This window comes from Streptomyces sp. NPDC018031 (genome assembly GCF_044327625.1).
GTDB lineage: Bacteria > Actinomycetota > Actinomycetes > Streptomycetales > Streptomycetaceae > Streptomyces.
Genome location: NZ_JBIRFT010000026.1, coordinates 1 through 57,671, shown reverse-complemented (window position 1 = coordinate 57,671; position 57,671 = coordinate 1). Strand labels below are relative to the sequence as shown.

Annotated in this window: 35 protein-coding genes and 1 pseudogene (1 of these 36 running past the window's edge); 23 read left to right on the top strand and 13 right to left on the bottom strand. The window is 75.4% G+C overall.

Annotated features, from left to right (window positions below; all coding sequences use genetic code 11):
* From ACH4B3_RS32320 to ACH4B3_RS32310, 3 genes are all read left to right on the top strand, one after another.
* Positions 1-61, top strand: the 3' portion of a protein-coding gene (locus tag ACH4B3_RS32320) for a 30S ribosomal protein bS22 (RefSeq protein WP_003948845.1). 38 nt of this gene lie to the left of the window's left edge; the window shows 61 of its 99 coding nt (coding positions 39-99); its start codon lies off the left edge, out of view; the stop codon is at positions 59-61.
* Between the two features lie 152 nt (positions 62-213).
* Complete coding sequence (locus tag ACH4B3_RS32315; RefSeq protein ID WP_398469003.1) at positions 214-1,260, top strand: NAD-dependent epimerase/dehydratase family protein; 1,047 nt, start codon at positions 214-216, stop codon at positions 1,258-1,260.
* A 14-nt stretch (positions 1,261-1,274) separates the two neighbouring features.
* Positions 1,275-2,303 (top strand): lysophospholipid acyltransferase family protein, encoded by a 1,029-nt coding sequence (locus tag ACH4B3_RS32310; protein ID WP_398469001.1) that lies wholly within the window; start codon positions 1,275-1,277, stop codon positions 2,301-2,303.
* A gap of 108 nt (positions 2,304-2,411) precedes the next feature.
* On the opposite strand, the gene ACH4B3_RS32305 is transcribed toward ACH4B3_RS32310, so the two are convergent.
* From ACH4B3_RS32305 to ACH4B3_RS32290, 4 genes are all read right to left on the bottom strand, one after another.
* The gene (locus tag ACH4B3_RS32305; protein ID WP_398468999.1) at positions 2,412-3,650 is read right to left on the bottom strand and encodes a DUF5667 domain-containing protein; all 1,239 of its coding nucleotides are present in this window, start codon (positions 3,648-3,650) and stop codon (positions 2,412-2,414) included.
* 198 nt (positions 3,651-3,848) lie between these two features.
* The gene (locus ACH4B3_RS32300; protein ID WP_398468997.1) at positions 3,849-4,628 is read right to left on the bottom strand and encodes an ECF subfamily RNA polymerase sigma factor, BldN family; all 780 of its coding nucleotides are present in this window, start codon (positions 4,626-4,628) and stop codon (positions 3,849-3,851) included.
* Positions 4,629-5,420: 792 nt separating this feature from the next.
* Entirely contained in the window at positions 5,421-6,359 is a 939-nt protein-coding gene (locus ACH4B3_RS32295; RefSeq protein ID WP_398468996.1) for an HAD family hydrolase, read from the bottom strand.
* Positions 6,360-6,804: 445 nt separating this feature from the next.
* The gene (locus tag ACH4B3_RS32290) at positions 6,805-7,083 is read right to left on the bottom strand and encodes a glutaredoxin family protein (RefSeq protein ID WP_398468994.1); all 279 of its coding nucleotides are present in this window, start codon (positions 7,081-7,083) and stop codon (positions 6,805-6,807) included.
* A gap of 368 nt (positions 7,084-7,451) precedes the next feature.
* Here ACH4B3_RS32290 and ACH4B3_RS32285 point away from each other — a divergent pair, with 368 nt between their 5' ends.
* From ACH4B3_RS32285 to hemB, 5 genes are all read left to right on the top strand, one after another.
* Positions 7,452-8,291, top strand: coding sequence for a redox-sensing transcriptional repressor Rex (locus ACH4B3_RS32285; protein WP_398468992.1), 840 nt, complete (start codon positions 7,452-7,454; stop codon positions 8,289-8,291).
* Positions 8,292-8,364: 73 nt separating this feature from the next.
* Complete coding sequence (locus ACH4B3_RS32280; protein WP_398468990.1) at positions 8,365-9,762, top strand: glutamyl-tRNA reductase; 1,398 nt, start codon at positions 8,365-8,367, stop codon at positions 9,760-9,762.
* Positions 9,759-10,796, top strand: a complete 1,038-nt coding sequence (hemC, locus tag ACH4B3_RS32275) for a hydroxymethylbilane synthase (protein ID WP_398468988.1) — start codon at positions 9,759-9,761, stop codon at positions 10,794-10,796. The genes ACH4B3_RS32280 and hemC overlap by 4 nt, the downstream gene beginning before the upstream one ends.
* Positions 10,793-12,457: a uroporphyrinogen-III synthase gene (locus ACH4B3_RS32270; protein ID WP_398468986.1), complete on the top strand. Its 1,665-nt coding sequence runs from the start codon at positions 10,793-10,795 to the stop codon at positions 12,455-12,457. Before hemC ends, ACH4B3_RS32270 begins: the two co-directional genes overlap by 4 nt.
* A complete protein-coding gene (gene hemB, locus ACH4B3_RS32265; protein WP_398468984.1) occupies positions 12,454-13,482 on the top strand; it encodes a porphobilinogen synthase in 1,029 nt (342 codons plus the stop codon). The genes ACH4B3_RS32270 and hemB overlap by 4 nt, the downstream gene beginning before the upstream one ends.
* 104 nt (positions 13,483-13,586) lie before the next feature.
* Here the strand turns inward: hemB and ACH4B3_RS32260 are convergent, their stop codons facing one another.
* On the bottom strand, positions 13,587-14,162 hold the full coding sequence (locus ACH4B3_RS32260) for a hypothetical protein (RefSeq protein ID WP_398468982.1): 576 nt from the start codon (positions 14,160-14,162) through the stop codon (positions 13,587-13,589).
* Between the two features lie 338 nt (positions 14,163-14,500).
* On the opposite strand from ACH4B3_RS32260, the gene ACH4B3_RS32255 reads away from it, so the two are divergent.
* The 3 genes from ACH4B3_RS32255 (at position 14,501) to ACH4B3_RS32245 (ending at position 17,238) form a co-directional block, all read left to right on the top strand.
* A complete protein-coding gene (locus ACH4B3_RS32255; protein WP_398468980.1) occupies positions 14,501-15,133 on the top strand; it encodes a class I SAM-dependent methyltransferase in 633 nt (210 codons plus the stop codon).
* A gap of 357 nt (positions 15,134-15,490) precedes the next feature.
* The gene (locus ACH4B3_RS32250; RefSeq protein ID WP_398468978.1) at positions 15,491-16,093 is read left to right on the top strand and encodes a DUF6875 domain-containing protein; all 603 of its coding nucleotides are present in this window, start codon (positions 15,491-15,493) and stop codon (positions 16,091-16,093) included.
* Positions 16,090-17,238 (top strand): methyltransferase, encoded by a 1,149-nt coding sequence (locus tag ACH4B3_RS32245; protein WP_398468976.1) that lies wholly within the window; start codon positions 16,090-16,092, stop codon positions 17,236-17,238. Before ACH4B3_RS32250 ends, ACH4B3_RS32245 begins: the two co-directional genes overlap by 4 nt.
* A 65-nt stretch (positions 17,239-17,303) precedes the next feature.
* Here the strand turns inward: ACH4B3_RS32245 and ACH4B3_RS32240 are convergent, their stop codons facing one another.
* From ACH4B3_RS32240 to ACH4B3_RS32230, 3 genes are all read right to left on the bottom strand, one after another.
* The gene (locus tag ACH4B3_RS32240; RefSeq protein ID WP_398468974.1) at positions 17,304-22,772 is read right to left on the bottom strand and encodes a beta-ketoacyl synthase N-terminal-like domain-containing protein; all 5,469 of its coding nucleotides are present in this window, start codon (positions 22,770-22,772) and stop codon (positions 17,304-17,306) included.
* A complete protein-coding gene (locus ACH4B3_RS32235) occupies positions 22,765-36,321 on the bottom strand; it encodes an amino acid adenylation domain-containing protein (RefSeq protein ID WP_398468972.1) in 13,557 nt (4,518 codons plus the stop codon). The genes ACH4B3_RS32240 and ACH4B3_RS32235 overlap by 8 nt, the downstream gene beginning before the upstream one ends.
* A gap of 604 nt (positions 36,322-36,925) precedes the next feature.
* Positions 36,926-38,758 (bottom strand): acyl-CoA dehydrogenase family protein, encoded by a 1,833-nt coding sequence (locus ACH4B3_RS32230; protein ID WP_398468970.1) that lies wholly within the window; start codon positions 38,756-38,758, stop codon positions 36,926-36,928.
* A 205-nt stretch (positions 38,759-38,963) separates the two neighbouring features.
* Between ACH4B3_RS32230 and prcB the strand changes: the two genes are divergently transcribed.
* From prcB to ACH4B3_RS32210, 4 genes are all read left to right on the top strand, one after another.
* On the top strand, positions 38,964-39,809 hold the full coding sequence (gene prcB, locus ACH4B3_RS32225; RefSeq protein WP_398468968.1) for a proteasome subunit beta: 846 nt from the start codon (positions 38,964-38,966) through the stop codon (positions 39,807-39,809).
* Between the two features lie 163 nt (positions 39,810-39,972).
* Entirely contained in the window at positions 39,973-40,992 is a 1,020-nt protein-coding gene (locus tag ACH4B3_RS32220) for a hypothetical protein (RefSeq protein WP_398468966.1), read from the top strand.
* Positions 40,993-41,104: 112 nt separating this feature from the next.
* Positions 41,105-42,052 carry an ornithine cyclodeaminase family protein gene (locus ACH4B3_RS32215; protein WP_398468964.1) on the top strand — a complete coding sequence of 316 codons (948 nt, stop codon included), beginning with the start codon at positions 41,105-41,107 and terminating at the stop codon, positions 42,050-42,052.
* A gap of 260 nt (positions 42,053-42,312) precedes the next feature.
* Positions 42,313-43,815 (top strand): serine/threonine-protein kinase, encoded by a 1,503-nt coding sequence (locus tag ACH4B3_RS32210; protein ID WP_398468962.1) that lies wholly within the window; start codon positions 42,313-42,315, stop codon positions 43,813-43,815.
* 36 nt (positions 43,816-43,851) lie between these two features.
* Here the strand turns inward: ACH4B3_RS32210 and ACH4B3_RS32205 are convergent, their stop codons facing one another.
* Together ACH4B3_RS32205 and ACH4B3_RS32200 are read right to left on the bottom strand one after the other, a co-directional pair.
* A complete protein-coding gene (locus ACH4B3_RS32205) occupies positions 43,852-44,064 on the bottom strand; it encodes a DUF397 domain-containing protein (RefSeq protein ID WP_398468960.1) in 213 nt (70 codons plus the stop codon).
* An 11-nt stretch (positions 44,065-44,075) separates the two neighbouring features.
* On the bottom strand, positions 44,076-44,924 hold the full coding sequence (locus tag ACH4B3_RS32200; RefSeq protein ID WP_398468958.1) for a helix-turn-helix transcriptional regulator: 849 nt from the start codon (positions 44,922-44,924) through the stop codon (positions 44,076-44,078).
* A gap of 233 nt (positions 44,925-45,157) precedes the next feature.
* Here ACH4B3_RS32200 and ACH4B3_RS32195 point away from each other — a divergent pair, with 233 nt between their 5' ends.
* A complete protein-coding gene (locus ACH4B3_RS32195; RefSeq protein WP_398468956.1) occupies positions 45,158-45,592 on the top strand; it encodes an ATP-binding protein in 435 nt (144 codons plus the stop codon).
* Positions 45,593-45,679: 87 nt separating this feature from the next.
* Entirely contained in the window at positions 45,680-46,246 is a 567-nt protein-coding gene (locus tag ACH4B3_RS32190; protein ID WP_398468954.1) for a Uma2 family endonuclease, read from the top strand.
* A gap of 13 nt (positions 46,247-46,259) precedes the next feature.
* Here ACH4B3_RS32190 and ACH4B3_RS32185 read toward each other — a convergent pair whose 3' ends face one another.
* Positions 46,260-47,411, bottom strand: coding sequence for an aminotransferase class V-fold PLP-dependent enzyme (locus ACH4B3_RS32185; protein WP_398468952.1), 1,152 nt, complete (start codon positions 47,409-47,411; stop codon positions 46,260-46,262).
* Positions 47,412-47,580: 169 nt separating this feature from the next.
* Here ACH4B3_RS32185 and ACH4B3_RS32180 point away from each other — a divergent pair, with 169 nt between their 5' ends.
* The 4 genes from ACH4B3_RS32180 to ACH4B3_RS32165 all read left to right on the top strand — a co-directional run bounded on the left by ACH4B3_RS32180 (position 47,581) and on the right by ACH4B3_RS32165 (position 51,784).
* The gene (locus ACH4B3_RS32180; protein WP_398468950.1) at positions 47,581-48,357 is read left to right on the top strand and encodes an ArsR/SmtB family transcription factor; all 777 of its coding nucleotides are present in this window, start codon (positions 47,581-47,583) and stop codon (positions 48,355-48,357) included.
* The gene (locus tag ACH4B3_RS32175; RefSeq protein ID WP_398468948.1) at positions 48,354-49,772 is read left to right on the top strand and encodes an MFS transporter; all 1,419 of its coding nucleotides are present in this window, start codon (positions 48,354-48,356) and stop codon (positions 49,770-49,772) included. The genes ACH4B3_RS32180 and ACH4B3_RS32175 overlap by 4 nt, the downstream gene beginning before the upstream one ends.
* A gap of 288 nt (positions 49,773-50,060) precedes the next feature.
* The gene (locus ACH4B3_RS32170) at positions 50,061-51,656 is read left to right on the top strand and encodes an alpha/beta hydrolase (protein WP_398468946.1); all 1,596 of its coding nucleotides are present in this window, start codon (positions 50,061-50,063) and stop codon (positions 51,654-51,656) included.
* Positions 51,653-51,784 carry a hypothetical protein gene (locus ACH4B3_RS32165; protein ID WP_398468944.1) on the top strand — a complete coding sequence of 44 codons (132 nt, stop codon included), beginning with the start codon at positions 51,653-51,655 and terminating at the stop codon, positions 51,782-51,784. The genes ACH4B3_RS32170 and ACH4B3_RS32165 overlap by 4 nt, the downstream gene beginning before the upstream one ends.
* Positions 51,785-51,887: 103 nt before the next feature.
* Here ACH4B3_RS32165 and argS read toward each other — a convergent pair whose 3' ends face one another.
* On the bottom strand, positions 51,888-53,642 hold the full coding sequence (argS, locus tag ACH4B3_RS32160; protein ID WP_398468942.1) for an arginine--tRNA ligase: 1,755 nt from the start codon (positions 53,640-53,642) through the stop codon (positions 51,888-51,890).
* 126 nt (positions 53,643-53,768) lie between these two features.
* Here argS and lysS point away from each other — a divergent pair, with 126 nt between their 5' ends.
* Both lysS and ACH4B3_RS32150 read left to right on the top strand, forming a co-directional pair.
* Positions 53,769-55,547, top strand: coding sequence for a lysine--tRNA ligase (gene lysS / locus ACH4B3_RS32155; protein WP_398468940.1), 1,779 nt, complete (start codon positions 53,769-53,771; stop codon positions 55,545-55,547).
* 251 nt (positions 55,548-55,798) lie between these two features.
* Positions 55,799-56,002, top strand: a complete 204-nt coding sequence (locus ACH4B3_RS32150; RefSeq protein WP_398468938.1) for a hypothetical protein — start codon at positions 55,799-55,801, stop codon at positions 56,000-56,002.
* Between the two features lie 460 nt (positions 56,003-56,462).
* Here ACH4B3_RS32150 and ACH4B3_RS32145 read toward each other — a convergent pair.
* Positions 56,463-57,671 (bottom strand): annotated as a pseudogene (locus tag ACH4B3_RS32145) (hypothetical protein); the annotation flags it as partial.

Genomic DNA, 57,671 nt, shown 5'->3' with positions numbered 1-57,671 from the left:
TAAGAAGAAGCACCGCAAGCTGCTCAAGCGCACGCGCGTCCAGCGTCGCAACAAGAAGTAAGCGGCACTGCGTACGCTTCGCAGCCCTTCCACCGTTCGGTGGAGGGGCTGCGGTGCGTTGTGGCCCCGGACGGTACCCGGACGGCGTGCGGATGGATAGCGTGGGCCCAGCGCGGGCCGGGGCCCGGCCAGGACGGAAGAGAGGCGCTGATCTTGGGGAAGATCGTGCTGGTCACCGGAGTCGCACGGCGACTGGCCGGCCGCTTCGTGCGGCGCGTCCAGCGGGAGCCCGGCGTGGTCCGGGTGATCGGGGTGGACGCCGTCGAGCCCGGGCATCCCCTGGGTGACGCCGAGTTCGTGCGGGCCGACATCCGGCAGCCCGCGATCGGGAAGCTGCTCGCCGAGACCGGCGCCGACACCGTCGTCCACATGGACGTCAACGGTGCGCCGCTCGGTGCCCGGGGCGGCCGTACCGCGGTCAAGGAGACCAACGTCATCGGCACCATGCAGCTGCTGGGCGCCTGCCAGAAGGCCCCCTCGGTGCGGCGGCTGGTGGTGAAGTCCAGCACCAGCGTGTACGGGTCCGCGCCCCGCGACCCGGCGGTGTTCGCCGAGAACACCCCGCCCAAGTCGCTGCCCGACGGGGGCTTCGCCAAGGACGCCGTGGAGGTCGAGGGGTACGTCCGCGGGTTCGCCCGCCGCCGCCCCGACGTCGCGGTCTGCGTGCTGCGCTTCGCCCACGTCCTGGGCCCCAGCATGGACTCGCCGCTGGCCGAGTACTTCGCGCTGCCGGTGCTGCCGACCGTCATCGGCTACGACCCCCGGCTGCAGTTCGTGCACGAGGAGGACGCCATCGAGGCGTTGCGGATCGGCGCGGCCGAGCCGCGCCGCGCCACCCTCAACAGCGGGACCTTCAACATCGCGGGGGACGGGGTGCTGCTGCTCTCGCAGGCCGCGCGGCGCCTCGGGCGCCCCACCGTCCCGCTGCCGCTGCCCGCGCTCACCTGGGGCCGCGCCGCGCTGCGGTTCACCGGCATCACGGACTTCTCGCCCGAACAGGTCCGGCTGCTGACGCACGGCCGTGTGGTCGCGACCCGCCAGATGCGCGAGACACTAGGTTTCGAACCGAGATTCAGCACCGCCGACGCCTTCGCGGACTATGCGCGCAGCCGCGGCCCCGGGCTGCTGCCGCCCGAGGTCGTCGCCCGCACCGTGGACCGGCTCGCCTCGGTGCTGCCCGCCGACCGCGGCCAGAGTTGAGGAGCGCACCCAGCATGGCGGACGCCAAGGTCATCCCATTCGGTGAAGAACCGCGGTCCCGGCGGAACACCGGGCCCCGCCGCGGCCGGCCCGACCGGGGGCGGTCGCCGCTGAAGCCGGTGCCCGCCCCACGGGACGAGGAGGCCCGGGCCGGCGGGCCGGCGGAGGACGGGCCGGGCCGGCCAGGGCGGGACGGCGCGGCCGGCGGCTGGGAACGGAAGGTGGCACACGGCCTGAACTTCCTGCGCCGCCGCCTCACCGGCGAGTACGAGGTGGACGATTTCGGACACGACCCGGAGCTGACCGAGCAGGTCCTGATGGCGCTGCTCCGCCCGGTGTACGAGAAGTACTTCCGGGTCGAGGTGAAGGGCATCGAGAACATCCCGGCCACCGGCGGCGCGCTGGTGGTGGCGAACCACTCCGGGGTGCTGCCGCTGGACGGGCTGATGCTCCAGGTGGCGGTGCACGACGAGCACCCCGCCCAGCGTCACCTGCGGCTGCTCGCGGCCGATCTGGTCTTCATGCTGCCGGTGGTCAACGAACTGGCCCGCAAGGCCGGGCACACCCTGGCCTGCGCCGAGGACGCCCAGCTGCTGCTGGAGCGCGGCGAGGTCGTCGGGGTCATGCCGGAGGGCTTCAAGGGGCTGGGGAAGCCGTTCGGCCAGCGGTACAAGCTGCAGCGCTTCGGGCGCGGCGGTTTCGTCTCGACCGCGCTGCGCGCCGGGGTGCCGATCGTGCCGTGCTCCATCGTGGGCGCGGAGGAGATCTACCCGATGATCGGCAACGCGCGGACCGTCGCCCGGCTCCTGGGCTTCCCCTACTTCCCGGTGACCCCGACGTTCCCGCTGCTGGGGCCGCTGGGCGCGGTGCCGCTGCCGACGAAGTGGACGATCCAGTTCGGGGAGCCCATCGCGACGGACGGGTACCCGGCGGAGGCCGCGGACGACCCGATGCTGATGTTCAACCTGACCGACCAGGTCCGGGAGACCATCCAGCACACGCTCTACAAGCTGCTGGTGCAGCGCCGCTCGGTGTTCTTCTGACCCGGGCGGGCACGGACGGAAGCGGGTGGGCGGGCTCTCGGTGGAGAGCCCGCCCACCCGCTTCCCGGGAACGCGAGGTGGTGCGTCCCTGCCTGCGGGACCGGACCGTCAGGGGGCTTCCTCGCCGCTGATGCCGAGTCCGGGCAGCAGCCCGGGCAGCAGCGGCGGGAGGGTGACGTCCGTGGTGGGGAGGGCGTCCGGCCGGGCGGGCTCGCTCGGCTTGGCGGTCCCGGCGGAGCCGCCGGACGTCGGAAGCTGCAGCCCCGTCCCGTCGGGCGGGGTGAGCAGCCGGTCCGCGCCGTCGAGCAGCCCCTGGCGCTCCGGCTGCTCGGAGGCCGACGGCCGGGGGCTGTCCCCGTCCGCGGTGGCGGTCCGCCCGGTGCCGGCGTCGCCGGAGCCCGGCGAGGCGGCCTCCGTGTGCTTCGACGCGGGCGGCCGCGCCCCGTCCCGGGCCGGTGTCCGGCCGGCGCTGCCCCGGCCCGTCTCGACGGGCAGCAGCGACCGCAGCGGCTGCACCTCGTCCTCTATGGCGTCGAAGACCGAACTCACCTCGTCCCGGACGTCGGTGAGCTGCACCGGCAGCGCCTCGCTCAGCTTCGTCCAGCCCGCGCGGTGGGAGGCGGAGAAGGACGACAGGCTCTCCATCGGACTCAGGGAACCGTCCTGCTGGTACGCCTTGGTGAGCAGCCGGTGGCCCTCCGCCGCGTCGTGCCGCATCCCGGACAGCGCCCGGCGGACCTCGCCCACCGACTCCTGGTCCAGCTCGCCGGCCCGGGCCCGCTCCATCAGCCGGCGTGCCTCGCTCATGCGGGTCGACGCCTGGTCGAGGTAGAGCCGCCCGCGCTCCACGTCGCCGTCGGCCATGCCCAGCTTGAGGTCCTCCATGCCGCGCTTGAGGCCGTAGAGCGTGTCACCGGGCAGGGCGTCCGAACTGGCCGCTGCCACGCCGCCGAGCGCGCCGGCGGCGACGCCTACCGTGAGGCCCCCCGCGGCGAGCCCTTTGGACAGCCTGCTCTTCGGCCGGAACCGGCCCAGTGGCTTCGCCCGGTGTGCCCCGCGGCCCGACCGCTGTCCGGGAACGCGCGGGGACCCCTCGGCGAACGCTGCTTCCATGGCGGCGACCAGCTGCGCCCGCTGCTCCGTCCTGACCTCGGCCCTCAGTTCCGGCACCGGCAGCCTGCCGAGTCCGCTCGCCAAGGCCAGCATCCGGGCCCGCTCGGCGTCGTCCGCCGATGGTCCCGACTGCTCGGCCGTCGCGTCCTGGAGATCCCGGAGCTGCTGCTCCTGGGCCTCCAGAGCCTGGGCGAAGGCGTTCGCCCGCCGGTGCGCCGATACGTTCGCGATCACAGGCGGCACCTCCTCTCGTGTCATGGCGCTCGACTCCCTCGGACACCTGGGCGGTTGCGAACCTTGAGCACAACCACTCGATCGAGTGAGTGGGAGTGGACACGGTAAGCATTCGAGGAGTCTGCATTCCGCACAACGAGCGGTACGGCAGGAGGGTTACGCACCTCCGAACGCGCGGGCGCCGCCGTGCTGTTGGCCTCAGCGGGCGTCGTCCGGGAGGAGCCGGGCCAGCGTGCGTACCGCCCGGTACTGGAGGGTCTTGATCGCCCCCTCGTTCTTGCCCATGACCCGTGCGGTCTCGGCCACCGACAGGCCCTGGAGGAAGCGGAGGGTGACGCACTCCTGCTGCTGCGGGTTGAGCTTGCGGACCGCCTGGAGCAGGGCGGCGTTGGAGAGGGATTCGAGGACCGAGTCCTCGGGGCTGCGCTCGACCTCGTTGGCGTCGAGCATCTCGCCGGTGGTGACCTCCAGCCGGAACCGGCTGGACTTGAAGTGGTCGGCGACGAGGTTGCGGGCGATGGTCACCAGCCAGGCCCCGAAGTCGCGGCCCTGCCAGGTGAAGGTGCCGATGCGGCGCAGGGCGCGCAGAAAGGTCTCGCTGGTGAGGTCCTCGGCCGTGGCCCGGCCTCCGACGCGGTAGTAGATGTAGCGGTAGACGGTGTCGGCGTACTGGTCGTAGAGCCGGCCGAACGCCTCGGCCTCGCCCGCCTGGGCGCGCTCGACGAGGTCCATCATCCGGCGGCTGTCGCTGTCCGCGGCGGGACGGCGGGCGGTGGGGGCGGCGCCGCGGGCGCGTCTGCCGACCGTCGCGCTCCCGTCGGCCAGGGCGTAGCAGGGGCCGGTGGGGACGGCCGGCGCGGGCGTGGCGAGTGCGGGGACGGCGTACGCGGTGGTGGGGACGATGCCGCGCAGGCAGTCCAGGACTGTTGCGCGAAGTGTGGCCAGGCCCGAGGTGTCAACCCCGACGTGTGGGTACACGGGACTCCCAGAGGCAGAGCTTCCATCACGTGCAGTGCGGAACCGTTCACCCGTCGTAGGGACGCGGGGGTACCGGTTTGCGTCTGAGGAGAATAACGCTTCGTACAGGCGACGCTACACCCAGTTGCTCAAATCATCGTTTGCGTCTGGTCCGTTATGGATTGACGTTCGATCAAGTCGCGATCGATGAGCGAGATTTGATCGAATCAGTTCACCTTCTGTGCGAGTGCGGGATGGGTTCTGGCAAACCGCCGGTGGGAAGTGTGGTGGGGGCGCCGCGAGGTATACGGCGCAGATTGACCGATTCCGTTCGCCCGTGGCCGGTACGTCCGCCGGAACGCGCGGCGCCGCCCGGCCGTGTACCGCCCGGTGGGGTCGACCCGGGCCCGGCGGTGGGCGGCCCGGCGGGCGGTGCGGACCGGGCCGGTTCCGGTCGGCGTGTCGGGCGGCTCCGGTCACGCCGCGGCGGCGTGTCGCCTCGCGCGGTTCCGGACGCCGGACGCGTCACGGCGTGTCGCGCCCGTGGGCGCCGGGGCCGACGGTGTGTCACATGCCCCGGCGCGACCCCGCGATGGCGTGTCGCACCGGCCCCGGGCGTGCCCGGGGCCGGGCCCCGGGTATGCGGTGCGGCCGGGCCTGGCCCCCGGCCGCAAGCCCGGGCCGGACGGCCGGAGACGGTACGGGCCGGACGCCGGACGCGGTACGGCGCCGGGGACGATCGGTCCGGGTGGCCGGGTGGCCGGGTGGCCGGGTGGCCGGGTGGCCGGGTGGCCGGGTGGCCGGGCGGGCGGCTCAGCGGCGGCGCCGGTGGACCGCCACCGCGGCCGCCGCGCCGCCGGCCAGCGCTCCCACGCCCGCCGCGGCCGGGATGCCGACCTTCGCCGCCTTCCGGCCGGTGCGGTAGTCCCGGAGCCGCCAGCCCTGTTCCCGGGCGTGCTTGCGCAGCCGGGTGTCCGGGTTGATCGCGTACGGGTGGCCGACGATCGACAGCATGGGGATGTCGTTCGACGAGTCGCTGTAGGCGGCGCAGCGGGCCAGGTCCAGGCCCTCCGCCGCGGCCAGCGCCCGTACCGCCTCGGCCTTGGCCGGGCCGTGCAGCGGCTCGCCCACCAGCCGTCCGGTGTAGATCCCGCCGACCGACTCGGCGACCGTGCCCAGCGCGCCGGTGAGCCCCAGCCGCCGGGCGATGATGGTGGCGGTCTCCACCGGGGCGGCGGTCACCAGCCAGACCCGCTGGCCGGCGTCGAGGTGGGCCTGGGCCAGGGCGCGGGTGCCGGGCCAGATCCGCTCCGCCATGTACTCGTCGTAGATCTCCTCGCCGATGGACATCAGCTCGGAGACCCGGTGGCCCTTGACGATGGACAGGGCGCTGTTCCTGGCGTCCTCCATGTGGGCCGGGTCCTCGACCCCGGCGAGCCGGAACCAGGTCTGCTGCCAGGCGAAGCGGGCCAGCTCGCGTTTCTGGAAGAAGTGGCGTTTGTAGAGCCCGCGGCCCAGGTGGAAGATGGCCGCGCCCTGCATCACGGTGTTGTCGAGGTCGAAGAAGGCGGCCGCGTGCACGTCGCCCACCACGGGGAACTGCGGCTCCACCGCCTCTTCCGGGGCGGCCGCCTCCTCGGCGGCCTGCTCCTGGACGGACTTGCGTGCCGCTTCCGCCGCGGCCTCGCCGGCCAGCACGCTCCGTGCCGTGGCCGAGCGCCTGCGTGGGGTCAACCATCCCAGTGCGGACATGGCGCGAGCATAACCAGTCAGCCGGTGCGGCCATCGGGCGGCGGGCTGCGGCGGTGTGAACTTTGCGCGGCGGCGCCGTGATTCCGGGCCGTCGCGCGGCCCCGCGACCCGGGCCGTCGCGCGGACCCGAGGGCCGTGCCGGTGCGCCGGCCGGGCGCACCGTGCCGGGGGCGTGGCGCATCGTGCGGGCGGTCGTGGCCGTGCGGGGTGAGGCCGCGACCGGGATCGCCGGGTCCGGCCCGGACGGACCCCCACGTCGCGCCGCCGCGCACGGCGCCCTCGGCGACTGGCTCTCCGAGAAGGGCCGCGCCCACCCGCGGAAGGCGGTGGACACCCGCGGCGTCACGGTCCGCGGGGGCCGGCGACCGGCCTGCGGCCCGGCCGGCCCGGAGCCGTGGCGGCCCCGGGCGGGGCGGGCGTGGCTCCGGGGCGGGGAGGGTCCGGTTCAGCCGCCCAGGGCGGCGCGCAGCCGGCGCGGGTCCACGCGCCAGAAGTCGTGCTGCTCGCCGTCGACCAGGACCACCGGGATCTGCTCCCAGTACTTGCGGTACAGCTCCTCGTCCTGGGTGATGTCCTTCTTCTCCCAGGCGGCGCCGAGCTCGCCGCAGACCTGCTCGATCACGGTCTGCGCCGCGTCGCAGAGGTGGCAGCCGGGCTTGCCGATGAGGGTCACGGTGCTCTCGGCGGGGTTCTTGCGGGGGGTGCGGCGCAGCAGCGGACTCATGGTTCCCATTGTCCCCGGTCCGGACCGGTCCCCCGGCCGGACCGGACGGTGCGGTGCGACGTTCGAGCGGGGGCGGTGTGTTCGACTACCATCATGGGCGTTTTGTAGGTGTCCGGGGGGATAGCGGTGAGGAGTGACCGAGCGTGCTGTCGTCGACGCTCCCCCCTTACCGGTGCGTAAGGCGCGAACGGTGTGACGGGTGTGGTGGTTCCGCGATGGCTCGCAAAGGTCGCGTGACACCGGTCACTTTGGTCGGACAAAGCGGACACCATCTTTGTGCACGCGTTCACAAAGACATAGCCTGCTGTCCACGGGGCGGCCCACGGACGTACGGTCGCCCGCAGCCCCGCTCTACCCGCAGGAGCACCGTGGCAACTGGCCGAACTCACCGACCGGCGACCCGAAGCCGAGGGATTCCCGAGGCCACCGTCGCCAGGCTTCCGCTGTATCTGCGTGCACTGACCGCACTCTCCGAGCGCTCGGTCCCGACGGTCTCCTCCGAGGAGCTCGCGGCCGCCGCCGGAGTGAACTCGGCGAAGCTCCGCAAGGACTTCTCCTACCTCGGCTCGTACGGCACCCGCGGGGTCGGCTACGACGTCGAGTACCTCGTCTACCAGATCTCCCGCGAGCTCGGTCTGACCCAGGACTGGCCGGTCGTGATCGTCGGTATCGGTAACCTCGGCGCCGCCCTGGCCAACTACGGCGGCTTCGCCTCCCGTGGCTTCCGGGTCGCCGCGCTGATCGACGCCGACCCGGCGATGGCCGGCAAGCCGGTCGCGGGCATCGCGGTGCAGCACACCGACGAGCTGGAGACGATCATCAGCGAGAACGGTGTGTCGATCGGCGTCATCGCGACCCCGGCCGGCGCCGCCCAGCAGGTCTGCGACCGGCTGGTGGCCGCCGGGGTGACCTCCATCCTGAACTTCGCGCCGACCGTGCTGACCGTCCCGGACGGGGTGGACGTGCGGAAGGTCGACCTCTCCATAGAGCTGCAGATCCTCGCCTTCCACGAGCAGCGCAAGGCCGGCGAGGGCGAGCGCGAGGAACTCCCGGTCGAGGGTGCCGAGCAGGAGGGGCAGACCGCGGTGGCGGCGCCCTCCGCCGCCCCGGCCGCCACGGGCACCGCCCCGGCCGCCACGGGCACCGGCTCGGCGGGCGGACGGCAGCAGGGGCCGGACGGGGACGTACCCGCCGTGATGCCGGCATGAGCGAGCGCAGCGAGAGAGTCAGGGACGGGCGCGTCATGGACGGATGCCGCGGCGAGCGAAGCGAGGCGCGGGCATGAGTCTCCTCGTCGTCGGGCTGAGCCACCGCAGTGCGCCGGTGAGCGTGCTGGAGCGGGCCGCCCTCACCGCGGAACAGCAGTCCAAGCTGCTCCAGGACACCCTGGCCACCGAGCCGGCCGCCGAGGCGTCGGTGCTGGCCACCTGCAACCGCATCGAGCTCTACGCCGACGTGGACAAGTTCCACGCCGGTGTCGCCGAGCTGTCCACGCTGCTGGCCCAGCACAGCGGGGTCGGCCTGGAGGAGCTCACCCCCTATCTCTACGTGCACTACGAGGACCGGGCCGTCCACCATCTGTTCTCGGTGGCCTGCGGCCTGGACTCGATGGTGGTGGGCGAGGGCCAGATCCTCGGCCAGATCAAGGACGCGCTCGCCCTCGGCCAGGAGCTGCACACCGCGGGCCGGCTGCTGAACGACCTGTTCCAGCAGGCGCTGCGGGTCGGCAAGCGGGCCCACAGCGAGACCGGGATCGACCGCGCCGGGCAGTCCCTGGTCACCTTCGGACTCGAACAACTCGCCGACGGTGAGCCGGTCGACGGCTGGGTGACCGGCAAGCGCGCCCTGATCATCGGCGCCGGTTCGATGTCCTCGCTGGCCGCGACCACCCTGGCGCGCGCCGGTGCGGCAGAACTGGTGATCGCCAACAGGACGTTGGAGCGGGCGGAGCGGCTGGCCGCGAGCCTGGCGGGCCGGGGCGCCGGCGACGCCGCCGCGGTGGCGGGCGCCGCCTCCGCCGGGGCGGCGACCACCGCCCGCGCGGTGCCGATGGCCGCCGTCCCCGCCGAGCTGCCGCACGCCGACATCGTGGTGTCCTGCACCGGGGCCACCGGCCTGGTGCTGACCGCCGAGGCGCTGGCCGAGGCGTTCGCCGCCGGGGCGGCGGACCGCACCGGACCGGTCGCGCTGCTCGACCTGGCCATGCCGCGGGACATCGACGCCGCCGCCCACCGGCTGGACGGCCTGCGGCTGGTGGACATCGAGAGCCTGGCCGAGGCGTCCGCGGACGCCCCGATGGCCGCCGACGTCGACCAGGTCCGCGGGATCGTCTCCGCGGAGGTGGCCGCGTTCGGCGCCGCCCAGCGCGCCGCGCACATCACCCCGACGGTGGTGGCGCTGCGCACCATGGCCGCCGATGTGGTGGCCAACGAGATCGCCCGGCTCAACGGGCGGCTCCCCGATCTGGACGACAAGCAACGCGCGGAGATCACCCAGACCGTGCGCCGCGTCGTCGACAAGCTCCTGCACGCTCCGACCGTGCGGGTCAAGCAGCTCGCGGCCACCCCCGGCGGTGCCGGGTACGCGGACGCGCTGCGCGAACTGTTCGACCTCGACCCGCAGGCGGTGGCCGCCGTCAGCCGGGCCGATCGACACGACATGAATCGAGGGCAGGCATGAACACCACCGCCTCCCCGGGAACCGCAACGGCCCCCGTACCTCCCGCCACCGTCCCGGCCCCGGCCGGCGACGGCGGCACCCTGCGTCTGGGGACGCGGCGCAGCACCCTGGCCATGGCCCAGTCCGGGCAGATCGCGGAGGCGGTGCGCGGGCTGACCGGCCGCCCCGTCGAACTGGTCGAGATCACCACGTACGGCGACACCTCGCGGGAGCACCTGGCGCAGATCGGCGGCACCGGCGTGTTCGTCTCCGCGCTGCGTGACGCGCTGCTGCGCGGCGAGATCGACTTCGCGGTGCACTCGCTGAAGGACCTGCCGACCGCCCCGGCCGGGGGTCTGACGCTGGCCGCGGTGCCCCGCCGCGCGGACTGCCGCGACGCGCTGGTCGCCCGGGACGGGCTGACCTTCGCCGAGCTGGTCGCCGGGGACCGCCCGGCCCGGATCGGCACCGGCTCGCCGCGCCGGATGGCGCAGCTCAACGGCTGGGCCCGGTCGCTGGGCCGGGAGATCGAGACCGTCCCGATCCGCGGGAACATCGACACCCGGCTGGGGTACGTGCGCTCCGGAGAGCTCGACGCCGTCGTGCTGGCCGCCGCGGGGCTGACCCGCATAGGCCGGCTGGGCGAGGCCACCGAGCTGCTGGACCCCGCCCATGTTCTGCCCGCCCCCGGCCAGGGGGCACTGGCAGTCGAGTGCGCTGCGGACAACGCAGCCCTCGCCGCCCGGCTCGCCGAGCTCGACGATCCGCACACGCGGCTCGCCGTGACCGCCGAGCGTTCCCTGCTCGCCGCCCTCGAGGCCGGCTGCAGCGCACCCGTGGGTGCGCTGGCCGACCTGGAGGCCGACGGTCAGGCTGTCACCGAAATGCGCCTGCGTGGCGTCGTCGGCACCGTCGACGGCTCGACGCTGGTGCAGCTGTCCACCACCGGTCCCGTACCCGCGTCCCCTGGTGACGCCACGGCCCTCGGTCGCGAACTCGCCACCGAGATGCTCGCGAAGGGTGCGGCCGGTCTTATGGGGGAGCGAGCACATTGAACCCCACCGCCCCGAACCACCCCGGCTGCGGGCACGTCACCTTCCTCGGTGCCGGCCCCGGAGATCCCGGACTGCTGACGCTGCGCGCCGTGGAGGCACTGAACGCCGCGGATGTGCTGATCGCAGATCCGCAGGTGCTCGACGTGGTGCGCACACACGTCCGCCCGTCCGTCGCCGCGGACGCGCAGGGCGCACCGCGGCAGACGCACGCTGACGAGGCGTCAAACGGCGTCGCGGTCCCGGTACTCAGGGACACCGCCAATCTTGTCATGGCGGCCGCGCGCGGCGGCAAGCGGGTCGTCCGTGCGGTCGCCGGCGACCCCGGACTGGACGGCAACGCCGCCGACGAGATGCTCGCCTGCGCCGACGCGGGCGTCGCCTTCGAGGTGGTGCCGGGCGTCGCCGCCGCGGTCGGTGTGCCGGCGTACGCCGGTGTGCCGCTGCGCGACGGGCGGGGCGCGGACGTCCGCTTCGTGGACGCCCGCACCGCCGACGACCGCTGCTGGAGCGAGGTCGGCGCCTCCGACGCGACGGCGGTGGTCAGCGCCACCCTGGAGACGGTCGCGGCGGCGGCCGGGGAGCTGGTGGCGGCGGGCCGCAAGCCGGACACCCCGCTGACCGTCACGATCGCCGGCACCACCACCCGGCAGCGCACCTGGACGGCGACGCTGGGTTCGGTCGCGCAGGTCCTCAAGGCCGCCAAGGTGCTGCCCTCGCCGGACGGTGCCCAGCCGGTCATAGCCGTGGTCGGTGAGCGGAGTGCGGCCGAGCGGCGCGACCAGCTGTCCTGGTTCGAGTCCAAGCCGCTGTTCGGCTGGAACGTCCTGGTGCCGCGCACCAAGGAGCAGGCCGCCTCGCTCTCCGACCAGCTGCGTTCGTACGGTGCGGTGCCCAGCGAGGTGCCGACCATCGCGGTGGAGCCGCCGCGGACCCCGCAGCAGATGGAGCGGGCGGTCAAGGGCCTGGTCACCGGCCGGTACGAGTGGATCGCCTTCACCTCCGTCAACGCCGTCAAGGCGGTGCGGGAGAAGTTCGAGGAGTACGGCCTGGACGCCCGGGCGTTCGCCGGGATCAAGGTCGCCGCGGTCGGCGAGCAGACCGCGAAGTCGCTGGTGGAGTTCGGCGTCAAGCCGGACCTGGTGCCGTCCGGTGAGCAGTCCGCGGCCGGCCTGCTGGAGGACTGGCCGCCGTACGACCCGGTCTTCGACCCGATCGACCGGGTGTTCCTGCCGCGCGCCGACATCGCCACCGAGACCCTGGTGGCCGGCCTGATCGAGCTGGGCTGGGAGGTCGACGACGTCACGGCGTACCGCACGGTGCGCGCCTCGCCGCCGCCGGCCGAGACCCGGGAGGCCATCAAGGGCGGTGGCTTCGACGCGGTGCTGTTCACCTCTTCGAGCACGGTGCGGAACCTCGTCGGCATCGCCGGCAAGCCGCACAATGTCACTGTCATCGCCTGCATCGGCCCGGCCACCGCGAAGACCGCGGAGGAACACGGCCTGCGGGTGGACGTGCTGTCGCCCGAGCCCTCGGTGCAGAAGCTGGCCGAGGCGCTCGCGGACTTCGGGGCGGCGCGGCGGGATGCCGCGCTCGGGGCCGGCGACCCGGTCACCCGTCCCAGCGAGCGGCGGCCCGGATCGCGTAGGAGGGCACGGAGTTGAGCAACCAGTCCCGGTACGAGTCCCGCTACGGGCAGTTCCCCGGGGCCAGGCCCCGCCGGCTGCGGGTGAACCCGGCCATGCGCCGCATGGTCGCGGAGACCCGGCTGCATCCGGCGGAGCTGATCCTGCCCGCGTTCGTGCGGGAGGGCATCAGCGAGCCGGCGCCGCTGGCCGCGATGCCGGGCGTGGTGCAGCACACCCGGGACACCCTGCGCCGGGCCGCCGCCGAGGCGGTCCGGGCGGGCGTGGGCGGCATCATGCTGTTCGGCGTGCCGGAGGAGTCGAAGAAGGACGCCCTGGGCACCCCGGGCACCGACCCGGACGGCATCCTGCAGGTCGCCATCCGGGACGTGAAGGCCGAGGTCGGCGACGAGCTGGTGGTCATGTCCGACCTGTGTCTGGACGAGCACACCGACCACGGCCACTGCGGGGTGCTGGACGCCGACGGCCGGGTCGACAACGACGCCACGCTGGAGCGGTACGCCGAGATGGCCCGGGCGCAGGCCGAGGCGGGCGTGCACGTGGTCGGGCCGAGCGGCATGATGGACGGCCAGGTGCGGGTGATCCGCGAGGCGCTGGACGGCATCGGCCGGCAGGACGTGTCGGTCCTCGCCTACACCGCCAAGTACGCCTCGGCCTTCTACGGCCCGTTCCGGGAGGCCGTCGGCTCCTCGCTCAAGGGCGACCGCAAGACCTACCAGCAGGATCCGGCCAACGCCCGTGAGTCGCTGCGGGAGCTGGCGCTGGACCTCGCCGAGGGCGCGGACATGGTGATGGTCAAGCCGGCCCTGCCGTACCTTGACATCCTCGGCCGGATCGCGCAGGAGGTGGACGTGCCGGTCGCGGCGTACCAGATCTCCGGTGAGTACGCGATGGTCGAGGCCGCCGCCGCCAACGGCTGGATCGAGCGGGAGCGGGCGATCCTGGAGACGCTGACGTCCATCCGGCGGGCCGGCGCCGGCATGATCCTCACCTACTGGGCGACCGAGGTCGCGCAGTGGCTGAAGCGGGGCGTGCAGCCGTAGGCCCCGGTACGCCGCGCGGCCGCGGGCCGGGCGGGCGCCGGGCGTCGTGAAGCCGTCCGGCCGCACTTCGGGTGCGGCCGGACGGCTTTCGCTGCGGGTGGTGGTCACCAGGTGTGCGCGACGTCCACGATCAGCTGGTCACCGGACTGGGTCACCCGGTACGGCAGCCGGGCGCGGGTGCCCACGGCGACCTGGGTCTGTCCCTCGAAGCTCGCTCCGAAGCGGGTGTCCTTGAAGGTCTGGTAACCGGTGAGGTTCACGCCCGGCAGCGGCTGTCCGGCCCGGCCCGGGTAGACCACGCTGAAGTCGGCCGGGTCGTAGCTGGGCGCGGCCACGTAGATCTGCAGGATGGCGCCGCCGTTGACCGGGATCTTCTCGCCGGAGCCGTCCTGGTAGAAGGTGTCGACGTAGCCCACGTGGTAACCGACCTTGCCCGCGCTCGCGCCCGGGATGTCGAAGACCATGCGGTCGTAGCAGTCGTGCCGGCCGGTCCGGATGTTGCTGAGCGGCTTGTAGAAGGTGTCCGGGCTGGACTTGTCGCCGCTGCCCCACGGGGTCGAACAGGCCGTGGCGGCGGGCTTGGCCGCCGGTCCGGTCGCGGCCCCGGCGGTGCCGACGGCGGTCATCAGACCGGCACCGGCCAGCGTGAGCGCCGCGAGTGCGGTACCCCAGCGTCGCATGGATTACCCCCAAAAAGTTGAGATAGGAATCGAAATCCTGGAAAGGCCGGAGGTGGCACCTCCGGGACATGGGGTGTGACGGCCCCGTCCGGGGCGGGGTTGTGCGGTCGCTCGGGTTTGGCCCGAATCCGTCGTGAAACGGCGGGTGTTCATCAGTGGTCCCGTGGGTTCACCTGCCCTTCACCGGAGCCGGGTCGCGCGGTGCCGGGCCGGAGCGGCGTGCCCCGGGGTGCGGCCGGCGCGCCGGGGCGCGTCGCCGACGGCTGGGGTGGCCGCCGGGGCCGGTCCGGCCGGTGCGGCGACCCGCCCCACCACGCTTGGCTCGATAGCGTGTGCGAATGAGTGATCCGATCACCCTGACCACCACCGCCGGGTACGGCGAGGCCGCCGAGGCGCTGGCCGAGCAGTACGAGAGCGTGACCTTCACCGAGGTCCACCAGGGGGCCCTGCACCTGTTCCCGGCCGAGCCCGCCGCGATCGCCGACATCGGCGCGGGCAGCGGCCGGGACGCGGCCGCGCTGGCCGCGCGCGGCCACCGGGTCGTCGCGGTGGAACCCACGCCGGAACTCCGCCGCTTGGGCCGGCGGATACACGCCGACCGGGACATCGAGTGGCTCGACGACTCACTGCCCGGGCTGGACCGGCTCCGGGCCCGGGAACCGCGCTTCGACCTGGTCCTGCTCACCGCCGTGTGGATGCACCTGGACGCCGGGCAGCGCGCGTCGGCGATGGAGCACCTCGCCGGGCTGCTGACCGGGGGCGGACGGATCGTGCTGACCCTGCGGCACGGCCCGGTGCCCGAGGGGCGCCGGATGTTCGACGTCTCGGCGGCGGAGACGATCGCCCTCGCCGCCCGTCATGGCCTGACGGTGATCCACCACGGTGAACACGACGATCCGCACGGGCGGGACGGTGTGCGCTGGAGCTGCCTGGGGCTCGCCGCCGGGGCGGAGGGGCCGCGGGCCGGTTAGCGCGTCCCGGCGCGTCCCCATGCTTCCCCGGCCCGCCCCGCGCGGGCCGGGGAATCGGTTTCCGCATGCGGTTTCCCGGTCTCGTGGAATGAGACGGAAGTGCGTCGTGGATTCGCCCGGCCGATATCTCGCCAACGTGCCTTGCGCTGCCCGGAGTTACCGTTCATTCTTATCTCTGGATCATTGGCACGTCTATGCGTCCGGCAAATGACAGCACCCACTGCCGACCGTCGGCCGCAGCGAAGGAGCGCGATGTCCATGAGTTCCGAGTCGCATGCCAAGAGGGCGGCGGTACGGCATGAATTAGTTGCCACCGTGTTTCCTCCGCGCGGGTACGACGCGCGTGCGGAGGACGACTTGGCCGTATTGTCCGAGTGGTTGCACGACTACATAGGCCAGCCCCATCCGCTGATCAACCGCCAGGGGCCGGTCTGTCCTTTTGTTCCGGCCGCCGTCAACGCCCGGGCACTGCGTTTGGAGTTCCACTACGGAGTGACCGGTGAGGATCCGGAAGAACTCGGGCACCTGCTGGCGGGTCGCATACGGAGTTTCGCGCGGACCGGTACCGCCGTTCCGCCGGAGAAAACCTCCCTGGAAAGCCTGGTCATCGCGCTGCCGGAACTGCGCGAGGAGTCCTGGCCGACGCTGGACGCCGCACATCTGGCGCTCAAGGACACCGCGGTCGGCCTGGGCGCGATGATCGGTCAGTTCCACCCCGACTGCGCCGAACCCTCGGTGCGGAACAGCGGATTCCCGGTCTCCCGGTCGCCGCTCCCGCTGCTGGCGGTCCGCCACATGGCGGTGCACGACATACTTTTCCTGCACGACCGCCCGCGTTGGTTCGCCGAGTTCCGCGGACGCTTCGAGCGGAATTTCACCGACGGGCGGGTACGTGATCCGCTGATGCTGCGCCTCTACGCGGAAGCGGAAGAGCGCGATTTGGAAGGGGCGGAGCAGTGAGCCACACCGACCGTACCGGCCGAGCCCCCGAAGGACCCGGCGAACCGGGCGAACTCGACGAACTCGACGGACTCGACAGCGCACTCGACGTCCGCAGACTGCTGTACGGCCATCTGGTGTCCCGCGCATTGTGCTCGGTCGCCGAACTGTCCGTTCCCGATCTGCTGGCGGAAGGGCCGCGCACCGTCGGCGATCTCGCCCGGGAAACCGGTGCGCACGAGGCGAGCCTGCGGCAGTTGATGACCGCGCTGTGTGCTTTCGAGGTTTTCACTCCCCAGCCGCCCGACGGTTTCGGTCTCGCCCGGCTCGGGCGCGCGCTCACCACGGATTCCCCCGGCAACGCACTGTCCAGCGCGCTCCTCGCGCAGGCCGCGGTCGGCCGGGCCTGGTCGGGACTTCCGGACGTCGTCCGTACCGGAGTCCCGGCATTCGAGCGGGAATTCGGCGGTGACTTCTTCGGCTTCCTGGAGCGGAACCCGGAGGTACGCGGCGTCTTCGACCGTTCGCAGAGCGCCGACCTCGATCTGGAGATCTCCGCGGTGCTGCGCGCCGGGGACTTCTCCGGGGCCCGGACCGTGGTGGACGTCGGCGGCGGGGACGGCGCGCTGCTCGCCCGGGTGCTGCGCACCCACCCCGGTGCCCGGGGGGTGCTGGTCGACCGGCCGGCCGCGGTCACCGCCGCCCGCAAGCGGATGGCGGAGCTGGGGCTGGCGGAGCGGGCGGACGTCCGGGAGGGCGACTTCTTCGCCGCGCTGCCCGGCGGCGGCGACGTCTATCTGCTCCGGGAGATCCTGCACGACTGGGACGACGAGCAGTGCCTGGCGATCCTGCGGACCTGCCGCCGGGCGATGTCGGCCGGGACCGGCGCGGCCGGGGCGGGCGGCGCGGCCCCGGCCGGCGGCGCGGAACCGGGGCCGGCGGCACGGCTGTTCGTGATCGAGCGGGCCGCGGAGGACGGGCACGACACCGGCCCGGACGCCCGGCTGACCGCCATGATGTCGCTCTACATGCTCTCCCTGCTGCCGGGCCGGGAGCGGACCGCCGCCGAGTTCGGCCGGCTGCTGCACGCGGCCGGGCTGCGGGTCACCGCACGCCACCGGCTGCTCGGCCACAAGGTGCTCATCGAGGCGGTGGCGGCCGGCTAGCGGCGCCCGGCGGGCGGCCGGGCTCCCGGTGCGAACCGGGGGCCCGGCCACCGCTGTCGGCGGCGTCATCCCGGCGCACCGGCGGCCCGGCGTCCGGCCGCCCGCTCCAGCTCCGCGGCGACCTGGGCGGCCAGCACCCGGACGTGCGGCCCGGTCAGCATCGTCTGGTGCCGCCCGGAGCAGGGCACCACACGCGGCCCGGCGGGGTGCAGCGGGCGCAGCGCGGCGGTGAGCCGTTCGCCGCCGCGTTCGGTGAGCCCGGTCTTGAACAGCACGGTGTCGCAGCCGACCGGCCCGGGGCGGTAGCGCAGCATGGCCCGGACGTATGCCTGGAACACCTCGCGCACCCCGGGCACCGACCGGGCGGCGCGTCCGGCGGGGCCGAGCCGGCCCGCGGCCAGGGCCTGGTGCCACAGCCCGGCCGCCAGGTGCCGCGGGGTGTGTCCGAGCGGGCGGCCGCCGCTGTCGGGGGCGTAGCCGTCCAGGTAGAGCAGGAGTTCCACGGTCTCCCCGGACCGCTCCAGCTGCGCCGCCATCTCGTGGGCGACCAGGGCGCCGACGGACCAGCCGCCCAGGGCGTACGGGCCGTGCGGGCGCGCCTGCCGCAGGATCCGCACGTGGTGGGCGGCGAGTTCCTCCACCCGGCGGGGTGTGCGGCCGTCCCCGGGCAGGAGGCCGGGCGCGTCGATGCCGTACACCGGGCGCCCCGGGCCGAGGAACCGGGCGAGCTGCCGGTAGCACAGGGCGCTCCCGGTGGCCGGGGCGGCCAGGAACAGCGGTGTGCCGGGTCCGGAGCCCCGGAGCACCAGGAGTTCGGGCGGGGGCGCGGCGGAGGTGGCGCGGGTGCCCGCCGCCGGCCCCCGGGATGCCGCCGGCCCGGTCGCCCCGCTCATCCCGGCCGCCCAGGGCGCCCCGCGCACCTCGGTTGCCCCGCTTGCCCCGCTCATCCCGGGCACCCCGTTGGTGCCGGTGTCCGTGTCCGGGCCCGTGCCCGGTTCCGTCGCCCCGGTCGCTCCGGCCATGAGGGGCGCACCGGTGACCGAAGACGCCCCTTCCGGCCCGGCCACCCCGGGCGTCCCACCGGCCCCGGCCGTGTCGGATCCGCCCGGCTCCCCGTTCGTGCCCGCCGCCCGGGCCAGGTGCACCAGCCGGCCGAAGGTCGGGTCGTCGGTGAACTCGGCCAGCGGGATGGCCAGGTCCAGTTCCCGGTGGACCCGGCTGCGCAGCCGTACCGCCATCAGCGAGTCACCGCCGAGGGCGAAGAAGTCGTCCTCGGCCCGCACCGTGGCGGTGCCCAGCAGCTCCGTCCAGATCCGGGCCAGCCCGCCGCGGGCGTCCGCCCCCGGGCGGTCCGGGTCGGCGGCGTCCGGGCCGCCGGTGTCCGTTCCCGGGCGGTCCGGGCCGCCGGTGTCCGGTTCGGTCCGGTCCGGTCCGGTCCGCTCCGGGGTGTGGGGTTCCCCGGTGGGGTCGGTGGGGTCCGGGGTGCCCGGCGGCCCGGCGGGGGCCGGTGCGGCGTCCCGGGCGGCGGGGGCACCGGGCGTGGGGGCGGCGCCGGCCTCGGGTGCCGCGAACAGCGTCGCGTGGTCCGCGGCGGCCGACGGCTCCCGCACCGCGACGTCCCGGAACCCCGCCTCGGCGAACGCCCGCCGCCACCGGTCCGGGGTCAGGTGGATCGAGTCGGTCCGCAGATCGTCCGCGAAGTCCCACCAGCCGGGGGCGAGGCCCCAGACGAGGTGGGTCCACAGCGCCACCCGGGTCACCTCCACGGCCCCCAGCCAGCCGCCCTCGGCCAGCAGGCCGCGCAGCCCGCGCAGGGTGGCGCGGACGTCCGGGACGACATGCAGGGCGTTGTAGGCGAGTACCACGTCGAAGCCGCCGGCCGGGAAGCCCTGGGCGACCGGGTCCGCGGTGAGGTCGAGCCGGGCGTAGTCGGCCTGGCGCGCCCCGAGGTGCCCGGCCCGCTCCCGGGCGCGGTCGACCGCGAGCCGGCTGATGTCGGTGAAGACGTACCGGTCCCGCGGGCCGTACGGCCAGGAGTCCAGCACGCGCCAGGTCAGCTCGCCGCTGCCACCGCCCACCTCCAGCACCCGCAGCGGGGCGCTCCCGGGCCGCCGCCGCCCGGCGGCACGGACCGCGGCGGCCAGCTCCTCCAGCCCGGGCCCGGCATCCGTCACCTCGACGTCGTTGCCGGTCAGGCAGCCCCGCAGGAAGGTGTCGGTGCCGTCCGGGTAGAGCACGCCGACGGGTTCCCGCCGACCGGCCAGGACGTCCGGGTAGGCGTCGGCGCAGTGGTCGAGCATCCGGCGCACGCCCTCGGCGCCGGCCAGCCCGGCCGGGTCGAGGGCGGCCGCCAGCCGCTCCGCCACGTCGTCGGGTACCCGCAGCGCAGGACCGCCGGGGCCGGCCGGCTCCGGGTCCAGGAAGCCGTGCCCGGTCATGGCGTCGGTGAACAGCGCCACGGCCCGCCCGAACCCGCCGTCCGGGCTGAGCGAGCGCCGCAGCTCCGCGGCCGTGACGCGGCTGCCGGGCCGCAGCCCGGCCGTCCGCAGGGCGAACCGGGCCACCAGCGCGGCGGCGTAGCGGTCCAGCCGCGCGGACAGCTCCGGCCGCTCGGACAGCCGGGGGCGGGCCGGTGACCCGGCCGGGTCACCGGTGCCGGCGGGCCGCTCGGCGGCCGGCGGGCGCGCAGCGCCGGAGGTCGGCGTGCCGTCCGCGGCCCTCGTGCCGTCCGTGTTCGGCGTGCCGTCCGCGTTCCGCGCGTCGTCCGCGGCCCTCGCGTCGTCCGCGTTCCTCGCGCCCGCCGCGTTCCCCGCGTCGTCCGCGTTCCGCGGGCCGGCCGTGGCGGGGAGACCGGTGCCGCAGGGCCGGGAGTCCAGCGGGTGCGGCGGCAGCGCGCACCGCTGTGCCGACGGGCCCGCGAACTGCCCCGGGTCCACCTCCGTCCCGGCTTCCCACAGCCTGCCGACCGCCGCCAGCGCCCGGGCCCCGGCATCCGCCGCGTCGTCCGTGCCCGCCGCGCCGTCCGTGTTCCGCCACCGGGGCAGCAGCGGGACCGCGGTGTGCCGCTCGGTCCAGTGCGGGTGGCCGCGCAGCGCCCGGACCATCGAGGTACCGGGGCCCAGTTCCACGAAGACGTCGCAGGCGCTGGAGAGCAGCGTCTCCGCGCCGAGGTCCAGCCGGACCGTGCCGCACAGCTGGGCGGCCCAGTAGTCGGCGGAGTGCAGTTCCCCGGCCGTCGCCCAGGACCCGGTGACGTTCGACACCACGGGGACGGCGGGCGGCCGCGCCGGTAGCCCGGCGAGGCAGGAGCGCAGCGCGGGGGCGGCCGGTGCCATCAGCGGCGAGTGGAAGGCCCGTCGGGTCTCCAGGAACCGGGTGGGCAGCGGGGCGAGCCGTTCGCGCACCCGGCGCAGCTGCTCCTCGGTGCCGGCGAGCACCAGCCGGTCGGGAGCGTCCACCGCCCGGGCGGGCCGGTGGCCGGCCGGGTGGTCGTCGAACTCCGCCAGGGCCTCCGCGACGGCCTCCCGGGCGCCGTCCCCGGCCAGTTCCACGGCGAGCATCCGCCCGGGGGCGGTGTCCCGCATGGCCCGGGCGCGGGTGTGCACCAGCCGCAGGGCGTCGGGCAGTTCCCACACCCCGGCGGTGAGCGCGGCGAGGTACTCGCCGACGCTGTTGCCCAGCACGGCGGCCGGCGCGACGCCCCAGGCCTCCAGGGCGCGGGTGAAGGCGTACCCGATCGCGAACAGCCCCAGCTGCTGGTGGACCGGGTCGAGGTGCCACTCCGCCGGGGCGGCGGAGCCGCTGCCCGCCGTGCCCAGCAGCGGGGCCAGGTCGACGTCCGCCTGGCGGCGCGTCAGGTCCCGTACCTCGTCGAAGGCGTCGCGGAAGGCGGGCAGCGCCGCGTAGGGCCCGGCGGCGGCTCCGCCGGGACGCAGGGTGCCCTGGCCGGGGTAGAGGAAGGCGACCGTGGCCGGGCCGGTGCGGGCCGGTGCCCCGGCCGGCCCGCCGTCCTCGGCCGCCCCGGCGCGCAGCGCGGTCACCGCCTCCGCCGTGTCGCGCGCCACCACGGCGCCCCGGTAGGGATGGCGGCGCCGGCCGTCGGCGAGGGTGCGGGCCACCGCGTCCAGGTCGCCGGCCCCGGACCGGTCCTCGGCCAGGTGCCGGGCCAGCTCCGCCCGGGTGCGGCGCAGCGCCGCCGGGGAGGCGGCGGACAGCGCCAGCAGTCGCGGGCCGCGCCCCGCCGCCCCGGTGGCGGCCGTCCGGGGGGCGGTCGGGGCCGCCTCCAGGACCGCGTGCGCGTTGGTGCCGCCGACCCCGAACGAGCTGACCCCGGCGAGCAGCGGCCGCCCGGCCGGCCAGGGGCCGTGCCGGTCGGCCACCGTGAACGGGGTGGTCTCCAGTTTCAGCAGCGGGTTGGGCCGGCGGAAGTGCGCGGTGGGCACCAGCTCCCGGTGGTGGAGCAGCAGCGCGGTCTTGATCAGGCCGCTGACGCCGGAGGCCGAGCCGGTGTGGCCGATGTTGCCCTTCACCGCGCCCAGCAGGCAGCCGCCGGCCGGGCCGCCGCCGTCCTGGAACGCGGCGGTGAGCGCGGCCACCTCCACCGGGTCGCCGAGCCGGGTGCCGGTGCCGTGTGCCTCGACGTATCCGATGTCGGCCGGGTCGACGTCGGCGCGGGCCAGGGCCGCGCGGATGACGTCCCGCTGGCCGGTGGGGGAGGGGGCGGTGAAGCCGATCTTCTCGCCGCCGTCGTTGTTCACGGCGGTGCCGCGGATCACGGCGACCACCCGGTCGCCGTCCCGCAGCGCGTCCTCCAGCCTGCGCAGCACCACCACCCCGGCGCCGGAGCTGGAGACGGTGCCGGAGGCGTCCGCGTCGAACGGGCGGCAGTGGCCGTCCGCCGACAGGATGCCGCCCTCCTCCCACACGTAGCCGGTGACCTCGGGGAAGAACAGGCCGACCCCGCCGGCGAGGGCGGCGTCGCACTCGTAGCCCAGCAGGCTCTGGACGGCCTGGTGCACCGCGACCATCGAGGTGGAGCAGGCCGTCTGCACGGTCATCGCGGGCCCGGTGAGCCGCAGTTTGTAGGCGGCCCGGGTGGCGAGGAAGTCCTTGTCCCGGCCGAGCACCTGGGCGACCAGTTCCTCCTGCGACGCGCCGAGCGGCACCGCGTCGCACCCGGCGAAGACGCCGATCGGCCCGGGGAAGCGGTGCGGGTCGACGGCGGCGTCGTCCAGCGCGGTGGCGGCGCACTCCAGGAAGATCCGCTGCTGCGGGTCGATGCCCCGGGCCTCGCCGTGGCTGTAGCCGAAGAACTCCCAGTCGAAGTGGTCGGCGCGGTCCACGACCCCGCGGGCGGCCACGAAGTCGGGCCGGTCCGCGGTCCGCGGGTCGATGCCGGCGGCCAGCAGCCGCTCGCGGGTGAAGCGGGTGACGGTGTCACGGCCGGCCACCAGGTTCGCCCAGAACTGCCGGGCGTCGGCGGCGCCGGGCAGCCGGCAGGCCAGACCGACGACGGCTATGGCGTCCTCATGCATCGCTCTCCTCCTGCGGGTCCTGGCCCTGCCGGGCCGCCGGTCCGGGCGACGGGTCCGGGCCCCGGGTGTCCCGTTCGTGGTGTCCGGCGCGCGGGGTGCGGCGGTTGCGGCGCCGGGCCTGGCGGCTGCGGTCGGCCCTTTCCCGCAGCTCGTCGGCGGACGGCCCGGACGGCCCGGAGGCTCCGGACGGTGCGGCCGGTGCGGGGCCGCCGTCGGCGGTGCCTGCCGCCTCGCCCAGGGCCCGCGCCTGGGCGTGCACGGTCGGGTGCTCGAAGAGCCGCTGGATGGGGAGTTCCACTCCGAACTCCGCCTCCAGCCTGCGGTGCAGGGTGGCCAGCCGGAGCGAGTTGCCGCCCAGGTCGAAGAAGTTGTCGTGGACGCCGACCTCGCCGGCCGTCAGCACCTCGCGCCAGAGCGCGGCCACCCGCGTCTCCCGCTCGTCCCGCGGCGCCACCGGCGGGGCACCGCCCACCAGGTCCGCCCGGGTCGGCCGGGGCAGGGCCCGGTGGTCCACCTTGCCGTGCGGGGTGAGGGGCAGCCGGTCGAGCCGGACCAGGGCGTCCGGTACCAGGTGGGCGGGGAGCGTCTCGCGCAGCGCCGCCAGCACGCCGGCGGTGTCCGCCGCCGCGCCGGCCGGGGAGTCCGGCGGGCCGTCCGTCACCAGGTAGCCGACCAACTGGGCGGCGGAGTCCGGCCAGGCATGCACCACGGCCTGCCGGACCAGCGGGTGGGCCGTCAGCCGGGCCTCGATCTCCGCCGGCTCGATCCGGTGGCCGCGCACCTTCAGCTGCCGGTCCACCCGGCCGAGGAACTCCAGGGTGCCGTCCGGCAGCCAGCGCCCCAGGTCGCCGGTGCGGTAGACGGGGCCGGGCGCGCCCTCCGGCCCGTGCGGCCGGAAGCGGTCGGCGGTCAGTTCCGGGCGCCGCCAGTAGCCGCGGGCCACCCCGCTGCCGCCGATGAGGATCTCGCCCCGGACGCCGACCGGGCAGCGGTCGCCCGCCTCGTCGACGACGTGGACCCGGACCCCGGCGACCGGCCGGCCGATGCGGCCGGGCCGGAAGCCGCCGGGCCCGCCCGGGGCCTCCGGGCCGGCGGGGGAGGCGGGGGAGGCGGGGGAGGCGGACACGTCCGGGGCCTCCGGACCGGTCGGGAACATGTGGCAGACGGCGGTCACGGTGGCCTCGGTGGGCCCGTAGAAGTTGCCCAGCCGGTACGGCAGTCCGGCGGGCGGGGCGGTGTGCAGCGCCTCTCCGCCGTACAGCAGCGCGCGCAGCGCACCGGGCGGTTCGCCGTGCTGCCAGACGGCTTCGGCGAGCGCCGCCGGGGCGAGCGCGACGGTGACCCGGTTGCGGTCCAGCCAGCCGGACAGCTCGCCGGGGGACACCGCGCCGGGGTGGGGCACCAGCGTCGCGCCCGCGACCAGGGTGGGCCAGGTCTCCGAGACGGAGACGTCGAAGCCGACGTTGATCAGCTGGCTCACCCGGTCGCCGGGCCGCAGCGCGATGTTTCCGGCGAACCAGTGGGCGTGCTGCGCCAGACCGCCGTGCCGCACCACCACGCCCTTGGGCGCGCCGCTGGTGCCCGAGGTGTAGAGCACGTACGCCGGGTCGTCGGGGCCGGGCAGGCCGGGTGCGGCGCGGTCCGGCAGGCCGGGTGCGGCACCGGCCGGCGGGCCGGCGTCCGGGCCGGGGTCCGGGGCCGGGCCGGACGCGGCCCGCGGGTCCGGGGCCACCGGGAGCACCGTGAGCGGGCCCGCCGGCCCCTCGGGAAGGCTGTCCGGCAGCCGGTCCGGGGTGTCGGTGAGCACCACCCGCGCCCCGAGGTCCCGCAGGATGTAGCCGATCCGGGCGGGCGGGTAGTCCGGGTCGACCGGGCAGTACGCGCAACCGGCGTACCAGGCCGCCAGGATGGCGACGACCAGGTCGGGTCCGCGTCCCAGCAGCAGGGCGACCACCGGCCCGTCGGTCCCGGCCGCGTTCCCGGTCTCCGGCCGCCCCGGCTGCCCCTCGGCGTCCCCGGACGCCGGGGTCTCCCGGGGCGTGGTGCCGTCCGCGCCGCTCACGGGCCGGATGCGCGCCGCGAGCGACCGGGCGCGCGCGTCCAGCGACCGGTAGGTCAGCGGTCCGCCGGGGGCGTCCACCGCCACCGCGTCGGGGGTCGCCGCCACCCGGGCGGCCAGGAGATCCGGCACGGTCGTGGGGGGCGCGGCGGCCGGGCCCTCCTCCCACCGGGCGAGCGCGGCGCGTTCGGCCGGTGTGGTGCGGGGCAGTGCGGACAGCGGGGCGTGCGGGCGGTGGGCGATGCCGTCCAGGAACGCGGCGGCGAGTGCGGCCAGCCGTTCCACCTCGGCGCGGCCGACGCGGTCGCCGCGGTAGGCCAGGGCGCCGCGCAGGACGCCGTCCGCCTCCTGGAAGGACGCGGTCACCGCGCCCTTCGCCGCCCAGTCGGAGCCGTCGCCGTCCACCGGGAAGCGGTGCAGCCGGTGGCCGCCGAGGACCGGCGGTTCGGCCTCCGGGACGACCGGGGTGAGCGCGGCGTCGGCGTACGGGGTGCTGCCGTACCGGCGGGGCGGGTTGAGCGCCTCGATGACCTGGTCGAAGGGGACGTGCTGGTCGTCCAGTGCTTCCAGGACGCGTTCGCGGGTGGTGCGGAGCAGGTCGGTGAGGGTGGTGTCGGGGGTGATGGTGGAGCGGATGACGACGGTGTTGGTGCAGGGGCCGACGATGTGGGCGTGGTGTTCCTCGGGTCGGTTGGCGACCGGGCAGCCGAAGGTGAGGTCCTCGGTGCCGGTCCAGCGGTGCAGGGCTCCGGCGAACGCGGCGGCCACCGTCATGAACCAGGAGACGCCCTCGCGTTCGCCGACCGCCCGCAGCCCGGCCAGCGCGGTACTCGCCAGCGGGACCTCCACCACCCCGTGCGGCTCGGGTGCGTCCGGGGCCGGCCAGGGCAGCTGGGCGGGCGCCCCGGCGAGGCGCTCCCGCCACCGCCGCACCGCCTCCCGGCCGGCCGGGCTGTCCGCCAGGTCCGCCTGCTCCCGTACGAAGTCCCGGTACTGCGGCCCGGTTCCGGCGCCGGGCCGGTCACCGGTGCCGGGGCCGAGTACCGGCCGGAGCTCCGCCCCGGCCAGCGCGCCCAGCGTCCGGGCGAGCGTCCGGGCGAGCGCCGCGGCGTCCCGGGCGGCCAGCCGGTCCCCCCGGTGGGACAGGACGATCCGGTCCCGGCCGTCCTCCCGGAAGACGGTGACCGTGACGCCGAACTTGGTCTCGCCGCCCAGCTGGTCGGCGGTGAGCGGGGTGAGCGTGGTGCCCTCGCCGAGGCGGTAGTCCTCCTCCAGCGGCGCCATGTTCAGCGCGGCGTCGGCGTACGGGGTGCTGCCGTACCGGCGGGGCGGGTTGAGCGCGCCGATCACGTGGTCGAAGGGGACGTGCTGGTCCTCCAGTGCTTCCAGGACGCGTTCGCGGGTGGTGCGGAGCAGGTCGGTGAGGGTGGTGTCGGGGGTGATGGTGGAGCGGATGACGACGGTGTTGGTGCAGGGGCCGACGATGTGGGCGTGGTGTTCTTCGGGTCGGTTGGCGACCGGGCAGCCGAAGGTGAGGTCCTCGGTGCCGGTCCAGCGGTGCAGGGCTCCGGCGAACGCGGCGGCCACCGTCATGAACCAGGAGACGCCCTCGCGTTCGCCGACCGCCCGCAGCCCCTCCAGCAGCGCGTCGGGCAGCGGGACGTCCACCATGCCGTGGGGTTCGGGGACGGCGGGTGCCGGCACCGGCCAGGGCAGGGCGGCCGGCGCGCCGGTGAGCCGTTCGCGCCAGCGGTCCAGGGCGGCCCGGCCGGCCGGCGTGCCCGGCAGTTCCTCCTGTTCCCGTACGAAGTCCCGGTACTGCGGGGCGCTGTCGGCGAGGCCGGCCGCCGGGCCGGCGCCGGTCTCCGCCGTACCGTGGCCGACGCCCGCGGCCAAGCCGTCCGCCGGCGCCGCGCCCGGGGCGCCCACGCCGTCCGCGGGCGCCGTGCCCGGGGTGTTCGGGGCGGCCGGGCGGCCGCTGTCCCCGGCCGTGTCCGCGGCTGTGTCCCCTCCCGTGTCCGCGGCCGTGTACGCGGCGCTCAGGTCGCGCAGCACCGGCCCCAGGGACGGGCCGTCGCAGATCAGGTGGTGCAGGCAGAGCACCAGCAACTGGCCGCGTTCGCCCAGGTCGATCAGGGCGGGCCGGAGCAGCCGGCCGGACGCCGGGTCGAACGGTGTGGCCCCGGTCTCCCGGACCAGGGCCCGCCAGCGGGTCTCCTGCTCCGGTTCCGGCAGCCCGGACAGGTCGACCTGCTCCAGCGGCGGTGACCACGGCGCCCCGATGCGCTGCCACAGCCGGCCGTCGCGCTCCACGAAGCCGGTGCGCAGCGCCTCGTGCCGGACCACCACGGCGTCCAGGGCGCGCCGGAGCGGGCCGGGGCGCAGCCGGGCCCCGCGCACCCGCCACACCAGGGGCATCGCGTAGGGGTCGGGGCCGGTGGACAACTGGGCGTCCAGGCTGATCCGGCGCTGGAACCCGGAGCCGGGCACCAGCAGCGCCGGTCCCCCGCCCGCCGCCGGGCCGTCCCCGGTGTCCCCGGCGCCGCGGGCGTTCCGGGCGTCGCCGGTGTCCGGGGCGCCTCCGGTGTGCCCGGCGCCGTCGGCGTTCGGGGTGCTCCCGGCGTCACCGGCTTCACCGGTGTCACCGACGTCGGGGGCGTTCGCGGAGTGCCCGGGGGCCGCCGCGGTTCCGTCGCCGGGCGCCGCCTCGTCGATGCGGTCCGCCAGGTCCCGCAGCCGCGGGTTCTCGAACACCGCACGGACCGGCAGCGCGGCCCCGAAGCGGTCGCGCACCCGGGCCAGCATGGTGGCCGCCAGCAGGGAGTGCCCGCCCGCCTCGAAGAACGAGGTGTGGCCGGAGACCTCCGGCACCGGCAGCAGTTCGCACCACAGGGCCGCCAGTGCCCGCGCGGTGGCGGTGCGCGGCGCGCCGTCCCCGGCGTCGGTGAGCACCGTGCCCAGGGCGGCCAGCGCGGCCCGGTCCACCTTCCCGTTCGGCGACAGCGGCACCCGGTCCACCACCCGGAAGACGGACGGGACCAGGTAGCCCGGCAGTTGCCCGGCGAGGTGGCCGCGCAGCTCCGAGGCGGCCGGGACGCGCCCCGGGCAGCACACATGGGCCACCAGCCGGTCGGCGTCCGCCGGGTCGGCGCCGACCACGGCCTGGCTGACGTCCGGGTGTCCCAGCAGGCACGCCTCGACCTCACCGGGTTCGATGCGGTAGCCGCGGACCTGTAGCTGGTCGTCGATCCGGCCGAGGTACTCCAGGGTGCCGTCCGGGCGGTAGCGGCCCAGGTCGCCGCTGCGGTAGAGGCGCCCCGGACCGTACGGGTCGGGCAGGAAGCGCTGCCGCTCCAGTTCCGGGCGCCGCACGTATCCGTCGGCGACCCCGGCCCCGCCGACGCAGATCTCCCCGACCGCGCCGACCGGCAGCAGCCTGCCGGGGCCGTCGGTGGTGTGCGGGTCGAGCAGGTGGACGGTGGTGGTGGGGATGGGGGTGCCGATCGGGCTGCGGTCGCCCGCGAAGTCGGCGGCGGTGACGGTGTGGGCGGTGACGTGCACGGTGGTCTCGGTGATCCCGTACATGTTGACCACGTCGGTGTGCGGGTGGGCGGCGGCCCAGCCGCCGAGGGTGGCGGGCACCAGCTTCGCCCCGCCGAGGACGACGTACCGCAGCGACTCCAGTCGCCGCCCGGGCGCTTCGGTGGCCCGTGCCAGCTGCTGGAACGCCCCCGGCGTCTGGTTGAGCACGGTCACCCGGTGGCGGCGCACCAGCTCCGCGAGGCGGTCGGGGTCGCGCAGCGTCGCGCCGTCCGGCACCACCAGCCGGCCGCCGTGCGCCAGGCAGCCGAAGATCTCCCAGACCGAGAAGTCGAAGGCGTAGCTGTGCGCCAGCACCCACACGTCGTCCGGCCCGAAGGCGAACGGCAGCCGGTCGTTGACCACCAGGCGCACCACGTTGCGGTGGGTCACCCGGACGCCCTTGGGCCGGCCGGTGGTGCCGGAGGTGTAGATGATGTACGCCGGGTCGTCCGGGGCGGGTTCGGGCAGTGTGCCGGCCCGGGCCGGGGAGCCGGCGCCCCCGATGCCCTCCAGGTCCTCCAGGTGCACCACCTCGCACGGTCCGCCCGCGGGCGCGGCCGGGTCCGGTTCCGGCGCGGCGGGGTCCGGTTCCGTGGTGCCGCGCACCGTGAGCAGCAGGCGCGCCGCGCTGTCGCCGAGGATGAACGCGGCGCGGTCGGCCGGGGCCGCGGGATCGATCGGCACATAGACCGCCCCCGCGAAGAGCACCGCCAGCACGGCTTCGACCTGGGCGGGCCCGCGGGGGATCCGCAGCCCCACGGTGTCGCCGGGCCGCACGCCGCGGGCGGCCAGTCCGGCGGCCAGCAGCTCGGCCCGGTCGGTCAGTTCGCGGTAGCCGAGGTGCCGGGTGCCGTCGGTCAGCGCCACGGCGTCCGGGTGCTCCCGGGCGCGGTCGCGGATCAGGCCGGTGAGGGTGGTCTCCGGGTAGCGGGCGGCCGTGTCGTTCCAGCCGGCGACCTGCCGGTGCCGCTCCTCCTCGGTCAGCGGCTCGAACGCGCCGAGCGGCGTGCCGGGCCGGGCCAGCGCCTGGCGCAGCAGCCGCTGCCAGTGCCCGGCCAGCGCGCTCATCCGGGCGCGGTCGTAGTAGAGGCCGTTGAACAGGAGCGTCCCCGCGAAACCGGCCGGGGTGCGCCGCACCACCAGGTGCAGGTCGTACTTGCCCAGCCCGGCGGCCGGGGCGGGCAGCCGCACCGGGGCCGCCCCGGCCCGCCCCCGGGCACCGGCCGGCCCGTCGCCGTGGTGGTCGTCGCCCCGTTCGTCGCCCCGGCCGCAGCCCTGATCGTCGCCCTGGTGGTCGCCCTGGTAGTCGAGGACCACGTCGAACAGCGCGGTCCGGCTCATGTCCTTGGGCGGGGCCACCCGGCGCACCACCTCGTCGAACGGCGCCAGACCGCAGGCCCGGACCTCGGCCAGCCCGGCCGCGCAGTCGTGCACCCAGGAGGCGAAGGTCCGCCGGTGGCCGCCGCGCAGCCGGACGGGCAGGAAGTCGTCCACCGGGCCGACCAGCCGGGCCGACGCGGCGTCCCGGCGCGGGTTCGCCACGCCCACGGTGAGGTCGCTCTGCCCGGCGTACCACATGAGCAGCGCGGTGAAGGACGCCAGCAGGACGGACTCGGCGCCCACCCCCTCCCGGGCGGCGTAGCCGGCGACGCCGGTCTCCGCCGGGACCAGGAGCGGCAGCGACTCCTCCCGGTAGACGTGCACCGCGTCCCGGGCGCGGTCCTCCGGCAGCCGCAGGGGTTCACTCCCGCCCGCCAGCCACTCGGCGAGCCGGGTCACCTGCCGGGCCTCCGCCGCGGTGTCCCGCGCCTCCCACCACTGCGCGAACGGCACCGGGGCCGGCGGCAGCGGCTCGTCGCGGAGCAGCGCGGTCAGCTCCTCCGCCACGGTCGCCAGCGAGGCGCGGTCCGCCACGGCGAGATGGGCCACCAGCCCGAGCACCCCGCCGCCGGTGCCGTCGGGCTGGACGGCGACCCGGAACAGCGGGCCCTCGGCCAGGGTGAAGGGCTGCCGCAGCCAGTCGGCGAGCGGGCCCGACGGGTCCGGCGCGCCGGTGTGGTCCACCGGCCCCGCGGCGGGCAGTTCGGTGCAGGCGGCGGGCATCTCCGGGTGTATCCGCTGGGTGCAGTCCTCACCGGAGAGCACCACGGTGGTGCGCAGCGCGGGGTGCCGGTCCAGCACCCCGCGCACCGCCCGGCGCAGCCGGGCGCCGTCGGGCACGGCGTCCAGCGCCACCAGGTGGGAAACGTTGTGGTAGACGGGGGCGTCCGGGTAGACGGTGCCCCGCTCGAAGCGCTCCACGAACGCCATCCGCTGCTGGTGCGGGGTGGCGGGCCGCTCCTCGTACCGGGTGTCCGCCGGGTGCCCGGCGGGCGGCGCGGGCCGTTCCGGGGCGGCGGCCCGGGGGGCCGCCGCGGGGCCCGGCAGGCAGTCCCGGTACGCCCGGTCCAGGTCGCGCAGGAAGGCCGGTTCGGACCCGATGTCCCACACCAGGTGGTGCAGGCAGATCGCCAGCAGCTGGTCGCCGCCGTCCGCCGCCAGGTCCACCAGCGCGGCGTGCAGCAGCCGTCCGGAGGCGGGGTCGAACGGCCGTCGCGCGAACTCCCGGAGCCAGTCGCGGGCGTGCTCCGCGCGCTCCTCGCCGGTGGTGCCGGGCGCGGTGTACCGCACCACCTCGGGGGTCCAGGGCCGGTCCACGGTCTGGCGCAGCCGGCCGTCCCGCTCCCGCTCGGTGAACCGGGTGCGCAGCACCTCGTGCCGGGCCACGACCCGGCCGAGCGCGGTGCGCAGCGCGTCGGCGTCGATCCCGCCCCGGACCCGCCAGGCCAGCGGCACGTTGTACAGGGCGTCCGTGCCGCGCAGCCGTTCGTCCAGCCAGATGCGTTCCTGGAAGCCGGAGGCGGGGAGGTCGTCGTCGGTCGCGGGGGCTTCGGCGGGCCGCCCGGCCGGCGTCGCCGCGGGCTGTTCCGCGGCCGGTGCCTCCCCGGTCGGACCGCCGGCGGCCGGCCGGTCCGCGGCCGGCCGGGGGGCCGTCGCCGGGCCGGTGGTCACCGCCGGGCCGGACGGGTCCGGCTCGCCGCCCGGGGGACGGATGCCGTCCGCGGCGTCCGGCGCGGGGGCCGAGCGCCGCTCGACCAGCTCGGCCAGCCGGTCCAGGCGCGGGTTCTCGAAGACCGTGCGCAGCGAGAGTTCCACTCCCAGCCGGGCCGCGATGCGCGAGACCAGCCGGGTGGCGAGCAGCGAGTGCCCGCCCAGGGTGAAGAAGTCCGGGGCGGTGCCCGGGGTCACCGGGACGCGCAGCAGGTCGGACCAGATGGCGGCGAGCTCCCGCTCGGTCGCGCCGGCCTCCGCGCCGGAGTGGTCCGCGCCGCCGCCGCCGTCCGTCCCCGGGCCCGGGCCCGGCCGAGTGCCGTCCCGGCGCTCCCCGGCCGGCTCCCCGGCAGGTGCCCCGGCAGGTTCCGTGGCCGGCTCCGGGGCCGGCGGCAGCGCGCGCCGGTCCACCTTGCCGTTGACCGACAGCGGCATCCGGTCGAGCACCAGGTAGGCCGAGGGCCGCATGTAGTCCGGCAGGTGGCGCCGGGCGTGGGACTCCACGGCGGCGGTGAGCGCCGAGTGGTGCTCGGTGCGCAGCGGTGTGTTGGTGAACGCCTCGGCCGGGGCCGGGCGCGGATCGTCCGGCGGCCCGCCGGCGGCACCGGACCGGCGTGCCGGGTACGTCCCGGCGACGAAGTCCACCCCGCCGGCAGCGAAACCGTCCGCGTCGGCACCCGAGCCGTCCGCGTCGGCACCGAAACCGTCCGCCCCGGCAGCGAAACCGTCCGCCCCGGCACCCGAGCCGTCCCCGCCGGCACCCTCCGGCCCGCCGGCACCGGAAGCGTCCGCGCCGGTGGTCCGGTCCGCGCCGGGCAGCGCCTCGGGGGCCAGGTACAGCACGTCCAGACTGCCGTCCGGCGCGGCCCCGGACCAGGTCACCACGGTACGCAGGCCCAGCCCGTGGCCGAGGGCCACGAAGTCCTCCGGGTCGGGGAACCCGTCGGGCGGGAACGGCCCGCCGCCGCCGTCCAGGGCGTCCACGGCGGCCGCGACCGCCGCCCCCGCGCACACCTCCTGGCCGGCCCGCACCAGCGGCAGCACCCGGGTGTTGGGCACCCCGGTGACCCGCAGCACCGGCGGCTGCTTGGCGCGCAGATGGCGGCCGAGCGCGGCCAGCCCGGCGATGTCGTGCCCCCAGGCCACGGCCGGCGCCCCGGCGCACGAGTACGGACTCGCCGCCCCGGGCCCGGTCGCGTCCCGCCCGTCCGCCGCGGCCGGGGCGGCCGCCTTGCGCAGCACCGCCTCGTAGCGGAACTGGGTGAGTTCGTTGTGGTGCCGGCCGCGTTTGATCCGCAGGTCGACCCCGGCGACCTCGGGCAGCGCACCCAGGTGTTCGGTGAAGAACTCCGGTTCCACCAGGAGTTCCTTCTCGTGCAGTACCCGGTGTTCCACGGCCCGGCGCAGCGCCGCCGGGCTCTCCGGCGCGGCCCGGCGCAGCTCCACGCCGGTCATGAACTCGCGCAGCAGCCGCTGCGGGCGGACGTCGCCCACGTACAGGTGTCCGCCGGGCGCGAGCAGCGCCAGCGCGCCCCGCATCGTCTCGGACAGGTAGCCGGCGCTCGGCAGGTACTGGACCACCGAGTTGACGACGACGCAGTCGAAGTGGCCCCGGGGGAGCCCGGAGAGGTCCCGCGCCTCCCGCCGCAGCAGCCGCACCCGGTCCGCCAGCCGCGCGTCGCCGCGCACCTTCTCCCGCAGCGTGTCGATGGCGCGCGCCGAGAAGTCGGTGGCCACGTACTCGGCGCAGTGCGGGGCGAGGCGGGCCAGCAGCAGCCCGCTGCCCGCGCCGATCTCCAGCACCCGGCGCGGGCGCAGGCCGAGCACCCGGTCCACGGTGCGGTCCCGCCAGTCCCGCATCTGCCGCAGCGGGATGGGCGTCCCGTGGTAGCTGTCCACCCAGCCGCCGAAGCCCTCGCCGAGCGGCGCGTCGGCGCCCTCCCGGTACATGTCCTCGTAGATCCGCTGCCACTCGCGCACCCGCTCGCCGTCGGCGCCGCGCACCGGCGGGCCGGCCGGGGCACCCGCCGGCCCGGTCCGCCCGGCGTCCTCCCCGGCGCCGTCCGGGGCGGCTCCCGGGTCCGCGTCCGGGTCCGGCCCGGCGCCCGGGGCGGGCACCAGATACGCCACCAGGCGTCTGCCGCCGTCCGGGCCGGGCCGGGCGACCACGGCGGCCCGGGCCACCTCCGCGTGGCGTTCCAGCGCCACCTCGACGTCCGCCGGCTCGACCCGGAAGCCCCGGATCTTCACCTGGTCGTCGGCGCGCCCCAGGAACGCCAGGGTGCCGTCCGGCAGCAGGCGCACCAGGTCGCCGGTGCGGTACATGCGGCCCGGGTGGAAGGGGTTGTCGTGGAACCGGTCCCGAGCCGGGCGGTTGAGGTACCCGGCGGCCACGCCCGCGCCGCCGATCCACAGTTCGCCCGGCACCCCGCGGGGCACCGGCCGCCGCTGCGCGTCGAGCACGTACAGCGTGGTGTCGTCCATGGCCCGCCCGATCGGTACCGGCCCGGCGGGCGGCCGGGTCATCCGGTGCCGGGTGGCGAAGGTGGTGGTCTCGGTCGGGCCGTAGCCGTTGACCACCGCGATGCCGGGGCAGTTCTCCATCACCCGGGCCACGGCCGCCGGCGGCACCACATCGCCGCCGGTCCACACCTCGCGCAGCCCGCGCAGGCTGCGGGGGTCCTCCTCGGCCAGGGCGCCGAAGAGCCCGGCGGTCAGCCAGGCCGCGGTGACCCGGTGCCGGCGGACCATCTCGCGCAGGGTCGCCGCCTGGAGCGGGCCGGGCGGCGCCACGCACACCCGGCCGCCGGACAGCAGCGGCACCCACAGTTCGTACAGCACGGCGTCGAAGGCGTGCGGCGAGTGCCACAGCACCCGCCGGTGGGCCTCGCCGCGCCAGCAGCGGTCCCGGGCGAGGGCGGTGATGTTGCGGTGCGTCACCTGGACGCCGGCCGGTACGCCGGTGGAGCCGGAGGTGTACATCACGCAGGCCACGGCGTCCGCGGGCACCGGCTCGCCCGGTGCGCCCGCCGCGGGCGCACCGGTCCCGGGGTCGGCCGGGTCGAGCACCGCCGCCCCGGCGTCGGCCTGTTCGCGCACCACCGGCAGTCCGCGGGTGGTCGCGTCCACCAGCAGCAGGTCCGCGCCGGTCTCGGCGATCAGGGTGCGCAGCCGGGAGACGGGCTGCCGCTCGTCCAGCGGGACGTATGCCGCGCCGGTCCTGACCACCGCGAGCAGCGCGGTCAGCAGCGGCACCGACCGCTCCATGAAGACCAGGACCCGGCTGCCCGCGCCGATCCCCCGCTCCCGCAGGTGCCCGGCGAGCCGCTCGGACCGCTGGTCCAGTTCGGCGTAGCTCAGCTCGATGGTGGTCCCGGTGCCCGGGTCGGCGCCGCTCACCGCCACCGCGTCCGGGGTGCGCGCGGCCTGCTGCCGGAAGAGTTCCCCGAGCCCGGCCTCGGGCAGTGGCCGGGGCGCCGCGTTCCAGGTGTGCAGCAGCCAGTCGCGCTCGCCGGGGGTGGTGAGGACGGGGTCGGTCACCGGCCGGTCCAGGGCGTCCGGGCCGACCGCGCGCAGCAGCCCGGTCAGCCGCTCGCGGTGGCCGGCCAGCGCGGCCTCGTCGTACCGGTCGGGGTGCGCGTCGAGGGTGAGGCTCAGCTCGCCGCCGGGGTGCAGGTAGCTGAGCACGCTGAGGTCCTCGGTCGGCATCACCGACAGGTTGTGCAGCACCCCGGTGGCGCCCGCGAAGTCGATCGGCCCGAGCGGCGGTACGAGGTTCACCACCGGGCCGGCGAACCGCCGGCGCTCCGGCCAGCCGAGTTCCCGGCGCAGGTCCTCGCTCCGGTAGCCCTGGTGGGCGACCGCCTCGGCCACCGCCCGGTGGGTGGCGGTCAGCAGCCCGGTCCAGGTGGTGCCGTCCTCGACGCGCAGCCGCAGCGGCAGTACGTCGGACATCATCCCGGGGAACCGCTCGGACCCGGGGGTGCGCCGGCCGCGCACGCCGAGGCCCAGCAGCACGTCCTCGCGTCCGGTCATCCGGTGGGTGTAGGCGGCGACGGCGGCGATCAGCGCCCGGGGGAAGTTGGTGCCGGCGGCCCGCGCGGCGGCCCGGACGCAGTCCGCCTCCCCGGCCGTCAGCTCCAGTGCGGTGCGCCGCATCCGGTGTGCCCCGGCGGCCGGCCCGGCGGCCAGGTCCACCGGCCGCGGCCGGTCGGCGAACCGCTCCCGCCAGTACGCGCGGTCCACCGCGAACGCCGTCGAGGCCCGGTGGCGCGCGTCCTCCTCCAGCGCCGCGCCGAGGGACTGGAACGGGCTGCCGGGGACGGGCCGGCCCGCGGCCAGCGCGCCGTAGACCCGGGCCACCCGGCGCGCCAGGAGGTTGAAGGTGTGTCCGTCGGTGACCAGGTGGTGGTAGCGCTGGAACCACAGGGTCCGGTCGCCGGACACCCGCAGCACCGCGAAGTCGCACACCTGGCCCGCGGCGAGGTCGAACGGCACCGGCAGCCGCTCCCGCATCCACCGCAGCGCGGTGGCGAACGGGTCGGCCTCCGCGGTCAGGTCCCGCACCGCGACCTGCGGGGCGGCCGGCTCCCGCGGGACCTGGCACGGCTCGCCGCCCCGCTCGGTGAACCGCACGTGCAGGCCGTCGGTCTCCAGGACGGTGTGCTCGACGGCCGCGACGAGGGTGCCGACGTCCACCGGTCCCGCGATGTCGAGGTACTGGACACAGTGGTAGGCCGGGCTCTCCGGGTCCAGGCTCTGCGCGTACCAGATGCCGGACTGCGCGGGGGACAGCGGGTGGGCGGGGGTGGACACCATCGCGTTTCCCTCTCCTGTGCGGTGGCTCGCTGCGGTGGCTCGGTGCGGCGGCGTGCCGGGTGGCTGGGACGGATCGGGTCGGGCCGGGTGGCTGGGACGGGCCGGGGCGGGGCGGGGCGGCGCCGGATCGGGGCCAGGGGATCGGGTCGGGCCGGGTCGGGCCGGCGCCAAGGGGCCGGGCGTGGCGGGGCGGTGGAGCGGGGCGCGCGGTGCGGTGGTCCGGGTCCGGCCCCGGTCATCCGGTGCCGAACCGGGCGGCCCGGCCCGGTGCCCCGTGCCGTGTCCCGGCCGGCCCCGGGCCGGGACACCACCGGCGGCGTGCCGGTACCTCCGGCGGACGGCCGGGGCGCCGCCGTGGTGGGCGCGGAGGGCCGGCTCGCCGGCCCGGGGGCCCGGGGGCGGACGCGGTGGTGCCGGGCGCGGTCCCACGGGACGTCCCGGGCCGGGGGCGCGGTGCCCCCGGGGGCTCCTCGGTGGCCGCCGGCTTCCGGACGGGCCCCCGGCGCGGCCCCGCGACGGGCCCGGTGACGCGCGTCGACGCGGCCGGGCCGGCTCCGCCGCCGGGCTCCCCGGCGGACCGGACCGGCGCCGCTCCCGGCCGGCGCTACCGCTCGGTGTCCGGGGCCCGGCCGGTGGCCGTCGCCGGGGCCGTCTCCCCGGCCGCCCCGGCCCCCGTCCCGGCTCCGGTCTCCGTGACGATGTCCCGCAGCAGCTCGTCCCGGTCGTCGCCGCCGATCCACTTCCGGCTCACCCGGCCGGTGTCGGGGCGCTCCGGGTCGTCCGCCTCGCGGGCGTGGTCGGCGATCCGGCGCAGCGCCCCGGTGCAGTAGACGTCGGCCAGGTCCTGGGCCTCGGTGTCGCCCTCGGCGGTGCGCCGGGCCGCCCGTGCCAGCACCAGACTGGCCGCCATGACCTCGGCGGCCAGCCGGGCCACCGCGATGAGGGTGCGTTCCTGGGCGAAGAGCGCCGCGTCGTCCGGGTGGCTGCGGGCCAGCTCGGCACACCGCTCGCGGAACCGGTCCACCCACACCTGGAGTTGGGCCAGGTGCCGCTGGTTGCGGACGTTCAGCGCCGCCGCGAGCCGCTGCCGGGCCCGCTCCGCGGCCTCCGGGGGCGTGCCGCCGTCGACGACCCCGGCCCGGTGGTAGGAGAAGATCACGAACTTGGACATCCAGTAGTCCAGCTGGAAGTCCACCCCGCCGGAGATCCGCAGGCCCCGGGCGTCCCGGAAGGCGCGCTCCAGCGGCACCGGCGGCGCGCCCCGCCGCGCCTTGCTCTCCGCGGTCTCGTACCCCTCGGCCGCGTACAGCGACATGGTGCGGTCGACGACGCCCCAGCAGAGCACGGAGCACAGGTTCTTCGCGGCGTTCTGCTCGGCGAGCGGGTTGAGGCCCAGGTCCTCGCAGAGCAGGCTCCACTCGGCGACGGCCTCCAGCGCGAACGTGTCGGCGAGCGACTCGCCGATCAGGTGCTGGATCTCCTCGTACTCGCCGAGTGGGACGCCGTCCACGCTGCGCCGGTTCACGAACTCCCGCTGCCACTGCAGGCACAGCTTGGCGATGGCCAGGGACGGGGCCGCGATGAGGTACATCCGGCCCAGGATCGCCAGCCCGCCGGCCTGCGCGGTGATCCGCACGTCGTGCGGGCTGGGGTTCTCCACGAACACGTGGTCCGCCGGCACCCGGACCCGGTCGAGGCTGAAGCCGCCGTTCGGGAACCCCTTGATGCCCATGAACTCGTGGTCGGCGGAGCGCCGTACGCCGGGCGCGGCGGGGTCGACCACGAACAGCCGCCGGGTCTCCCGCTCCGCCTCGTGGACGGTGGCCACCACGCCGAGCAGCTCGGCGAACGCGGCGTTGCCGCTGAACACCTTCTCGCCGGTGATCAGGTAGCCGTCGCCGTCCTCGGCCGGGACCGCGACGGTCTCCCGGCGGTGGTTGGCGGCGCCGTTCGGCTCGGTGTCGGCGAAGCTGGATATCAGGCCCTCGGCGACCCGTTCGGTCAGCATGGCCCGCAGCGGGCCGTCCGGCAGGATCCGCAGCAGGGGGGCGAAGCCGATGGAGTTCTGGATCGCGATGAACAGGCCGAGCGGGAGTGACCAGCTGGCGATCGCCTGGACGACCCGGAAGGTGTTGAGGTCGGACAGGGCGAGCCCGCCCAGTTCCACCGGGCTCTGGAGTTTGACGTAGGGGCTGCCGCGCAGCTCGTCCACCACCGCCCGGGGCAGTGCGCGCGCGGACTCCAGGTCGGTGGGGTCGACCAGCCGGCGGGCGAACTCCTTGGCCTCGGCGACCTGGGCGTCACCGGTCTTGCGGTCGTCCTCGGGCTGCTCGGGGAACGGATGAATCAGGTCGAGGCGTAACGACCCGCGGAAGATCTCTTCCAGGAAGCTGGAGGTTCCGGGGACGTTCACCTGGTTGAGGGGCCGTGATGTCATGCGTCCTCCCGTGCAACGGGCCGGGGCCGTGCCGGCCGGTCGTACATGGATCATGCGATCGCGCGCGGATCATGCTTACCCCTGCGATGCGAAAGTATGTTCCCCCTGTTGTGCTCCTCGTCTCCTTCGCTCGCGCTTATCCGATCAGGTGGCGGGTAGGCTACGGGGCCAGCGTGCCCAGTCTTGGCCTCAGGAAGGAACGTGTATGACTACCGGTCCCCGCGGCACGGGCGGCCTGCCGCCCGCCTTCACGGCGTCCGCGAGCTCGTCCTTCATCGAGTTCCTGTCGGCCCAGGCCCCCGACCTGATCCCGGCCAACCGGAAACTGCCCGTCGCGCATGAGGGGTTCGAGGCCCCGCACGGCACGACGGTGATCGCGGCGACGTTCGACGGCGGCGTACTGGTGGCCGGCGACCGCCGGGTCACCATGGGCAACGTCATCGCGCACCGCGAGTACGACAAGGTCTTCCCCGCCGACGAGCACTCCGCCGTCGCCATCGCCGGTACCGCGGGGCTCGCCGTGGAGCTCGTCAAGCTCTTCCAACTGGAGCTGGAGCACTACGAGAAGATCGAGGGCATGCCGCTCTCGCTGGTCGGCAAGGCGAACCGCCTCACCACCATGGTCCGCGGCAACCTCGGCATGGCGATGCAGGGCCTGGCGGTGGTCCCGCTCTTCGCCGGCTACGACCTGGACAAGGGGGTCGGCCGCATCTTCTCCTACGACGTCACCGGCGGCCGGACCGAGGAGCGCGGCTTCGCCACCACCGGTTCGGGCTCGGTCTACGCCCGCGGCTCCCTGAAGAAGCTCTACCGCGACGGCATGTCCGAGGGCGAGATCACCACCGCGGCCGTGCAGGCGCTCTACGACGCCGCCGACGACGACTCGGCCACCGGTGGGCCGGACCTCACCCGCCAGCTGTTCCCGCTGGTCGCCCTGGTCACCGAGGACGGCTACCGGCAGCTCACCCAGGACGAGGTGGCCGAGATCGCCCGCGGTGTCGTCGACCGCCGTCTGGAAGCCCCCAACGGGCCGGTCGCGCCGGTCCTGTGACACCCGTTCCCGGGGCGCCCGTCCCGTGACGCCCGCTCCCGGGGTCCACGCCCGGACCCCGGGGCGGTCCACGCCCGGACCCCGGGACGGTCCGCCCCGCGCCGTGCGGCGGTCAGGCCCGTCCGGGCCCTCGGTGTCAGCGTCGACCGCTTCAATGCCTGCCATGGACGAGCAGACCGGCCGGGACGAGCCGCGCGAACAGCCAGAGCAGCAGGAACAGCCGGAGCAGCGGGAACAGCGGGAACATCCGGAGCGGCAGGAACGGCCAGAGCAGCGGGACCTCCTCGCGGCGGTCCACCGGCTGGCCTGGGCGGGCACCGGCGAGCTGCGGTGTGAAGCGGCCGGGCACCCGGCGGGACACGTCTGCCTGCCGGCGCCGTCGGACCCCACCGGTCTCGCCGCCCTCCGGACGGCCCTCAGCGGACGTTACGGGCGGCCGCGCAACCTCGCGATGGACGGCTACGCCGACCCGACCGCGACCTGGCGTACGGGGGCGCCGCTGCTGGCCCCGTTCGGCGCACGGCTCGTCGAGATGCGTGCCTGGTCGCACGGGGACCGGTGGATCGGCTGCGGTACCGCCCGGTCCGCGGACGGCATACGGCCGGTGGTGCTCGTCGCGGAGGGCCGGGACCCGGTGGCGGAGCTGGCGGAGGGCTCGTCCTGGCTCGACGGGGTCGTCGCGGTGACCGGATGGGACGTATCCGGCGCACGCACGGTCGACTGGGCGGCGGTCGAGGCCCGGATCGGCACGGCCCTGCCCGGCGACTACAAACACCTCGTCGAACTCTTCTGGGACGGCGCCTTCGACGACTACCTCCAGATCCACGTGCCCGGCGCCCGCTTCGCGCACGCCGACATCGTCCGGGACACCGAGTGGCTGAGCGCGTGGGCCACCGCCCAGGGGAGCGACCTCTGGCGGCCCTACGAGCTGTACCCGGCCCCCGGGGGCCTGCTGCAGTGGGGGAGCACCGAGCAGGCCGACCAGTTCTTCTGGCTGACCGAAGGCGCCGACCCCGACCGGTGGCCCGTCCTCGTCACCGAGGACGTCCCCGATTCCTGGGTCCGTTTCGACGGTACGACCACCGAGTTCGTCTACCGCATGCTCACCGACCGGCAGCACCCCTTCTCCACGGCACGCTACTTCGACACCCACTGGTTCGAGAGCTACGCGAGCGAGGACTGAACCCGGCCGGCCGGTGGGCGCGCCCCCGGACGCCGGCGCCGCCCATGCCGCGGTGGGTCGCCGGGCGGCGGCCTGCCGGGTGGGCGCCGGCGCGGGCTGCGACGATGACCGGATGACCCGCATCCTCAGCCGCGGCGACCTGCTCGCGGTCCTCAGCCCCGGCGCCTGTCTCGATCTGCTGCGGGAGGGCTTCCGCGCCGACGGGGACCCGGCCGTGGCCGGCCGGCGGATACGCACCGACCTCCCCTTCGCGGGCACCGCCACGGCGCTGATCCCCGGTCTGCTGCCCGGCATCGACGCCTACACCGTGAAGGTCAACGCGAAGTTCCCCGGTGCCCGCCCGGCGCTGCGCGGCGTCATCGCCCTGCACAGCGGCCGGGACGGCGAACTCCTCGCGCTGCTCGACTCGGCCACGGTCACCGCCTGGCGGACCGGCCTGGCGGCCGCGCTCGGCACCCACCTGCTGGCCGTCCCCGACCTGTCGGGGACGGCGGCGCTCGGCGTCATCGGGGCCGGCGCGCAAGCCGAGTTGATGGTGCGCGGCCTCGCCGAACTGGGCGGCCGGGGCGAGTTGCTGGTGTGCGACAGCGATCCGGAGCGCGCCGCGGACTTCGCCGCACGGCACGGCGGCCGGGTCGTCGGGTCCGCAGCCGAGGCGGCCGCCCGCGCCACGGTCCTGCTGCTGGCCACCTGGTCCCGCGAACCGCTGCTGGCGCTGGCCGACATCGGGCCCGGCCGCCATCTGACCACCCTCGGCGCCGATGAACCCGGGAAGCGGGAGCTGGCCGCCGACCTCCTCGCGACGGCACTGCTGGTCGTCGACGACCGCGACCTGGCGGCGAGCGGCGGCGCTCCGGCCACCGCCGGACTGCCCGCGACCGCCATCGACGCGACCCTCGGCGAGGTGCTGCGGGGCCGTCACCCGGGCCGGACCGCGGCGGACCAGATCACCGTCTACGCCCCGGTCGGCCTGCCCTGGCAGGACCTCGCGGTGGCCTGGGCCGCGTACCGGGAGGCGGAGCGCCGGGGCCTGGGCACGGTCGTCGACCTCTTGGCGTGACGTTCCCCGCCCCCGGCCGCCACGTTCGCCCCCGCCCCCGGCTGCCGGGGTCTGGCGCCCCGCGCGCGGGATCACGCCTCTCGGTTCTGCCCGACCCCGTCGAACCGGCCGCCCCGGGCCGCCCCCCGGCACGGTCACCACCGCACGGCCGGCGCCTTGGCGGGGGTTCGGTGCGGTATGCCGCCCGCCGGGTACGGGCCGTCGCGTGGAGCTCGTCCGTTTCGCCGTGGCCCGCGGACCGCGTGGATATATTCGCGCCTGTGAGCGATGGTCTCGGGCGGGTCCTGGCGGGCCGCTACCGGCTGACGGGAGCGTTGGGCCGGGGTGGCATGGGCGCGGTGTGGCGCGCGCACGACGAGCATCTGGGCCGGGAGGTGGCGGTCAAGGAGCTCCAGTTGCCCGAGCGGCTCACCGGCGCCGAGCGGGCGAACTGGGTCGCCCGGCTGAACCGCGAGGCGCGTGCCGCCGCCCGGTTGAAGCACCCGGGCATCGTCACCGTCCACGATCGGATCACGGACGAGGACGGGCGGCCCTGGATCGTCATGGAGCTGGTGCACGGCAGGTCCCTGGACGACCTCATCCGGTCCGAGGGGCGGCTGTCGCCCGGCCGCGCCGCCGGCATCGGACGCCAGGTGCTCGCCGCCCTGCGCTTCGCGCACCAGGCCGGCGTCACCCACCGGGACATCAAGCCCGCCAACATCCTCCTGGAGCAGGACCGGGTGGTGCTCACCGACTTCGGCATCGCGGCACTCGACGGCGACGCGACCCTGACGGCCACCGGCATACTCATGGGAACCCCTGCCTTCATGGCCCCCGAGCAGGTACGCGGGCTGCCCGCCACGGCCGCGTCCGATCTGTGGGCGCTGGGCGCGACCCTGTACGCCGCGGTGGAGGGACGACCGCCGTTCGACGCCACCGCTCCCTCGGCGGTCCTCGTCGCGGTCGCCACCGAAGAGCCCGCCCCCGCCCGGCACGCGGGGGGCCTCGGCCCCGCGCTCGACGGCCTGCTCCGCAAGAACCCCGCCGACCGGCTGACCCACGACCAGCTCGCGGACCTGCTGGCCTGGTGCGGCGACGGCCGGCCCGCCGGCGCCGGTGGATCCGGCCCGGCGCCGTCCGCGCCCACCGCCCCGGCGCCGGCTGGGACGGCGCCCGCGGCCCCTACGCCCGCCGGTACCCCGGGCACGGCCCCCACCGTGACCGTCCGGCCGGCCGGCCCGCCCGGCCGGGACGCGGCGCTCGGGTCCACCCCGGCAGGGCCGCCGCCGACCCCGACCGTGCTGGACCCCGCCCCCGCCCCGCCCGGACGCGCCCGGAACCGGCTGATCACCGGCATCGGGGCCGCCCTCCTCGCCGGCGTCGCGGTGACCGGGTACCTGCTGTACGAGCAACACGGCGGGAGCGCGGACGACGCCACCTACCAGGTCAACCTGCGCAGCGCCCGGGAGATGGGAGCCCCCGTCGGTTTCACCCGGGAGTCCGAGGAGCGGACCGACGGAGGGCGGGCCCGCCTCACGTACGCGGCCCCCACGGACGACTGCGACGCGGGCTGCCGGAGCCAGACGGGGGAAGTGGTCCAGTGGCTCTCGCAGCAACCGGGGGTGGCGGCCGTGCGCCCGCCGGAGAGCGGCTTCGACGTCGGGACCTGCGACGGGCCGGGCCGGTGCCGCCTTGCCATCACCCCTTACCGGAAGCCGCCGCTCGCCAACGCGCAGTGGTACACCGAGGACGGCCGGCTGCTGTTCCAGGTCGACCTGGGCTGAGTGGTGCGAGCGGGGCCTGGCGCCCCGCGCCTCGGATCACGCCTCTCGGTTCTGCCCGACCCCGTCGAACCGGCCGCCCCGGGCCGCCCGTATGAAGCCTGCGAGGGCGCGCCGGGTGAGGGCTATCTCGACGCCCGGGTCCTCGCTCTCCCGGAGACGGACGGTGGGGGCGGCGGGGTGCGCGGCCATGGTGAGGCAGTTGTTGCCTGTCTGGCAGTAGGACGACTTCCGCCATTCCAGCGTTGACACGTTGCCGCCTTTCAGAGGGACGAAGCGATGGAGCGGATGAGGTCGCGCGACTCGTCAGCCGCCAATGCCAGGGATTCCAGTCGGTCGAGGATGTTCCGGTAGTTCGCGAGATCGCCCTCGGCGTCCAGGAACGCGGGGCCGTGCCACTGATCGAGCTGGACGGTGTCCAGCTGCGGCACCGGTCCCTGGGCATACAGGATCGTCTGGCCCGACCCCGGGAACTCACCGGCCTCGAAGGGGATGACGAGCACGGTGATGTTGTCGCGTTCGCTCGTCGCCACGATGTGGTCGAGCTGCCCGCGCGTCATGTCGGTTCCTCCGAACCGCATGCGCAGGGCCGCTTCATGGATGATCGCGGTGTAGGGAACCGCTCGGTCGTACAGCACGGCCTGGCGCTTGACGCGGTGTGAGGCCCGGTGCTCCACATGATGCGGGGGCAACGGCGGCACCATCTGACCGAAGACCACGCGGGCATGGCCGGGCGTCTGGAGGAGGCCGGGCAAGCTGGACGTCTGAGCGGTGCGCAGGGTGACCGCATGGTGTTCCAACTCCGCGATGTCCAGCATCGGGTCGGGGAGGACCCCGCGGTACTCCTCCCACCACTGGCGCCTGCGGCCCGAGGCCATGGTGGTGAGCGCCTCGATCAGGTCCTGGTCGACGCAGTCGTAGGTACCGGCGAGCAGGCGTACCCGGTCCGCACTGATCCCGGCCCGGCCGGATTCGATGTTGCTGATGCGGGCCTGGTCGGCGCCGAGGCGGTGTCCCGCTTGAGCCGCGGTCATCCCGGAGCGCTCGCGTAGCTTGCGCAGTTCCGTACCCAGACGTTGTTGGCGGACGGTCGGTGCGTTCCTGGGTGGCATGAGACCTCACTTCCTGAGCACGCACAGTTTGCCGTCGTCACCCACAACGGTCTATTGGGACGATAGATGTGCCCAACTGAGGTACATCTATCGTCCCGTTGGGCTACTGTAAGTCGCACAGCCCTCACGCAACGGCGTCGGCGGCCGGAAGCGCACCGTCCTGCCCGGCGGCATTGACACCGCCCGCCGCCCGTACCGCGTGGCTCAACTCCCCCGATTCGCCGGAGGCTTGCATGGACAACGGGCCGCAGGAGGACGCGTCGCCCGGGTGGGACTACACCCTTCACCTGCCGCATGACCCGCGTGCCCCGCGCATCGCGCGCCGGACACTGCGGGCCATCCTCGAAGAGCACGGACAACGCCGACTCCGTGACACCGCCGAGCTGCTGACCTCGGAGCTGCTGACGAACTCCTACCGCTACGCGGAGGGGCCGTCGTCGATGCGGGTGCGGCGGGAGGGGGAGCGGTTACGCGTGAGTGTGTCGGACACCAGTCCCGACCTGCCCGTCCACAGGGATGTGGACCGGTCCGCGGAAGGCGGCCGGGGCCTGGCGCTGGTCCGGCTGTGCGCCGCCGACTGGGGCGGCGTGGCACTCGGCGACCAGGTGTTCGGGATCGGCGGCAAGACGGTGTGGTTCGAGCTCGACGGGACCTGGCGCGATGCCTGAGACCCTGGCACCCCGGTCCGCCCGGCCTTGTCGCCTGACGGTGGCGCGTGACGTGGCTGGACCTTTGCGTTCGGAAGGGAGGGCGTCATGACCCTCGCCACCCCGGAGAACGGCATGAGTCCGCTCCGTCGGGCCGCGGAGGCCGCGGAGGAGGCCACCGGTCTGCGTGCCGAGATCATCCGAGGAGTCCTCATGATGTCCCCGGCGTTGCGGGGCAAACACGCCGGAATCATCAACGAGCTGTACGACCAGCTCCGCCCCGCGCTGCCGGAGCATCTTCGGCCGTTTCAGGTCGCGTCTCTGCCCCTCCCCTATGACAGGGACGACTACGCCACTCCCGACCTGCTCGTCTGCGACGCCGGATTCGGTGACTCCGACGACTGGCTGGCCGATCCGGGTGACGTGGAGCTGGTCCTCGAAGTGGTCTCCAAGGGCAACAGCACCAAGGACACCCGCGACATGGTCAGCTGGTACGCGGACGCCGGCGTTCCCGCGTATCTGCTGGTCGATCCCCGGCACGGTACGTGGACGCTGCACACCGTGCCCCGGGAGGGGGCGTACCAGGGGACACTGCACGGCCGCTACGGCGAGGACGTCGACCTCTCCGCCCTCGGAGTGAAGATCGCGACCGCCGGATTCGCCCGGTACACCTGAGGCTGCCCGGGACTCAGCCGGTGACCGTCGCCCACGCCTCCCGGGCGGCCGCGCGGGCCCCGTCCGGGTCCGCGTCGTGGCCGGCCGCACGCAGGGCCAGGGCCAGTGCGGTCAGCGAGCGCTCGACCACCTCCACGGAGGCGTCCGGGCCGTAGTGGTTGACCCGGATCATCTCCTTGGCCAGGGCGCCGCCGCCGGCCACCAGCGGCAGGGTGCCGGAGCCGGCGTTCGCGGCGGCGACCAGTTCCCGGGCGTCGAACGAGTCCGGGGCGCGCAGCGTGGTGGCCACCGGGGCGGCGTCCCGCGCGTCGGTGACGTAGGGGCGCAGCCGCTCCGCGCGCGGGGTCGCCCCGTCGTGCAGGGCGAGGGTCCCGGCGCGGGTGGCGGCGGCCGCCGCGCGGTGCCGGGTGATGGCCGCGTCCAGTCCGCCGGTCGCCTCGATCCGGTCGATCGACGCCTCCAGTGCCAGCATCTCCAGCTGGGCCGGGGCGTGCGGCAGCGCCGCGCGGCCGGAGTCGATCCACCGCTCCTTCCAGTCCAGCAGCGAGAGGTAGGAGCGGCGCGGGGCCCGCGGGTTGGCGTGGATGCGCTCCCAGGCGCGCTCGCTGACCGAGACGGCGGATACGCCGGCCGGGCCGCCCATCGCCTTCTGGGCGCCGATCACGCACACGTCCACCCCCCAGGCGTCGGTGAGCAGCGGTTCGGCGGCGACCGAGGCGACCGCGTCCAGCATCAGCAGCGCGCCGTGCTCGCGGACCACCTCGCCGATCTCCGCGATCGGGTTGGTGTTCCCGGTCGCGGCCTCGGCGTGGACCAGGGAGACCAGCCCGGTGTCCGGGTGCTCGGCCAGTGCGGCGGCGATGCGCTCGGCAGAGGCCGCGGTGTCGTACGGCACCTCGATGTCCACCACCTCGGCGCCGCAGTCCCGCAGCCAGCCGCCGAAGGTCTGCCCGTACGGCCCGGTGATCACGTTCAGGGCGGTGGTGCCGGGGCGGGTGGCGCTGCGCCAGGCGCCCTCCAGCGGCAGCAGGGCCTCGCCCTGCATGACGATCACGTCGGCGGTGGTGCCCATCACCTCGGCGACGCGGCGCTCGATGGCGGCGAAGCGGGCGGCGGTCAGCGGCGGCTGGTCGAGCAGCGCGGCGTGGAGGTGCTGGTCGGACACGGAGGCTCACTTCGTACGGTCGGCGGTCGGGCGCGCACGCGGCCACGGTGCAACCAGGGCCACGGACGCCTGGGGCGAGCGTACAGCGCCGATCATGCCGAGGGTCTACCCAAGAACTTTTGCAAAAATTCCTTTGGAGAATCCTCGTGCCCGGTCCTACGCTGCGCACATGTCCGATCACGAGCACGACCACCGCGAGCGCGTACTCGACCCCGAGCGGGACGCGGCCGCACTGAAGGCCCTCACCCACCCGCTCCGCATCCGGCTGCTCGGGCTGCTACGCCAGGACGGACCCGCCACGGCGAGCGAACTCGCCGCACGGACCGGGGAGTCATCCGCCTCCACCAGCTACCACCTGAGGGTGCTGGCCAAGTACGGCTTCGTGGCGGAGGCGGAGCACCGGGACGCGCGGGAGCGCCGCTGGCGGTCCGTGCACGAGGTGACCTCCTGGGACAACCAGGCGATGGCCGCCACACCCGCCAGCCGGGAGTTCGTGAGCGTCGTGCGGCGGCAGCAGATCGCGCGGCTGGAGCAGGCGATCGTCGAGCACGAGGCGGACCTCGCGGCGGGGCGGCTCGGCGCGGAGTGGGCCGCGCCGTCCGGCATGAGCGACTTCCTGCCGCGGCTGACCCCGGAATCGCTCACCGAGCTGTGGGAGACGATCGAGCGCACCGTCGAGGAGCTGACCGCCCGCGACCAGGACGATCCGCGCGCCCGTCAGATCGTGCTGGTGACGGCGGGGTTCGCCGGCGCGCCCCACGGCACCGGCCGGCCGGCGGCGGATGCCGGAGGCCATCCGCAGGACGGGACGCAGGACGGGACGCAGGACGGGACGCAGGACGGGACGCAGGACGGGACGCAGGACGGGACGCAGGACGGGACGGAGCGCACCGGGCGTGCGGCGGACACCGGTCGGCCGACGGCTGAACGGGGGGACGCGTCATGAGCGGCCCCCCGGACCGGGACGCCGCGCGCCCCGGTGAGGCGGACCGGGACGCCGCGCGCCCCGGCCAGGCCCGGATGGACCCGCTCACCGCGCGCCGCCGCTTCGTCGCCGTCTCCTTCCTGTTCTGGCTGCCGCTCGGCCTCTACATCGCCCCGCACGTCCTGCTGCTCACCGAACGCGGGCTCGCGCTCTCCGCCATCGCCATCTGCTTCGCCGCCCACTCCACCACCGCCGCGGCCCTGGAACTGCCCACCGGCGGGCTCTCCGACGTCATCGGCCGCCGCGCCGTACTCGCCGCCGCGGGCCTGCTGAACCTGGCCGCCCTCACCCTCCAGGGCCTGGGCACCACCCTGTGGGTGTTCGTCCTCGGCAACGCGCTGATGGGCTCCGCCCGCGCGCTGTCCAGCGGCCCGGCCGAGGCCTGGTACGTCGACACCGTCCACGCCCACTCCGGGCCCGGGGCCGAGATCCGCACCGGGATAGCCCGGGGCCACACCGCCATCTCCGTGGCGCTGGCCGCCGGCACCCTGATCGGCGGCCTGCTGCCCTGGCTGCTGGGGCTCGGCCCGGACCCCGGCGGGTGGCTGCGCGACCACACCTCCGGCCTGGTGCTGCCGCTCTCCGTGCCCATGCTGCTGGGCGCCGCGATCGAGGTGGTGTTCGTGCTGTACGTGCTCACCGCGCTGCCCGAGCCGCCCCGGCCGCCGGCCACCCTGCGCGGGGTGCTGCGCGGAGTCCCGGCCACCATCGCCGCCGGGGTGCGCCTGGGCGGGCGGGACGTGGTGATCCGCCGGGTGCTGCTCACCGCCGGGGCCGTGGCCACCGGCCTGGTCACCATCGAACTGCTCGCCCCGGGGCGCGTCGCGGAGGCCACCGGCGCCGCCGAATCGGGCGCGGTGGTCTTCGCGGTGCTCGCCGCGTCCGGGTTCGCGATCAACGGTCTGGGCAGCCACCTGGCCCCGCACACCGTCCGGCTCGCCGGCGGACGCGCGGAGCGCGCGGTCCTGGTCGCGCTGGCCGCCGCCGCGGCCGGCCTGCTGCTCCTCGGAGCCACCGCCGCCACTGGCCACCCGTTCGCGGTCGTCCTCGCGGTCGCCGGATACCTGCTGGTCTACCTCGGCCTCGGGGCGGCCGGCCCGAACGAGAACGAGCTGATGCACCACCGGGTCGACACCTCCGGCCGGGCCACCGCCCTTTCGTTGCAGTCCCTCTCCCTGCAACTGGTCGGCGGCCTCGCCGGGTTCGTCGCCGGCGGGCTGCCCACCGGTCCGCTGCCCTGGCTGTTCGGCGGCGTCGTGGTGCTGGTGGGCGCCCTGCTGTGGACCGGCCGGACGAGCCCCCCACCGGCCGGGCCGGCCGGGTCCGGAGCGGGCTCGGCGGCGAACGAGCGCCCGGCCCCCGATCTCATCACCTGAGCTCACCGGCCCGGCCGGGAGCTGATCCGGCCTCATCTGGCGGTGACGGCCCCCGGTCGCGGCGGTGCCGGACGCCGGAGGTGGGCGGCGGCCGTGACGGCCGCCGTGGCGGGCCGGCCGTCAGGTGGGCGGCCGTGGCGCCGGGACCGGTCGCGGCGGGGCGTCACGGCAGCGCGGGGCGCACGCCTCAGGGCGCGCGCGGGGGCCGTGCGCGGTATGGCTAGCCCCCCTGGGAAGACGCCCGTTGGCCGTATGTGATCAGCGCCGCGGATTCGCGACGCTGATCACATGCGAAACGACGAGTACACCGAAGCCGCGCCCCGTGCCACCCGCCGCGAGGCCACCCGCCGCCGGGCGGTGATCGTGTCCACCCCGCTGGTCGCGGTCTCCCTCCTCGCGACCGCCATGGCGGCGGCCCCGGCCGCCGGGGCCCGGGGCACCGGGGGGTCCGGAGCGGGCGCCCCGAGGGCCTCCACGGTGCCGACACCCTCGCCCGAGACCGTCGACTGGCAGCGCTGTTCCGGCAAGGGGCTGGACCCGCGCCAGGAGTGCGCCTCCATCGCGGTGCCGCTGGACTACCGCGCGCCGCACGGGAAGCAGATCAGCATCGGTGTCTCGCGGATCCGCAGCGAGCGGCCCCAGGCCCGGCGCGGCACCCTGCTGCTGATTCCCGAGGGCCCCGGCGGCTCCGGCATCAACCGGCCCTCCACCCACGGCAGGAATCTGCCCCAGTCCGTCCGCGACGCGTACGACCTCGTCAGCTTCGACCCGCGTGGCATGGACGCCAGTACCCCCGCGAGCTGCGGCCTGGCCCACGAGGACCTCTCCTTCTCCAGCATCCGTCCCTGGCCGGAGCAGGACGGCTCCATCGACCGGAGCGTGGCCACCGGCAAGCGGCTGGCCGAGAACTGCGCGCGCAACGGCGGCGCCCTGCTGCGCAGCATCAGCACCATCAACGAGGCACGCGACATCGACCGCATCCGGCAGGCGCTGGGCGAGCGGAAGCTGTCCGCCTGGGGCGTGTCGTACGGCACCTACGCGGGCGCGGTGTACGCGCAGCTGTTCCCGCACCGCACCGACCGCTGGGTGCTGGACAGCAGCAACGACCCGGACCCCGAGCGGGTGGCGCGGGGCTGGACGGCGAACTTCGCCATCGGCGTCGAGGACGCCTTCCCGGACTTCGCCGCCTGGGCCGCCGACCCGGAGAACGAGCACCGCTTCGTCGACGACCCGGCCGAGGTGCGCCCGCTGTTCCTGCGGCTGGCGGAGCGCCTGGACCGGGAACCGATCCCCTGGCCCGGCGCCAACCCCGCCGAGCTGAACGGCGACGTGCTGCGCCAGACCCTGCTGTCCAGCCTCAACTCCAAGAGCCGCTTCCCGGCCCTCGCCCAGCTGATGCGGGCCGCTCGCGACGGCTCCCCGCTGCCCGTCACCAGCACTCCGCCGGACGAGGCCCTGCAGGCCACCATCGCGGTCTCCGCGGCCACCATCTGCAATGACGTCAGCTGGCCCGGCGACCTGGCGGAGTACCAGCGCAAGGTCACCGAGAGCCGCCGTACCCACCCGCTGACCGCCGGCATGCCGGAGGGCCCCATGGTGTGCGCCTTCTGGAAGCACCATCCGGCGGAGAAGCCGGTACGCATCACTTCCGACGGGCCGTCGAACGTGCTCATGATCCAGAACCGCCGGGACGCCGCCACCCCGCTCTCCGCCGGCCTCAGGATGCGCGCGGCGCTCGGTGACCGGGCACGCATGGTGATCGTGGACGCGGTCGGCCATGGCTCCTACGTGTCCAACGGCAACGCCTGCGGCGACCGGGCGGTCACCGACTACCTGGTCCACGGCACCCGCCCTGACCAGGACCTGAGCTGCCCGGCGGAGTGAGCGGAGCGACGCCCGGCCGGCTGCCGGTGAAGCTCCCGCTCATCACCACCGACGGCCGGACCGCCCGCTCCGGCCAGGGTGAGTGCGCCGTCGAGGCCGTCACCGAGCGGGAACACCACCCGGCCTGAACGGCGGCCCGGGGACGACGCCGCCCGCCGGCGGGGCGCGCGGCGGGCGGTGGGTGGTGCGGGGGCGGGACACGGCCGCCGGCCGGGGCCGGCATCCGGTCCGTCAGAGGCGCTCGGGGGTGCGGATGCCCAGCAGCGCCATGCCCTGGTGCAGGGTGCGGGCCGTCAGGTCGCACAGGAAGAGACGGTTCTCCACCGTCTCCGGCGTCTCCGCCTTCAGCACCGGGCACTGGTCGTAGAAGGTCGTGTACTGCGACGCCAGCTGGTACAGGTAGGCGGCCAGCTTGTGCGGCGCGTGCTCCTCGGCGACCTCCCGCAGGGTCTCCGCGAACCTGTCCAGGTGCAGACCGAGCGCCCGCTCCGCCGGGGCGAGCGCCAGCCCGGGGTGCGCCGCCGCCCGCGCGTCGCCGGCCTTCCGCAGGATCGACCGGATACGGGCGTAGGCGTACTGGAGGTAGACGGAGGTGTCGCCGTTGAGCGAGACCATCTGGTCCAGGTCGAACTTGTAGTCACGGGAGGCCGACGTGGACAGGTCCGCGTACTTCACCGCGCCGATGCCCACCTGGGCGCCGCGCTCGGCGATCTCCTCCTCGGTGAGGTCCTGGGCCTTCTCACGGACGACCGCGGAGGCCCGCTCGATCGCCTCGTCCAGCAGGTCCACCAGCCGCACCGTCTCGCCCTCACGGGTCTTGAACGGCTTGCCGTCCTTGCCCAGCACGGTGCCGAACGCCAGCTGCACGGCGTGCACTTGGTCGTTCAGCCAGCCGATCCGGCGCGCGGTCTCGAAGACCATCTTGAAGTGCAGCGACTGCCGGGCGTCCACCACGTACAGCAGGGTGTCGGCGCCCAGGTTCTGCACCCGGTCGCGGATCGCGGAGAGGTCGGTGGCCGCGTAGCCGTAGCCGCCGTCCGACTTCTGCACGATCAGCGGCACCGGGTTGCCGTCCGGGCCCTTGACGTCCTCGAAGAAGACGCACAGCGCGCCCTCGGAGCGGACCGCGACCCCGGACTCCTCCAGCAGCCGGCAGGTCTCGGCGAGCATGTCGTTGTAGCCGGACTCGCCGACCACGTCCGGGTCGCGGATCTCCATGTCGAGCTTGTCGAAGACCGAGTAGAAGTAGATCTTCGACTCGTCGACGAACTTCCTCCACAGCTCCAGGGTCCGCTCGTCCCCGGCCTGGAGGTCCACCACCCGGCGGCGGGACCGCTCCTTGAACTCCTCGTCGGCGTCGAACAGCCCGCGCGCCGCCTTGTAGAGCCGGTTCAGGTTGGACATCGCCTCCTCACCGGAGACGCCGTCCTTGTGGTCCAGCTCGTGCGGGTGCTCGATCAGGTATTGGATGAGCATGCCGAACTGGGTGCCCCAGTCGCCGATGTGGTGGCGCCGGACCACCTTCTCCCCTGCGAACTCCAGGATCCGCACCACCGCGTCGCCGATCACCGCCGAGCGCAGATGGCCGACGTGCATCTCCTTGGCGACGTTCGGCTGGGCGTAGTCGATCACCGTGGTGCCGGGGTTCTCGGCCGTCGGCACGCCGAGCCGGTCGTCCGCGGCCCGGGCCGCCAGCGTCTCGGTGATCGCCTGGTCGGAGACGGTGATGTTGAGGAAGCCGGGGCCGGAGACCTCGATCCCGGAGATCAGCTCACCGGCCGGCAGCTGCTCGACCACCTTGGCGGCCAGCTCGCGCGGGTTCCCGCCGAGCTTCTTCGCCAGCGCCAGCATGCCGTTGGCCTGGAAGTCCGCCCGGTCGCTTCGTCGCAGCAGCGGGTCCGCGGAACCGGCCTCCGGCAGGGCAGCCGAGAGAGCGTCCGCGAGGCGCTGGTGGACCGAAGCGGCAAGGGAAGGAACCGAGGCCATGGGATGGGTGCCATTCCTTTAGAGGTGCGAAGGGTCGGTCAAGTATCCCACGGCGCGTACCACCGTTTCTCTGATAAACCAGCGGCACCCGGCGCACGCGCCGGGTCTGGGAGAATGGTCGACGCCATGACCGCAAGGAAGGAAGTGCCGAACGTGGCTCAGAGCACCGAGACCGACTGGGTCTCCCGTTTCGCGGACGAGGTCATTGCCGAGGCGGAGCGTCGCGCCCCCGGCAAACCGATCGTCTGCGCCTCGGGCCTCAGCCCGTCCGGCCCGATCCACCTCGGCAATCTCCGCGAGGTCATGACCCCGCACCTGGTGGCGGACGAGATCCGGCGCCGCGGACACGACTGTGTGCACATCATCTCCTGGGACGACTACGACCGGTTCCGCAAGGTCCCGGCCGGTATCGACCCGTCCTGGTCGGAGCACATCGGCAAGCCGCTGACCTCGGTCCCGGCGCCGCCCGGCAGCCCGTACCCGAACTGGGCCGAGCACTTCAAGGCGCCCATGACCGAGGCCCTCGCCGAGCTGGGCATCGAGTTCCACGGGATCAGCCAGACCGAGAAGTACACCTCGGGCGCCTACCGGGACCAGATCCTGCACGCGATGCGGCACCGCACCGGGATCGACGCCGTCCTGGACCGCTACCGCACCAAGGACAAGGGCGAGGGCGCCGCCAAGCCCGCGACCGGGAAGCAGCAGCAGAAGAAGGGCAAGCTCGACGAGGCCGACCAGGCCGCCGCCGAGGCCGCGGCCGAGGGGTCGGGCGCGGCGGGCGAGGACGACGGCAGCGGCGGCGGCGCCGGGTACTTCCCGTACAAGCCGTACTGCACCGCCTGCGACCGTGACCTCACCACCGTCACCGCCTACGACGACGACACCACCGAGCTGTCCTACACCTGTGTGTGCGGACACGCCGAGACCGTCCGGCTGAGCGAGTTCGACGGCGGCAAGCTGGTCTGGAAGGTCGACTGGCCGATGCGCTGGGCCTACGAGGGCGTGGTGTTCGAGCCCTCCGGCGTGGACCACTCCTCGCCCGGCTCCTCCTTCGTCGTCGGCGGCCAGATCGTCAAGGAGGTCTTCGGCGGCGAGCAGCCGATCGGCCCGATGTACGCGTTCGTCGGCATCAGCGGCATGGCCAAGATGTCCAGCTCCAAGGGCGGGGTCCCCACCCCGGCCGACGCGCTGAAGATCATGGAGGCCCCGCTGCTGCGCTGGCTGTACGCCCGCCGCAAGCCCAACCAGTCCTTCAAGATCGCCTTCGACCAGGAGATCCAGCGGCTGTACGACGAGTGGGACGCCCTGGAGCGCAAGATCGCCGAGGGGGCCGTCCAGCCCGCCGACGCCGCCGCCTACGGCCGGGCCACCCGCACCGCGGCCGGTGAGCTGCCGCGCACCGCGCGCCCGCTGCCGTACCGCACCCTGGCCTCCGTGGTGGACATCACCACCGGCCACGAGGAGCAGACGCTGCGCATCCTCAGCGACCTCGACCCGGCCAACCCGGTGAAGTCCCTGGAGGACGTGCGCCCCCGCCTCGACAAGGCCGAGTACTGGATCAACACCCAGGTCCCGGCCGACCAGCGCACCCAGGTCCGCACCGAGCCGGACACCGAACTGCTCGGCTCGCTCGGCGACACCGAGCGGGAGTCGCTGCGCCTGCTGCTGGAGGGGCTGGACGACCACTGGTCGCTGGACGGGCTCACCACCCTCGTCTACGGCGTGCCCAAGGTGCAGGCGGGGCTGGCGCCGGACGCCAAGCCGACGCCGGAGCTGAAGGTCGCCCAGCGGGCCTTCTTCGCCCTCCTCTACGACCTGCTGGTCGGACGGGACACCGGCCCCCGGCTGCCCACCCTGCTGCTGGCGGTCGGCGCCGACCGGGTCCGGCGGCTGCTCGCCGTCTGACGCGCGGAGGCCGGGCGCCCGCCCGGCATCCGCGGAAGCGGGCGGGCGCCCCGGCCGGCGGTGCGGCGTTCCGTACGGAGGGCCGGGGCCGCGGTGCGGCGGCCCGCACGGCGCGCCGGGCGGAAGATCACCCCAACGGGGTAACCCCCCGGTGGGCGGAGACCCGTCCGCCGGCTCTCCGACGATCGGCGGATACGCGACTCGGCCCCGGGAACGACGATTCCCGGGGCCGCTGCCGTGAAGCTGGACCCATGCGCGAACTCATGGGAATCGTCGGAATCGTCGTCGCCATCCAGGGGGTCCTGGGCTTCAGCGGCCTGGTCTTCGACGACCAGGCATGGGGCATGCTGCACAAGTGGTTCGACCTGCCGTCGGCCGCCTATCTCGGCATCGCGGCGGTCGGCCTTGCCCTGACGGTGTGGGGCGAGAGCGGACGCAAGGCCGGCCGGGCCTGACGGACCACCCGCCCCGGCTTGCGCTGCCGGGGTGCGACGGACCGCCCACCCCCGCTTCCGCTGCTGCCGGGGCGCGTCGGACACCGCCCGGCTGCGCCGCACCCGGCCCCCACACCCGGCCCCCGCACCCGGCCCCCGCACCCGGCCCCCGCACCCGGCCGGCTTCGCCGCCCCGGCCCGGCTCCCTGTACGGCTCGGGCAGGCACCACACCGGGCCGGTGCCGCCCGGGTCACGGGATGAACCCGCTTCACCGAGATGGACCCGGTCACGAAAGCCGCCCGGGTCACGGGGGATGGATCCGGTTCACGGGGAGGACCCGGTCACGTGAAGCAGCCCGGCGGCCATGTGAGGCATCCGGTCAGGGGAGCTGCCCCGGTCAGGGGAGCCACCAGGGTCACGGGAGGCACCCGGTCGGAGGCACCCGGTCGGGGGAGCCCCTGAGTCACGGGAGGCACCCGGTCAGGGGAGGTACCCGGCCTCCATCTGCTCCGCCTGGTGGCGCTGCTTGCACTCTTCCAGGTGACGCTGCACGTCGTCGTCGCCGAGCCCGGTGAGGCCGTACCCGCCGCGCAGCAGCCGGCCGAACTGGAAGGCCGAGGGGAACCTGCTGTGGTCGGCGAGGTGCCGGCGGAAGGCGCCGTAGCAGATCTCCTCAAGGGGGATGTCGTCCAGCGCGCCCGGGCCGCCCTGGCCGTCCCAGTCCGCCTCGCCCGGGCCGCCGGCCGGTCCGTCCGCTTCACGCGCGAGGTCCGGCCCGGCCTCGGTGGCGGGCACGCCGCCGGGAACGGGGCCACCGGCCTCCGTGGCGACCGGCAGGGCGGGCCCGCCGTCCCGGCGCCCGGCCTCCGGCCCGTGCTCCTCCGGCGCCGCCCGGTGCGCCTGGTCCGGCACGCCGTCCGGCGCGCCGGCCTCCCACGGTCCCGGGGCGTAGGGGAGCTGGTTGCCGGTGCCCTGGCCGCCGAGCCTGCGTACCCGGTTCGGGCCCGCCGGGACGGTCACCGTGGAGCCGGCGACCTGGGCCGCGGCGGCCGGGTTGCCGCCCGCCGCCGCTGCACCGCCGCCGGCCGGGTGCGCCTGCGCCGCGGGCTCCTGGGCCGCGGGCCCGGGGGCGGCGTGGGTCTCCGCCGGACCGGACGCCGGGAGGAGGCCGGGGTGCGGATCCGCCGGGTGGCCCCCGGCGTTCGTCCGTCCGCCGTCCGTACCGTCGTCGGCGGGATGGGCGGGCGGCAGCGCCTGCGGAGCGGACGCCCGGTCCACGGCCCGCGCCCCGGCAGCCGGCCCCGCCCCGGCCCCGCCGTCCGGTCCGGTCCCGGCACCCGCGGCCGCCCCGCCGTCCGGCCCGGCCCCGGCACTCGTTGCGGCCCCGCCGTCCGGTCCGGCCCCGGGACCGCCTGCGGTCCCGGCGTCCGCTCCGGCCGCCGGCTCCGTCCCGGCCGCCGCGGTCCGCGCCGGGCCCGCCGCCGTGAGTTCCGGGACCGCCTCCCCGGCCGCCGGGCCCGTGGTGAGCGCGGGGCGGAGGATCGGCGGCTCGATGCCGGCGGCGGCCAGTCCCGCGTCGGCGGTGTCCGCGAGCGGTACTCCGTACCGGGCCAGCCGCAGTGGCATCAGCGATTCCACCGGTGCCTTGCGCTTCCAGGCCCGGCCGTAGCGGGCGCGCAGCCGTGCCCG

Excerpts from the sequence above, each read along its gene's own strand:
- ACH4B3_RS32280 (WP_398468990.1), top strand. The coding sequence starts at position 8,365 with ATGAGTCTCCTCGTCGTCGGGCTGAGCCACCGCAGTGCGCCGGTGAGC.
- ACH4B3_RS32175 (WP_398468948.1), top strand. The coding sequence starts at position 48,354 with ATGAGCGGCCCCCCGGACCGGGACGCCGCGCGCCCCGGTGAGGCGGAC.
- ACH4B3_RS32235 (WP_398468972.1), bottom strand. The coding sequence starts at position 36,321 with ATGGTGTCCACCCCCGCCCACCCGCTGTCCCCCGCGCAGTCCGGCATC.
- ACH4B3_RS32190 (WP_398468954.1), top strand. The coding sequence starts at position 45,680 with ATGACCCTCGCCACCCCGGAGAACGGCATGAGTCCGCTCCGTCGGGCC.
- lysS (WP_398468940.1), top strand. The coding sequence starts at position 53,769 with ATGACCGCAAGGAAGGAAGTGCCGAACGTGGCTCAGAGCACCGAGACC.
- ACH4B3_RS32230 (WP_398468970.1), bottom strand. The coding sequence starts at position 38,758 with ATGACATCACGGCCCCTCAACCAGGTGAACGTCCCCGGAACCTCCAGC.
- ACH4B3_RS32220 (WP_398468966.1), top strand. The coding sequence starts at position 39,973 with ATGGACGAGCAGACCGGCCGGGACGAGCCGCGCGAACAGCCAGAGCAG.
- ACH4B3_RS32310 (WP_398469001.1), top strand. The coding sequence starts at position 1,275 with ATGGCGGACGCCAAGGTCATCCCATTCGGTGAAGAACCGCGGTCCCGG.
- ACH4B3_RS32200 (WP_398468958.1), bottom strand. The coding sequence starts at position 44,924 with ATGCCACCCAGGAACGCACCGACCGTCCGCCAACAACGTCTGGGTACG.
- ACH4B3_RS32255 (WP_398468980.1), top strand. The coding sequence starts at position 14,501 with ATGAGTGATCCGATCACCCTGACCACCACCGCCGGGTACGGCGAGGCC.
- ACH4B3_RS32240 (WP_398468974.1), bottom strand. The coding sequence starts at position 22,772 with ATGCATGAGGACGCCATAGCCGTCGTCGGTCTGGCCTGCCGGCTGCCC.
- ACH4B3_RS32180 (WP_398468950.1), top strand. The coding sequence starts at position 47,581 with ATGTCCGATCACGAGCACGACCACCGCGAGCGCGTACTCGACCCCGAG.
- argS (WP_398468942.1), bottom strand. The coding sequence starts at position 53,642 with ATGGCCTCGGTTCCTTCCCTTGCCGCTTCGGTCCACCAGCGCCTCGCG.
- ACH4B3_RS32150 (WP_398468938.1), top strand. The coding sequence starts at position 55,799 with ATGCGCGAACTCATGGGAATCGTCGGAATCGTCGTCGCCATCCAGGGG.
- ACH4B3_RS32195 (WP_398468956.1), top strand. The coding sequence starts at position 45,158 with ATGGACAACGGGCCGCAGGAGGACGCGTCGCCCGGGTGGGACTACACC.
- hemC (WP_398468988.1), top strand. The coding sequence starts at position 9,759 with ATGAACACCACCGCCTCCCCGGGAACCGCAACGGCCCCCGTACCTCCC.
- prcB (WP_398468968.1), top strand. The coding sequence starts at position 38,964 with ATGACTACCGGTCCCCGCGGCACGGGCGGCCTGCCGCCCGCCTTCACG.
- ACH4B3_RS32290 (WP_398468994.1), bottom strand. The coding sequence starts at position 7,083 with ATGAGTCCGCTGCTGCGCCGCACCCCCCGCAAGAACCCCGCCGAGAGC.
- ACH4B3_RS32260 (WP_398468982.1), bottom strand. The coding sequence starts at position 14,162 with ATGCGACGCTGGGGTACCGCACTCGCGGCGCTCACGCTGGCCGGTGCC.
- ACH4B3_RS32170 (WP_398468946.1), top strand. The coding sequence starts at position 50,061 with ATGCGAAACGACGAGTACACCGAAGCCGCGCCCCGTGCCACCCGCCGC.
- ACH4B3_RS32215 (WP_398468964.1), top strand. The coding sequence starts at position 41,105 with ATGACCCGCATCCTCAGCCGCGGCGACCTGCTCGCGGTCCTCAGCCCC.
- ACH4B3_RS32295 (WP_398468996.1), bottom strand. The coding sequence starts at position 6,359 with ATGTCCGCACTGGGATGGTTGACCCCACGCAGGCGCTCGGCCACGGCA.